This window comes from Clostridium lamae (assembly GCF_033043255.1).
Lineage (GTDB): Bacteria > Bacillota > Clostridia > Clostridiales > Clostridiaceae > Clostridium > Clostridium lamae.
In genome coordinates this window covers 1-57,671 of the sequence record NZ_JASCQJ010000020.1, presented here as the reverse complement: position 1 = coordinate 57,671, position 57,671 = coordinate 1, and the positions used below count along the sequence as shown (strand labels likewise).

56 protein-coding genes and 3 pseudogenes (1 of these 59 running past the window's edge) are annotated in these 57,671 nt (G+C 30.3%); 51 read left to right on the top strand and 8 right to left on the bottom strand.

Annotated features, from left to right (window positions below; translation table 11 throughout):
• From QK892_RS10940 to QK892_RS10885, 12 genes and pseudogenes are all read left to right on the top strand, one after another.
• Window positions 1-877, top strand: the final stretch of a protein-coding gene (locus QK892_RS10940) for a DNA polymerase III subunit alpha (RefSeq protein ID WP_317273582.1). It extends 2,678 nt beyond the left edge of the window; only the last 877 of its 3,555 coding nucleotides appear in the window; its start codon lies beyond the left edge, outside the window; it ends in the stop codon at window positions 875-877.
• Between the two features lie 419 nt (window positions 878-1,296).
• Window positions 1,297-2,256: a 6-phosphofructokinase gene (gene pfkA / locus QK892_RS10935; protein ID WP_317273581.1), complete on the top strand. Its 960-nt coding sequence runs from the start codon at window positions 1,297-1,299 to the stop codon at window positions 2,254-2,256.
• Window positions 2,257-2,350: 94 nt separating this feature from the next.
• On the top strand, window positions 2,351-3,769 hold the full coding sequence (gene pyk / locus QK892_RS10930) for a pyruvate kinase (protein WP_317273580.1): 1,419 nt from the start codon (window positions 2,351-2,353) through the stop codon (window positions 3,767-3,769).
• Between the two features lie 494 nt (window positions 3,770-4,263).
• On the top strand, window positions 4,264-5,631 hold the full coding sequence (gene rlmD / locus QK892_RS10925) for a 23S rRNA (uracil(1939)-C(5))-methyltransferase RlmD (protein ID WP_317273579.1): 1,368 nt from the start codon (window positions 4,264-4,266) through the stop codon (window positions 5,629-5,631).
• A 199-nt stretch (window positions 5,632-5,830) separates the two neighbouring features.
• Complete coding sequence (locus QK892_RS10920) at window positions 5,831-6,223, top strand: hypothetical protein (RefSeq protein WP_317273578.1); 393 nt, start codon at window positions 5,831-5,833, stop codon at window positions 6,221-6,223.
• A 563-nt stretch (window positions 6,224-6,786) separates the two neighbouring features.
• Complete coding sequence (locus QK892_RS10915; protein WP_317273577.1) at window positions 6,787-8,235, top strand: serine hydrolase domain-containing protein; 1,449 nt, start codon at window positions 6,787-6,789, stop codon at window positions 8,233-8,235.
• Between the two features lie 61 nt (window positions 8,236-8,296).
• Window positions 8,297-8,659: pseudogene (locus tag QK892_RS10910) on the top strand (23S rRNA (uracil(1939)-C(5))-methyltransferase RlmD); the annotation flags it as partial.
• Between the two features lie 424 nt (window positions 8,660-9,083).
• Window positions 9,084-9,824, top strand: a complete 741-nt coding sequence (locus QK892_RS10905) for an ABC transporter ATP-binding protein (RefSeq protein WP_317273576.1) — start codon at window positions 9,084-9,086, stop codon at window positions 9,822-9,824.
• Window positions 9,821-10,597 carry an ABC transporter permease gene (locus tag QK892_RS10900; RefSeq protein ID WP_317273575.1) on the top strand — a complete coding sequence of 259 codons (777 nt, stop codon included), beginning with the start codon at window positions 9,821-9,823 and terminating at the stop codon, window positions 10,595-10,597. Before QK892_RS10905 ends, QK892_RS10900 begins: the two co-directional genes overlap by 4 nt.
• A 14-nt stretch (window positions 10,598-10,611) precedes the next feature.
• Window positions 10,612-11,358 (top strand): ABC transporter permease, encoded by a 747-nt coding sequence (locus tag QK892_RS10895; protein ID WP_317273574.1) that lies wholly within the window; start codon window positions 10,612-10,614, stop codon window positions 11,356-11,358.
• 42 nt (window positions 11,359-11,400) lie between these two features.
• A complete protein-coding gene (locus QK892_RS10890) occupies window positions 11,401-12,081 on the top strand; it encodes a response regulator (RefSeq protein ID WP_394855024.1) in 681 nt (226 codons plus the stop codon).
• Window positions 12,078-13,121, top strand: coding sequence for a sensor histidine kinase (locus QK892_RS10885; protein ID WP_317273572.1), 1,044 nt, complete (start codon window positions 12,078-12,080; stop codon window positions 13,119-13,121). Before QK892_RS10890 ends, QK892_RS10885 begins: the two co-directional genes overlap by 4 nt.
• 503 nt (window positions 13,122-13,624) lie before the next feature.
• Here QK892_RS10885 and QK892_RS10880 read toward each other — a convergent pair.
• The 3 genes from QK892_RS10880 to QK892_RS10870 are packed head-to-tail and all read right to left on the bottom strand — an operon-like array spanning window position 13,625 to window position 16,564.
• Entirely contained in the window at window positions 13,625-14,953 is a 1,329-nt protein-coding gene (locus QK892_RS10880) for a HAMP domain-containing sensor histidine kinase (protein WP_317273571.1), read from the bottom strand.
• Window positions 14,950-15,624: a response regulator transcription factor gene (locus tag QK892_RS10875; protein ID WP_317273570.1), complete on the bottom strand. Its 675-nt coding sequence runs from the start codon at window positions 15,622-15,624 to the stop codon at window positions 14,950-14,952. The genes QK892_RS10880 and QK892_RS10875 overlap by 4 nt, the downstream gene beginning before the upstream one ends.
• 25 nt (window positions 15,625-15,649) lie before the next feature.
• Window positions 15,650-16,564, bottom strand: coding sequence for an alpha/beta hydrolase (locus QK892_RS10870; protein WP_317273569.1), 915 nt, complete (start codon window positions 16,562-16,564; stop codon window positions 15,650-15,652).
• A 399-nt stretch (window positions 16,565-16,963) separates the two neighbouring features.
• On the opposite strand from QK892_RS10870, the gene QK892_RS10865 reads away from it, so the two are divergent.
• The 8 genes and pseudogenes from QK892_RS10865 to QK892_RS10830 all read left to right on the top strand — a co-directional run bounded on the left by QK892_RS10865 (window position 16,964) and on the right by QK892_RS10830 (window position 24,992).
• Window positions 16,964-17,416, top strand: a complete 453-nt coding sequence (locus tag QK892_RS10865; RefSeq protein WP_317273568.1) for an SRPBCC family protein — start codon at window positions 16,964-16,966, stop codon at window positions 17,414-17,416.
• A 390-nt stretch (window positions 17,417-17,806) separates the two neighbouring features.
• Complete coding sequence (locus tag QK892_RS10860) at window positions 17,807-18,478, top strand: response regulator transcription factor (RefSeq protein ID WP_317273567.1); 672 nt, start codon at window positions 17,807-17,809, stop codon at window positions 18,476-18,478.
• Window positions 18,478-19,512: a sensor histidine kinase gene (locus tag QK892_RS10855; RefSeq protein ID WP_317273566.1), complete on the top strand. Its 1,035-nt coding sequence runs from the start codon at window positions 18,478-18,480 to the stop codon at window positions 19,510-19,512. Before QK892_RS10860 ends, QK892_RS10855 begins: the two co-directional genes overlap by 1 nt.
• A 156-nt stretch (window positions 19,513-19,668) precedes the next feature.
• A complete protein-coding gene (locus QK892_RS10850; protein WP_317273565.1) occupies window positions 19,669-21,180 on the top strand; it encodes an alpha/beta hydrolase family protein in 1,512 nt (503 codons plus the stop codon).
• 128 nt (window positions 21,181-21,308) lie between these two features.
• Entirely contained in the window at window positions 21,309-22,070 is a 762-nt protein-coding gene (locus QK892_RS10845) for an ABC transporter ATP-binding protein (protein WP_317273564.1), read from the top strand.
• A 28-nt stretch (window positions 22,071-22,098) separates the two neighbouring features.
• Entirely contained in the window at window positions 22,099-24,042 is a 1,944-nt protein-coding gene (locus QK892_RS10840) for an ABC transporter permease (protein ID WP_317273563.1), read from the top strand.
• Window positions 24,043-24,084: 42 nt separating this feature from the next.
• A pseudogene (locus QK892_RS10835) lies at window positions 24,085-24,195 on the top strand (flavodoxin); the annotation flags it as partial.
• 248 nt (window positions 24,196-24,443) lie between these two features.
• Window positions 24,444-24,992 carry a GNAT family N-acetyltransferase gene (locus QK892_RS10830; RefSeq protein ID WP_317273562.1) on the top strand — a complete coding sequence of 183 codons (549 nt, stop codon included), beginning with the start codon at window positions 24,444-24,446 and terminating at the stop codon, window positions 24,990-24,992.
• A gap of 131 nt (window positions 24,993-25,123) precedes the next feature.
• Here QK892_RS10830 and QK892_RS10825 read toward each other — a convergent pair whose 3' ends face one another.
• Window positions 25,124-26,170 (bottom strand): DUF5661 family protein, encoded by a 1,047-nt coding sequence (locus QK892_RS10825; protein WP_317273561.1) that lies wholly within the window; start codon window positions 26,168-26,170, stop codon window positions 25,124-25,126.
• 303 nt (window positions 26,171-26,473) lie between these two features.
• On the opposite strand from QK892_RS10825, the gene ppsA reads away from it, so the two are divergent.
• Window positions 26,474-29,089 carry a phosphoenolpyruvate synthase gene (gene ppsA, locus QK892_RS10820; RefSeq protein ID WP_317273560.1) on the top strand — a complete coding sequence of 872 codons (2,616 nt, stop codon included), beginning with the start codon at window positions 26,474-26,476 and terminating at the stop codon, window positions 29,087-29,089.
• A gap of 58 nt (window positions 29,090-29,147) precedes the next feature.
• On the opposite strand, the gene QK892_RS10815 is transcribed toward ppsA, so the two are convergent.
• Together QK892_RS10815 and QK892_RS10810 are read right to left on the bottom strand one after the other, a co-directional pair.
• Window positions 29,148-30,035 (bottom strand): alpha/beta fold hydrolase, encoded by an 888-nt coding sequence (locus QK892_RS10815; protein ID WP_317273559.1) that lies wholly within the window; start codon window positions 30,033-30,035, stop codon window positions 29,148-29,150.
• Entirely contained in the window at window positions 30,020-30,937 is a 918-nt protein-coding gene (locus QK892_RS10810; protein WP_317273558.1) for a DUF4180 domain-containing protein, read from the bottom strand. The genes QK892_RS10815 and QK892_RS10810 overlap by 16 nt, the downstream gene beginning before the upstream one ends.
• Before the next feature lie 286 nt (window positions 30,938-31,223).
• Between QK892_RS10810 and QK892_RS10805 the strand changes: the two genes are divergently transcribed.
• From QK892_RS10805 to QK892_RS10760, 10 genes and pseudogenes are all read left to right on the top strand, one after another.
• The gene (locus tag QK892_RS10805; RefSeq protein WP_317273557.1) at window positions 31,224-31,829 is read left to right on the top strand and encodes a TetR/AcrR family transcriptional regulator; all 606 of its coding nucleotides are present in this window, start codon (window positions 31,224-31,226) and stop codon (window positions 31,827-31,829) included.
• A 3-nt stretch (window positions 31,830-31,832) separates the two neighbouring features.
• Complete coding sequence (locus tag QK892_RS10800; protein WP_317273556.1) at window positions 31,833-32,444, top strand: GNAT family N-acetyltransferase; 612 nt, start codon at window positions 31,833-31,835, stop codon at window positions 32,442-32,444.
• Window positions 32,445-32,665: 221 nt separating this feature from the next.
• Window positions 32,666-32,980 carry a PadR family transcriptional regulator gene (locus QK892_RS10795; protein ID WP_317273555.1) on the top strand — a complete coding sequence of 105 codons (315 nt, stop codon included), beginning with the start codon at window positions 32,666-32,668 and terminating at the stop codon, window positions 32,978-32,980.
• A gap of 11 nt (window positions 32,981-32,991) precedes the next feature.
• A complete protein-coding gene (locus QK892_RS10790; protein WP_317273554.1) occupies window positions 32,992-33,627 on the top strand; it encodes a hypothetical protein in 636 nt (211 codons plus the stop codon).
• Window positions 33,628-33,834: 207 nt separating this feature from the next.
• A complete protein-coding gene (locus QK892_RS10785) occupies window positions 33,835-34,458 on the top strand; it encodes a DedA family protein (RefSeq protein ID WP_317273553.1) in 624 nt (207 codons plus the stop codon).
• Window positions 34,459-34,879: 421 nt separating this feature from the next.
• Window positions 34,880-35,770, top strand: a complete 891-nt coding sequence (locus QK892_RS10780) for a Vgb family protein (protein WP_317273552.1) — start codon at window positions 34,880-34,882, stop codon at window positions 35,768-35,770.
• A gap of 60 nt (window positions 35,771-35,830) precedes the next feature.
• Window positions 35,831-36,460, top strand: a complete 630-nt coding sequence (locus QK892_RS10775) for a Vat family streptogramin A O-acetyltransferase (protein ID WP_317273551.1) — start codon at window positions 35,831-35,833, stop codon at window positions 36,458-36,460.
• Window positions 36,461-36,488: 28 nt separating this feature from the next.
• Window positions 36,489-36,683: pseudogene (locus tag QK892_RS10770) on the top strand (macrolide 2'-phosphotransferase); the annotation flags it as partial.
• 106 nt (window positions 36,684-36,789) lie between these two features.
• On the top strand, window positions 36,790-37,143 hold the full coding sequence (locus tag QK892_RS10765; protein WP_317273550.1) for a YciI family protein: 354 nt from the start codon (window positions 36,790-36,792) through the stop codon (window positions 37,141-37,143).
• Between the two features lie 290 nt (window positions 37,144-37,433).
• A complete protein-coding gene (locus QK892_RS10760) occupies window positions 37,434-37,790 on the top strand; it encodes a cupin domain-containing protein (protein WP_317273549.1) in 357 nt (118 codons plus the stop codon).
• A 39-nt stretch (window positions 37,791-37,829) separates the two neighbouring features.
• On the opposite strand, the gene QK892_RS10755 is transcribed toward QK892_RS10760, so the two are convergent.
• The gene (locus QK892_RS10755) at window positions 37,830-38,774 is read right to left on the bottom strand and encodes a helix-turn-helix transcriptional regulator (protein WP_317273548.1); all 945 of its coding nucleotides are present in this window, start codon (window positions 38,772-38,774) and stop codon (window positions 37,830-37,832) included.
• 94 nt (window positions 38,775-38,868) lie between these two features.
• On the opposite strand from QK892_RS10755, the gene QK892_RS10750 reads away from it, so the two are divergent.
• From QK892_RS10750 to QK892_RS10735, 4 genes are all read left to right on the top strand, one after another.
• A complete protein-coding gene (locus QK892_RS10750; RefSeq protein ID WP_317273547.1) occupies window positions 38,869-39,315 on the top strand; it encodes a VOC family protein in 447 nt (148 codons plus the stop codon).
• Window positions 39,316-39,477: 162 nt separating this feature from the next.
• A complete protein-coding gene (locus QK892_RS10745) occupies window positions 39,478-40,143 on the top strand; it encodes a response regulator transcription factor (RefSeq protein ID WP_317273546.1) in 666 nt (221 codons plus the stop codon).
• Window positions 40,136-41,635 carry a sensor histidine kinase gene (locus QK892_RS10740; RefSeq protein ID WP_317273587.1) on the top strand — a complete coding sequence of 500 codons (1,500 nt, stop codon included), beginning with the start codon at window positions 40,136-40,138 and terminating at the stop codon, window positions 41,633-41,635. Before QK892_RS10745 ends, QK892_RS10740 begins: the two co-directional genes overlap by 8 nt.
• Window positions 41,636-41,798: 163 nt before the next feature.
• Complete coding sequence (locus tag QK892_RS10735; RefSeq protein ID WP_317273545.1) at window positions 41,799-42,116, top strand: hypothetical protein; 318 nt, start codon at window positions 41,799-41,801, stop codon at window positions 42,114-42,116.
• 53 nt (window positions 42,117-42,169) lie between these two features.
• On the opposite strand, the gene QK892_RS10730 is transcribed toward QK892_RS10735, so the two are convergent.
• Window positions 42,170-42,871: a MerR family transcriptional regulator gene (locus tag QK892_RS10730; protein ID WP_317273544.1), complete on the bottom strand. Its 702-nt coding sequence runs from the start codon at window positions 42,869-42,871 to the stop codon at window positions 42,170-42,172.
• A gap of 190 nt (window positions 42,872-43,061) precedes the next feature.
• On the opposite strand from QK892_RS10730, the gene QK892_RS10725 reads away from it, so the two are divergent.
• From QK892_RS10725 to QK892_RS10650, 16 genes are all read left to right on the top strand, one after another.
• Complete coding sequence (locus tag QK892_RS10725) at window positions 43,062-43,763, top strand: VOC family protein (RefSeq protein WP_317273543.1); 702 nt, start codon at window positions 43,062-43,064, stop codon at window positions 43,761-43,763.
• A gap of 264 nt (window positions 43,764-44,027) precedes the next feature.
• Window positions 44,028-44,585, top strand: coding sequence for a sigma-70 family RNA polymerase sigma factor (locus tag QK892_RS10720; protein WP_317273542.1), 558 nt, complete (start codon window positions 44,028-44,030; stop codon window positions 44,583-44,585).
• Between the two features lies 1 nt (window position 44,586).
• The gene (locus QK892_RS10715; RefSeq protein WP_317273586.1) at window positions 44,587-45,264 is read left to right on the top strand and encodes a DUF4367 domain-containing protein; all 678 of its coding nucleotides are present in this window, start codon (window positions 44,587-44,589) and stop codon (window positions 45,262-45,264) included.
• 26 nt (window positions 45,265-45,290) lie between these two features.
• Window positions 45,291-45,950: a hypothetical protein gene (locus tag QK892_RS10710; protein WP_317273541.1), complete on the top strand. Its 660-nt coding sequence runs from the start codon at window positions 45,291-45,293 to the stop codon at window positions 45,948-45,950.
• A 94-nt stretch (window positions 45,951-46,044) separates the two neighbouring features.
• Window positions 46,045-46,584: an AAA family ATPase gene (locus QK892_RS10705; RefSeq protein ID WP_317273540.1), complete on the top strand. Its 540-nt coding sequence runs from the start codon at window positions 46,045-46,047 to the stop codon at window positions 46,582-46,584.
• A gap of 185 nt (window positions 46,585-46,769) precedes the next feature.
• Window positions 46,770-48,830 carry a HelD family protein gene (locus QK892_RS10700; protein WP_317273539.1) on the top strand — a complete coding sequence of 687 codons (2,061 nt, stop codon included), beginning with the start codon at window positions 46,770-46,772 and terminating at the stop codon, window positions 48,828-48,830.
• Window positions 48,831-48,935: 105 nt separating this feature from the next.
• Window positions 48,936-49,358, top strand: coding sequence for a DUF1801 domain-containing protein (locus tag QK892_RS10695; protein WP_317273538.1), 423 nt, complete (start codon window positions 48,936-48,938; stop codon window positions 49,356-49,358).
• A gap of 188 nt (window positions 49,359-49,546) precedes the next feature.
• Window positions 49,547-50,374 (top strand): MerR family transcriptional regulator, encoded by an 828-nt coding sequence (locus QK892_RS10690; protein ID WP_317273537.1) that lies wholly within the window; start codon window positions 49,547-49,549, stop codon window positions 50,372-50,374.
• Between the two features lie 24 nt (window positions 50,375-50,398).
• Window positions 50,399-50,578 carry a MarR family transcriptional regulator gene (locus tag QK892_RS10685; RefSeq protein ID WP_317273536.1) on the top strand — a complete coding sequence of 60 codons (180 nt, stop codon included), beginning with the start codon at window positions 50,399-50,401 and terminating at the stop codon, window positions 50,576-50,578.
• A 43-nt stretch (window positions 50,579-50,621) separates the two neighbouring features.
• Window positions 50,622-51,080, top strand: coding sequence for a hypothetical protein (locus QK892_RS10680; protein WP_317273535.1), 459 nt, complete (start codon window positions 50,622-50,624; stop codon window positions 51,078-51,080).
• A gap of 567 nt (window positions 51,081-51,647) precedes the next feature.
• Window positions 51,648-53,111: a ribosomal protection-like ABC-F family protein gene (gene abc-f / locus QK892_RS10675; RefSeq protein WP_317273534.1), complete on the top strand. Its 1,464-nt coding sequence runs from the start codon at window positions 51,648-51,650 to the stop codon at window positions 53,109-53,111.
• Between the two features lie 283 nt (window positions 53,112-53,394).
• The gene (locus QK892_RS10670; RefSeq protein ID WP_317273585.1) at window positions 53,395-54,621 is read left to right on the top strand and encodes an MFS transporter; all 1,227 of its coding nucleotides are present in this window, start codon (window positions 53,395-53,397) and stop codon (window positions 54,619-54,621) included.
• 112 nt (window positions 54,622-54,733) lie between these two features.
• Window positions 54,734-55,738, top strand: a complete 1,005-nt coding sequence (locus QK892_RS10665) for a hypothetical protein (RefSeq protein WP_317273533.1) — start codon at window positions 54,734-54,736, stop codon at window positions 55,736-55,738.
• Between the two features lie 293 nt (window positions 55,739-56,031).
• Window positions 56,032-56,418, top strand: a complete 387-nt coding sequence (locus QK892_RS10660; RefSeq protein ID WP_317273532.1) for a VOC family protein — start codon at window positions 56,032-56,034, stop codon at window positions 56,416-56,418.
• Window positions 56,419-56,468: 50 nt separating this feature from the next.
• On the top strand, window positions 56,469-57,068 hold the full coding sequence (locus QK892_RS10655; RefSeq protein WP_317273531.1) for a TetR/AcrR family transcriptional regulator: 600 nt from the start codon (window positions 56,469-56,471) through the stop codon (window positions 57,066-57,068).
• A gap of 37 nt (window positions 57,069-57,105) precedes the next feature.
• Window positions 57,106-57,492, top strand: a complete 387-nt coding sequence (locus QK892_RS10650; protein WP_317273530.1) for a bacteriohemerythrin — start codon at window positions 57,106-57,108, stop codon at window positions 57,490-57,492.
• Window positions 57,493-57,671 lie beyond the last annotated feature (179 nt).

Below are 57,671 nucleotides of genomic sequence, written 5' to 3'. Positions count from 1 at the left end.
AGCTATTGAAAGTTTAATAAAAGCAGGAGCCTTAGATTGCTTTGATGTTTATAGATCAAAATTATTAGCTGTATATGAAAAATTAATGGATGGAGTAGCTAATGAGAAAAAGAGAAATATAGATGGGCAAATTAGTTTATTTGGAGTTGAGGAGGAAATCGAACTTCCAGAAATTAATTATCCAAATATAAAAGAGTTTGCAAAGAAAAATCTATTGTCCATGGAAAAAGAAATGACAGGTTTATACTTATCAGGACATCCTCTAGATGAGTATGCAGATAGTCTTAAAGTACAAACATCTACTAATATAGAAAAGATATATAAGTCATATGAGATAATAAAAGAAAATTTTAATCCCAATGATTTACCTGAAGAAATAATTCATGATGAAGAAAGAGTAATACTTGGAGGAATAATTGCAGAGTATAATCAAAAGATAACTAGAAATAATACTATGATGGCCTTCTTAAAGCTCGAAGACTTAACAGGTATTATAGAAGTTATAGTATTTCCAAAAACATTAGATAAGGTTAGAGAAAATTTAAGAGAAGATGGATTAGTAGTTATTAAAGGAAGAGTAAGTATTAAGGAAGATGAACTTCCAAAGTTAATATGTGAAAGTATTGAACCTTTAGAAAAAATAAATACATCAAAAGTATATATTAGATCTAAGAATTTCCAAGAAGGAAAGGCATTGATGCAAGAATTGAAAAAAATGCCTGATTATTATAAAGGAGATACTACCGTATATTTGTTTACTGAAGATGATAGAAAAAGTTATAGGATGCCAAAGAATATCTGGGTAAACCTTGAATCGGATGCAGTAATTTATTTCAAAGAAATCATGGGAGATGAAAATGTAAAAGTTATAGAATAAATTAATTGAAGTTTATAATTGCTAATCAAAAAAATACAAAATTTAGCATTTATAAACTTCATTATTTTATTAAATTAATATATTTAAATGTTAATTTTTACATATAAGTATAGAAAAAATAAATAAAAAAATTTACAGAAGATAAAATAAGAAAAAAATTATTTATTCATATATAAATAGAAGTAAGTTAGGTTATAATATAACTTAGAAAGAATAAAAAAAAAGTCGATAAAAATCAGATTATTGCAGTTATTTTAGTTGCATAAACTGAATTAAGCAAGTACAATAAAAAAAGATGATAAAAAATAGTAAAAAATTATTAATGTGGTAAAAATTAAAATTATTATAGTAAATAAAAAATGGAAAATTCCACATATTGTGGGACAACCTTTGTCCCGGTGGTGTTAAGGAGGAACAACATGAAAAAAATAGCTATTTTAACTAGTGGTGGAGATGCTCCAGGAATGAACGCAGCAATAAGAGCCGTTGTAAGAACTGCTTTACATCATGGTATTGAAGTAATGGGAGTTCAAAGAGGATATAGTGGGTTAATTAATGGGGAACTATTCCCAATGGATAGAAAATCAGTTTCTGATATCATCCATAGAGGAGGTACTATATTAAGAACTGCTAGATGTCTTGAATTTAAAAAGGAAGAAGTAAGAATTAGAGCTACTAAGATATTAAAGGCTTATGGCGTTGATGCATTAGTTGTAATTGGTGGAGATGGATCATTTACAGGAGCTAAGCTTTTATCAAAGCTAGGTGTAAAGACTGTAGGTTTACCAGGAACTATAGATAATGATTTAACTTATACTGATTTAACAATAGGATTTGACACAGCTTTAAATACAGTAATAGATGCAATAGATAAAATTAGAGATACATCTACTTCTCATGAAAGAGTATCAATAGTGGAAGTTATGGGAAGAGATTGTGGAGATATAGCTTTATATGCAGGTATAGCAGGTGGAGCTGAATATATAATTACACCTGAAAAAGGTTTTGATAAAGATGAGCTTTGCAAAATAATATTAGAAGGAAAGCAAAAAGGAAAAATTCACAACTTAGTATTACTAGCTGAAGGTGTTGGGGGAGCTCAAGAATTAGCAAAATATGTTGAAGGTGTTACTGGAGTTGAAACTAGAGCAACAGTATTAGGACATATCCAAAGAGGTGGAAGTCCTACAGTGACAGATAGAGTTTTAGCTTCTAGAATGGGATCTAGAGCAGTTGAAGTTCTTATAGAAGGAAAAACTTCAAGAGTAATAGGAATAAAAAATAATGAAATAATAGATCAAGATATAGATGAAGCTTTAGCATTAGAGAGAAAATTTGATGAAAAATTATTTTCAATAGCAAATGAGATATCATCATAAATAGAAAGCCTTGATTTATTAATAAAAATATAATAAATTATTTAAAGGTAACCCAAAAAGTTATTATATACTTAATTAAAGGAGTGTTTTATACATGAGAAAGACTAAGATGATTTGTACTATAGGTCCAGCAAGTGATAGCCCAGAAATATTATCACAAATAATTGAAGCTGGAATGAATGCATCAAGACATAACTTTTCACATGGAGATCATGCAGAACATGCAGTAAGAATAAACTTAGTAAAAGAGTTAGCTAAGAAACATAATAAAGAAATAGCTGTAATGTTAGATACAAAGGGTCCAGAAATCAGAACAGGAAAGTTTGAACCTAAAAAAGTTGAATTAATATCAGGTAGTGATTTTGCAATATATGCAGGTGGAGATGTAGTTGGTGATACAACTCAATGTGCAGTAACTTATGAAGGATTAGCAAACGATGTTAAGCCAGGAGATACTATTTTAATAGATGATGGTTTAGTTGGTTTAAGAGTTGAATCAATTGAAGGTAACAAGATAAACTGTAAAGTTATGAATACAGGATTTGTAGGAACTCACAAGGGAGTTAATGTTCCAGGAGTTGCAATTAAGTTACCTGCATTAACAGAAAAAGATATAGCAGACTTAAAATTCGGATGTGAAATAGGAGTAAACTTAGTTGCAGCATCATTCATAAGAAAAGCAGCTGACGTTGAAGCTATAAGAAAAGTTTTAGTTGAAAATGGTGGAGAACACATTCAAATATTCTCAAAGATAGAAAACCAAGAAGGTGTTGATAATATAGATGCTATATTAGAAGCTTCTGATGGAATAATGGTTGCTAGAGGAGACCTAGGTGTAGAAATACCAATGGAAAAACTTCCAGCAGTTCAAAAGATGATAATAGAAAAATGTAATAATGCTGGAAAGCCAGTTATAACAGCTACTCAAATGTTAGATTCTATGATAAGAAACCCAAGACCAACAAGAGCAGAAGTATCAGACGTAGCTAATGCTATATATGATGGAACTGATGCAATCATGTTATCAGGAGAATCAGCAAATGGAGATTGGCCAGTAGAAGCTGTTCAAACTATGGCTAAGATAGCAGTAGAAGCTGAAACACAATTAAGCTATGAAATAGCTACTTCAAAAGCTAAGAAGCATACACCTGCTATAGCAGGAGTTATTTCAAGAGCTGCTGCAAATGCTGCTTACGAATTAAAGGCTTCAGCTATAATATCATCAACTCAAAGTGGAGCTACAGCAGGAAGATTATCTCAATGCAGACCAGATTGTCCAATAGTTGCTGTTACTCCAAATGAAAAAGTAGCTAAGAAATTAGCATTATTCTTCGGAGTGTACCCAGTTGTTTCAGGAAAAATGGAAACAACTGACCAAATGATGGAAGAATCAGTTAAGGTTGCTGAATCTAATGGATTTGTTGCAAAGGGAGATACAGTAGTAATTGCTGCAGGTGTTCCAGTAGATAAGATCGGTGCAACAAACCTATTAAAGATTAGCGTAGTAGAATAATAAGTAATAGTTAATAAGTAATAGTTAACAGTTAGGGAGTTGTGTCACTATATAGTTAGTGAACAACTCCTTTTTAATAAAATAACAATAATTGAAAATGATTATCAAATAAATTCAATAAAGAATAAAAATAGTTATATATTAGTATAAAATAAGTATAAATATAATATAAAAATAGATAATTAACAAAATGTTAACAATTATATTGATAAAAGTTACGTTATAATGTATATTATGTATTAAATAAAGTAATAATATTATTATGGAATTAAATGGCAACTAATTCTGGATTTGGGCATCATACGATGCCTTTTTTTTTGCTAAAATATAATAAATGTTTTGAAACTCCGTAAGGAGTTTCTTCGATAATTCTACATTTTACATTATTCATTTTACATTGTGCGCTAGCACTTTGTGTTTTACTTTTTTTTATGATATTATAAGATGAAACTTTGGAAATCACTAAATTTACAAGATTTTAAGAGGTGGATAATTTGGTTGAAAAGAATAATGAATATATATTAGATATAATAAGCGTGGGATATGAAGGTGAAGGTATAGCCAAGATTGATGGCTATCCTATATTTATAGAAGGTGCAATTTTAGGTGAAAAAGTAAAAGCATTAATAGTTAAGGTCAAGAAAAATTATGCTTATGGAAAACTATTAGAAGTTATTGAAGCATCTGAAGAAAGAATAGAACCAAAGTGTAAAGTTTATAAAAGATGTGGTGGATGTACAGTTCAACATATGAGTTATAAGAAGCAATTAGATTATAAGTTTGAAAGAGTAAAAGATTGTATATCAAAGATAGGTGGATTGGATAGCTCCTTGGTAGAATATCCAGTAGGGATGGAAAATCCAGAAAGATATAGAAATAAGGTTCAATTACCTGTTGGTATTGTAAAAGGAGAACTAAGTATCGGATTCTATGCTCCTAGGAGTCATAATATAATCAACTTAGATACTTGTCTAATTCAAGATAAGATTGCTGATAAGGTTGCAAAGCTTACTAGGGAATGGATGACAAAATATAATATATCACCTGCTAGCATTGATGGAGTTTTTAATAAGAATGGATTAATAAGACATATAATGATACGTAAGGGATTTACTACTAATGAAGTTATGGTAGTTTTAGTATCAACAAAAGAAAAAGTTGAAAATATTGATAAATTCATAGACTTAATTAAAGATAATGTAGAAGGAATAAAGAGTATTATATTAAATGTAAATAAAGAAAATACTAATGTTATTTTAGGGCAAAAGTGTATAACATTATGGGGAGAAGATACAATAACAGATTACATAGACAATTTTAAGTTTAACATATCACCACTTTCATTCTTCCAAGTAAATCCTGTACAAACGGAAAAGCTATATTCAAAAGCATTAGAATATGCAGGTCTAACAGGAGATGAAACAGTTTTTGATGCCTACTGTGGAACAGGAACAATAACACTTTTCCTTTCACAAAAAGCAAAAAAAGTTTATGGAGTTGAGATTATTGAGCCTGCTATTATAAATGCTAGAGAAAATGCTAGGATCAATAATATAGATAATGCAGAATTCTTTGTAGGTAAATCAGAAGAAATAATACCTGAATTAATAGAAAAGGGTATAGCTCCAGAAGTAATTGTCGTAGATCCTCCAAGAAAAGGTTGCGATATAAAATTATTAGAAGCTATAGGTAATGCAAAACCTAATAGACTTGTATATGTTTCTTGTGATCCGAGTACTTTGGCTAGAGATTTAAAAATATTAGAAGAAAAGGGATATAAAACAGAAAAAGTTCAACCTGTTGATATGTTTCCTCATACAAGCCACGTGGAATGTGTAGCATTACTGGAAATAAGAAATTAAAATTATATTGTCAAAACCGTCTAGATAAATTTTATCTAGACGGTTTTTATTATAGAAATAAATAAAGGACAGAATATGATGAAGAATAATTTAGTGCATGTTATAAGAATTAATTACTATATTGATATAACGGGAATTTTATGATAACCTATATTTTAATACAAAATATAACAAAATTTTAAATTATAGGGGGTTATTAATGGACAACTCATTTTCTGTATTTTTAGATACTTTTTTAAATGCTTGGAGAACATCATCTTTGATAGAGTTAAAAGAGTTAATTTCATACGAATATCAAGGAAGAGAAATAACAGGTGGAGACTTAACTGACTTTGGTTATGAAGAATCAGTCAATGGATGGGAACAGGGTTTTAATTTTGCGAAAGAAAATAGTGCCCAATGGAATATAAAAGTAGTTTCAATTATTCCATTAAGAAAAGATGAAACTATGGCTATTTTATCAGCTACTTTGGTTATACAAGGTAAAAGTTTAGAAACCGCAAATTTATTCTTTAATACCTTTAAAAAAATTAATAATATTGATTGGAAATTAGCAAGAAGTTATATTGAAGCGGGTATTACTTTTCAATAAGATAAGGAGTTAGAGCAAGAGATAACATAGGAAGTTTAAAGTTTTAATTAAATAATTAAGTATGGGTTATATTCCCTCAGACTTAGGAGTTTGGGGGAATTTTGATTTAGAGAGGATACTTTTACTCAAAACTAGGGAGATTTGTATTAAGGGATAGGTTTTATGTAAAGACCAACTAACCATTGTTTTTGGTGTTATGTATTTTTAAAATTAGAATGATGAGAAAATAGTCAATAAACTGATAAAGTGTATACTGATTAATCTTTTTAGAGATACTAAAAAGATAAAAAAACCTTATTAGTATTTGTTAAATATAAAAAATATTTAAAGAATAAATTTAGTTTTTCTTAAGACTTTTTTTATTAGTCCTTTAACTTTATATATTATAATAAGTGAATTAATTAAATTCTTGAATACCATTATTATGAAAAATGTTATTTATAGATAGTTCTACAAGAAGCAATACTTTCATGTATAAACTAATTGGAAGTAAAAAAGTTATGATTTAGAAATGTAGCTGGCCACTTTCAGATTTATAATTCCAACAGATAGGAGATTTTAAAATGATAAAAAAATTATATATTACTTTAATGCTAATAACATTTTTAATTGCATTAGTATTATATCCCGTATCAGTTAGCGCTGAGACTATTATAGACAAAGAGGCTATTGATGAATTTGTTACTGACTATATAGAGCGTAATGGATTACCTGGAGCATCAATTGTGATAGTAAAGGATGGTAAGCCAGTATACGAAAAGGGGTATGGTCATGACTCTGAAGGGAGACCCATAACAGAAAAGTCATTAATGAGAATAGGTTCAGTATCCAAGTCTTTTACTGCATTTTCAGTTTTACAATTGGTTGATGAAGGAAAAATCAATCTGGATGATCCAGTTATTAAGTATTTACCAGAACTTATAATGGATGACACTAGATTGCAAAATGTTACAATAAGGCACTTGCTAAGTCATACATCAGGGATTCCAAGTCCCACGATTGTGCCGCCAGCTAACACTTTAAAAGCAGGGGTTGAACGTCTACATAATTGGAAACTTAACTGGCAACCTGGAGATAAATATTCGTATGGTAATCCTAATTATTGGATACTAGCTCGATTAGTAGAAGTAGTAAGTGGTATGGATTTTTCAGAATATCTTAAGCAAAGGATATTTTCTCCATTGGGAATGGAAGACACTCTATCAGCTATAAATTCTGGTGATCCTGTGAAAGGGTTATCTCAAGGATACATAACAGCATATGGTACTGCACTTCCTTGGTCAGAACTTGAACAAATGTTTGCAGGATCAGGAGGAATAGTTTCAACAGCTACTGACATGGGTAAATGGCTATCAATGCATACTAATGAGGGAAAAAATGTGAATGGAGAAACGTTGCTATCGAAAGCATTGCTAGAAGAATCATATTCTCCTCAACCTGGAAGTCCTAAATATGGTCTTGGTTGGTCTTTAAGTTCTCCAGATGTTAAGCCAGCTCGAGTTTCTCATAGTGGAGCGTTATCTACTGTACAAGCACAGCAAGACATTATACCTTCAAGTGGATATGCAGTAGCAGTGATGCTTAATAGCTTTACAACCACATTAGAACACTCATATGAGATTAGTTCAGGAATTATTCAATTGACTGAAGGACAAATACCTGATACTAAAGCTTCTATTCCTAAGATAATTGATTTTTCTCTTGCTTTTATTACATTAATATACTTAATATTAGGTACTAAAGGTATTTTAAGGAGTAAGGAGTGGTCGAATAAACGTAAACTATATCCTACTTGGAGATATTATCTTCGTATAATGCCACAAGTAATTCCAGCATTGTTTATAGGTTGGTTATTTTTTATTGTTCCAAATCTACAAAATAATAGTTCTACAATTAAAGATGCTTTTGGTATTTGGCCGGCTGCTATGTTATTTTTATTTATAGTTTTCTTAGTAGGGGTCATAGTAACAGTTAGGAGATTATATTATAGGTGGGTATTAAATAAAAATTGATAGAAGATATGAATCCTGTATAAATAGTGGCTCTTATTTTATATGCTTTTAAAGAGTTCTTAAGTTTAATATATTACAACTTTCTTTTTTTCAAGTAAATCCTGTGCAAACAGAAAAGCTATATTCCAAAGCTTTAGAATATGCAGGTATAACAGGAGATGAAACAGTTTTTGATGCTTACTGTGGAACTGGAACAATAACACTTTTTCTTTCATAAAAAGCAAGAAAAGTTTATGGAGTTAAAATTAAACCAAGAAGAGTAGTTTATGTTTCTTGTGATCCTAGTACATTAGCTAGAGATTTAAAGGTATTATAGGAAAAAGTATATAGAACCGAAATAGTTCAGCCAGTTGATATGTTCCCTAAGACAAGTCATGTGGAGGTTGTGGTTTTCCTATCACGCAAGGAAAATAATAATATGTAACTTTTAACCTCTATTCACGTTGAGACGGTTTGTCTGCTGGAGAGAAAATAAGAATAAAACCCTTGAAAGTTGAATATATACGGTGATTTCTGGGGCGTTTTTTTATTTTAAAGGTTTTGCAATAGGTTGTTTTAAGGAAAATATCGATTGCCCTATAGATGAGAAGTATAAAAACGGCACGAAGTTTAGCTAAAAGGTTTTATTATTTAGCAAAAGAGAGGACCTTATTGCAAAAATATTAAATTAAAAGGTAAGTGCTAACCTTTAATAATGAAGTGATATACAACTCAAAAATTGTGTTTATAAAATTTTAATAATTTTCCCATCAATCTTTTATCTATTTATATGCAGTACTTTATTTTTATCATGGATACTAAAATAGAGCTAAAGAAATATCTCAAAAAATTAGAAAGGAAGATAGTTTATGATTTCAAATACGTTACTGCAAACGCACAATCTTACCAAATCGTTTGGGGGAAGAAAAATTATCGATAATTTGAACTTACATGTCATGAAAGGCGATATATATGGTTTTCTTGGACGTAACGGTCAAGGAAAGACAACTACAATACGTCTCATAACCGGTCTTATTTTTCCAGATGCTGGAGATATAACGATTGACGGACATAGTCTTGGAGATGATTTTAAGAAAGCTATTTCAAATGTTGGGGCAATTGTTGAATCACCATCTTTTTATGGGTATCTTTCTGGTTACGACAACCTCAAACTAATGGCGAATATCATACCCGGCATAAGAAAAGAAAGGATCGATGAGGTACTAGAAATCGTCAGATTAAGCTCTCGGGCAAAAGATAAGGTTAAGACATATTCGTTGGGGATGAAGCAACGTCTGGGAATTGCAAACGCACTCTTGAGCAGTCCGAAGTTGATCATCCTTGATGAGCCTACCAACGGGCTTGACCCTCAGGGCATGAAGGAAATCAAAGAAATGATCGTTCAACTTGCTTCCGAGAGGAATATAACCTTTTTTATTTCTAGCCATCTGCTGCATGAGGTAGAGCAAATCTGCAACCGGGTAGGGATCATCGAAAAGGGTAAGCTACTCAGTGAAGCAAGTTTGGTCGAGTTGACACAAAAAGCACCTGGGAAATCCCTAGAAGATATCTATTTTGAGATTACCGGAAAGGGCGGTGATCCCGCTTGAAGCTTCTGCAAAACGAGCTCTTGAAGCTTTTTAAAGCTAGAAGGCTATATGTATTTTTCTTGCTTCTTACGGCCACGACAGTTATCACAGTGTATTATTACATCAACCCAGATGCAGGTATGCAAACGGTTATAGAGCTAGCAAATGCACAGTCGCTCCCGATTGTACTAAAATATTCGACAGCACAATTTTTAAGCATATTTATGGCTATATATATCGCAGATATTATAACGGATGAATATAAGACCGGCTCGCTAAAACTGTCTATGCTTAGGCCAATTAGCCGGACAACGCTTCTGAATTCCAAGGTTGTTGCAATATTTGCCTTTATAGTTATTTTGATGTTTTTTTTCATTTTATCAACCTATGTCATAGGGATTGTCTCCTTCGGGTGGGGAAATAGTAGTGTATATAATGGAATAACTTATTCAACAATCGACGGGATTTTGTTGACTATAAAAGTATTCGCGGTATCAATTTTACCTCTTATAGCTTTTGGAATGATAACTACCTTCATTGCTGTTAGCTCTAATAGTATGACCACCACAATTGCTATTTCCATAGGCATAACGATGCTCGGGCAGTATCTAAATGCACTGCCATCTATTAAGGTTTTTTCAGTAGTTAATCAAATACTGTTTTTCAGTGACTACTTTGTTAAGATAAATAATCCTGGTGAGATGATGCTTAGTGTAATTGTCAACCTAGTATATATCGTAATCTTTTATCTGATGGCGGTAACTACATTTAAAAAGAAAGACATTTTATGTTGACGGAGGTGAAACATATGAGTAAACTAATATATAATGAAATTTACAAGGTGTTTCAGCTCAAAAAAATTTATATAATAATGCTCGTTGCATTGGCTGTTGAAATTTTAGTTGTGCTGCAAAGCAAATTTAATGGAGTAACGTCGGGGGTATCCATAAATGGACAGAAATTTCCTTTATTACTTCTTGATAACTTCTCATATTTGTTTGTTATATTTGTTGCCGTGTTTATTGCAGATAGCTGGGTTGACGAATACAGAACCGGTACGCTCAAACTTTCACTGCTTCGTCCTGTGAATCGAATCGCATTTTTAAGCGCAAAGGTAGCGTCCTTTCTTTTCTGTTCAGGATTTATTGTGGGATTTGTGCTCACGTCCGCATATGCTATTGGTACGCTGAGCCTTGGATGGGGTGAAAATGCTGGGATTTACCTTTTATTATTGACTCTGAAGTCTGGTGCAGTGACACTACTTCCTGTATTGGGTTTTGGGCTTCTTATATCGTTTATAGCGATCCTTACTGACAACATGGTCGTGACCATCGGTGGAACATTGGGAATCATGATTTTTTCGCAGATGCTTGAAGCTTCAGAAGCTCTTCGGGATTACTCCATCATTTACCTGATGAGGTCGTTCTACAAAAATCTCTTTGTCCAATATATTCAGGAAGCGGTTATAATGAATATAGTGGTGATTACCGCTTATATTATCATATTTTATGTTGGGTGCGTTTTGGCATTTTATAAAAAGGATGTGATCTCCTAATGCACCTGGAAAGGGTGATATTTCGTGCAAAATATAAAGATCATGGTAGTTGATGATGAATTGGAGCTTGCTGAGCTTATAAAAGACTATCTTGAAGAAGAAAAATACAGTGTAGTCATAAGCACTGACGGCAAGGAGGCTATCGAACTTTTTCGATTGCATCAACCTCAATTGGTGGTATTGGATATTATGCTGCCCGGACTTGATGGCATGGAAGTCTGTCGTACGCTTCGTTCTGAATCCAACGTTCCTATCATTATGCTGAGCGCAAAAAAAGCGGAGGTTGATAAAATTTTAGGATTAGGGCTTGGCGCTGACGATTATGTCGTCAAGCCTTTCAGCCCCAGTGAGGTTGTAGCAAGAGTAAAAGCGCAGCTTCGACGATTTAATATGCTCTCACCTTTGGATCATAAAGAACTTCGAAGATTCAGCGAATTGGAAATTGACATGAAAGGTTACATGGTTAGGATCAATGGAATTGCGATTGAGTTTTCGGCGAAAGAGTTTGAGGTGCTTCGCTTTTTAGCCCTTCATGCTGGTCAGGTACTTACAAGAGAGAAGGTCTTTGAAAATGTGTGGGGGTATAGCGAGTTTGGCGACTTGAACACAGTGACGGTTCACATCAAGAAAATCCGTGAGAAAATTGAAAGTGACCTGTCGAATCCCCAATATATAAAAACAGTTTGGGGTGTCGGTTATAGGTTTGATGGAGGTAAAAAATGAAGCTTGGCATTCGTAAAAAACTCATTATCGCCTTTGCTTTTATGATTGCAGTACCTGTACTTGTAGTTTTTGCTGTTGGAAGTAATATGGACACGGGAATAGGGAATGCTATCATCATAATATTATCACAGAGCATTGCATTTATTGCTTGTGCTTCTATCATTTCGGGCATTATTGCCTACAGTGTTCTTACACCCTTGAATGAGCTTCATAAAGCCACGAAAAGAATAATGGCTGGTGATTTGAATTATGAAATCAAGTATAAAAAGGATAATGAAATGGGCAGGTATTGCCTGGCATTTGACCAATTGCGTATGCAGCTGAAAGAATCACTTGAAAAACAAGATGCTCTCGAAAAGTCACGTAAGGAACTAATCGCAAGTATATCTCATGATCTGCGTACGCCAATTTCATCAATTCGCGGTTATGTCGAAGGCCTAGAGGATGGTATAGTCTACGACCGGGAGAGGTTTAATCGTTATATATCTGTAATTAAAAACAAAACCGAAAGCCTTGATAGACAGATTGAAAGTCTTTTCCAGTATTCCCAACTTGAGCTGAGCGAAGGTGAACAGGATTTGTGCAAACGAAATTCGGAAGAATTGCTCGAAGAAATACTTGAGCCATATGAATTGGAATTTGCCGATTGCAATATTCAACTTGAAATTGTGCGTCCATTCCCAAAGGTTGATATACTTGCAAATAAAAACGGTATATTACAAGTGTTTGATAACCTGATTTCAAATGCAAAACGTTATGTTGGGAAAAATGGCATCATTACCATCCAAGCAAATATCAATGACAGGTTTCTGAAAATTTCGGTGTCGGATAACGGTTCTGGCATAGCACCGGAGGACTTGTCTCGTGTTTTTGATCATTTTTATCGTGCCGAAAAATCACGCTCTCGCAATTATGGCGGTGCGGGACTTGGGCTTGCCATATGCAAGAGAGTTATCGAGGATCATGGAGGCAAGATATGGGTTAAAAGCATTTCCAATACTATAACAACATTCAGTTTTACGATACCGATTGTTCAATAAGAAATACAATGCAAATGTTGTCATTAGGTAGGATGATGAGAGGCTATGTTTTCTTTTAAAGAAGTATAGCCTCTTTTTTATAGCCTAGTACAGCGCAACGAAAAGGAGGAAAATAAAATCAACAATGAAAACTGAAAACAAAAAATATTGGATAAGCGTATTCATTTTGATAACAATAGGTCCACATTATTTTTTGTCACTAGACCGCTAGGTATTTTATCTAGGGGACCTAGTGGGATAAGTTTCACCAAATAGTACATAAATCTAGAGTGTTTTGTTAAATTGTATAAGAGTAATGTGATACCGAATATAGAGACGGTAGTGCTGATGTCAAGAAAGTATAAATGTGATAAAGAGAATGTGCATAATAAGTAAGAAATCAGGACTGATAAACTTTACCAGTCCTGATTTTTTATATGCTTAATTAAGAAATAATATCAATTTTACTGTAGTAGAAATTTTTACTTGAGGTCAACTTCAACTGTTATAATCGCTTATAGTTTCTAAACCAGTTCAACAATAAAGTTTGTACCAGAGCCAGATTCACTTTCAAAATAAATTCTACCATTATGTAGTTCTACAATTTTTTTTGATATGGCAAGTCCCAGCCCGCTACCTTCATTTGAACGGGATTTATCGCCCTTGTAGAACATATCAAAAATTCTACTTTTGTCCTCCTGTGCTATACCTATACCATTGTCTATTATTTGAAATTTGATTCTATCTTCAAGTTTGTTCAATAGTATTTTTATTGTTCCACCATCCCTGGAAAACTTGATGGCATTTGAGATTAGATTTATCCATACCTGCTGTAAAAGTTCCTCATCACCAGAGTATTCAAGCCGTTCCATTTGCAGCTCAAGATTAATACCTTTAAGGCTCCATTTATTTTCAAGGAGCACTATTACACGTCGAATCTGTTCATCTAAGGAGAAAACTGATGATTTTAAAACAATAGCCTGATTTTCAATCGTAGCAAGCCTCAGCAGATTACTACTTAAGTTACTTAGGCGTTCGGTTTCTAAAATGATTATATTGATATATTCATTAAAATCCTCTTGTGATAAACTTCTATCTCTGATAAGTTTTACGAAACCAGAAATGGCGGTAATAGGAGTCTTAAATTCGTGAGAGACACTTGAAATAAAATTCTTACGTAGATATTCCATGCTTTTAAGTTCAGTAGCCATTATATTAAAATTTTCAGCAAGTTGACCAATTTCATCTGAACTTTTTGTCTCTACTCTAATATTAAAGTTTCCTGATGAAACCTCTTTTGTTGCAAGAGTCAATTTCTTTATTGGCTTAACTAACATGCGTGCTGCTAGTGCTATTAAAACTGAATCTAGGAACAGACAAATAAGAAGGACATAGGCAGTGCTTTTGAAGTTTTCTATAAGGTTAAGGCTGGGGTGAATAATTACTACTTTTCCATCAGCACTTATACCTACAGCTGGCATAAAACGACGTTTTTTTAGATTTTCCAATTTTACTGTTTTACCGCTAAGTATTTCAGTATATTGTTCTTTTGAAATGGCATTTTTATAGTCTGAGTTATTTTGAATATCTTCATAGCTTGAGAATATATCTATTAAGATGTAATTATCTTTGAGAAGCCTTTGAATATCATAAATATCAGCCTGATATCTTTTATGAAAACTTTGAAAATTCTCAGCCTTTGCTAAGATCTCAGAGTTAATGTTTTTTTTCAATGCATTCCATCTTGTGGCAAAAATAATTGTAAAAGCAATCATGCAGCTAAAGAAAAGCGTACCTAGAAAAATAAAAATAAGTTTTAAATAAATTGACTTTATACCTAAATACCATTTCATAACTTTTTTTCCGCCTTATATCCGAGCCCTCTGATTGTGATTATTTCAAATTCTTTAAGCCCTTCAAATTTTTCTCTTAACCTTTTGATGTGAACATCTACTGTTCTTTCATCAGCCTCCGTATCCATACCCCAAATATCATCCATTAATTCTTGTCTAGTAAATATCCTTTTAGGATAGCTTAAAAGCTTAAAAAGTAGGTAGAACTCTTTTTTGGGGAGCATATAGGTATGAAGAGGGGTTTTGACTTCCAAAGTATCATAGTTTAGCTCAATACTACCAATTGATATTTTATGTTCATTGCTGATTTTAGCCCGACGGAGGAGTGCATTTACACGTAGTACCATTTCATTCATGTCAATAGGCTTAACCATATAATCATCTGTACCTGCACGAAAACCTCGCTTTTTGTCCTCAAATGTATCCTTTGCAGTAATCATAAGAATAGGCAAGTCGTAATTTGCTGCCCTTAAGTCCTCAGTAAGAGTAAATCCATCCATTAGAGGCATCATAATATCAGCAATCATAAGGTCAATATGATTAGTCTCAATAATCTTTAATGCTTCTACACCATTTTCTGCATGTAGTATGTTAAACCCCTCTGGTTCAAGATAAGCGCAAATAAGAGTTCTGATACTTTTGTTATCATCTACTAATAAAATATTTAGCATAATTATCACCCATTTTAATTATAACTTATTTATATATATCTTTTATATAGTCTTCCACCTCATCCCAGGCTTTATTCGCTTGCTCATTTACTGGAAATAACATTTGAAAGTCATGGAACATTCCATCATAAGAGGTTTGTATAACGTCAACTCCATCTTTAAGTGCCTTCTGAGTCACAGTTACTGTATCCTTTAAAATAACCTCATCTCCGCCAACCTGCATTAGCATTTGAGGCATACCAGCATAATCTCCATAAATTGGGGATATATAAGGATTTTTTGGATCGTTGTCGCCAACATATGCTACGTCTGCCTTCCTATAGTCTAGATTAGCCCATGCAGACATTGTGATTAGGGCAACAGGCATATCTATATTATTATCCCTTAGGTATAATGCAGTAGCAAGAGTAAGGCCACCACCAGCAGAATCACCAGCAATTATAATATTTTCTGCTATATATCCACTGTCTAAGAGCCATTGATATGCGGCTACAGCATCATCCAGTGCAGCAGGAAAAGGATTAGACGGTGCAACACGGTAGTCTATGGTCAAAACTTTAGCACCACTGATTTCTGCATATTTTACAGCAGTACGTTGATACATAGTTGGGTAGTCGGCTAAGGACTTTCGATAGGCACCACCGTGAAGTTGTAGAATTACTTTATCAGTGGTTGAATTTTCAGCATAAACCCAATTCATATTTAATCCGTTAAGCTCAATATTTTCTAACTTAAATCCTTTTGGAAATACCCATTCATCATTTAGCTCATCTAGAATTTTTGTGTTTTCGTTATCTTTTAAGCTTTCTAATTTAGTTTGAGAAGATTCTTTCACCTTATTTCTAATGAGACCACATCCACTTAATGAAAAAGTTACAATAACGATGGCGGCCATAAAGAAATATAAATTTTTACTAGAAATTTTTTGTTTATTTTTCATAAATTAATCCTCCAATCTTATACCAATAAATATTTGTGGACATGTAGAAGAATTAAATAATATTCTTTTACTAAGTCCTTGTTTTAAACTTAAGGTATTCTATGAAGTTATAGTAAAACCTTTTTATGAACTGAATATGAACTAGAATTAAGGAGATATAAGTCTCTTTTTCTGGCAACCATGTGATGATAAATATAATAAAGATATTTACTATATTGATAATAGGAGAAGCTTATGATATTGTATAGTAAAAAATTACAAGGATTAAGTTCAATCAGCATAAGAGTTTCTTATGAGAAGATAGTAAATAGTGAACTGAAAGTTAAAAGATGTAAATAAATCAGTTTGTTAACTAACTTGAATGAGTGATTATTACTCAGAAAGGAGTGTTTAAGAATTATGTATCAAGTACCAGAAGCGAAATCACAAATGTTGATTAGAAAACCAGTAAGAGAGGTATTTGAAGCTTTTATTGATCCTACCATTACTACAAAATTCTGGTTTACCAAAAGTAGTGGGAGATTAGAAAAAGGAAAATATGTCCGATGGGACTGGGAGATGTATGGAGTTAGTGCTGAAGTTTATGTAAAGGATATTGAGGAGAATAAACGAATTGTCATCGAATTTGATGACAACACAACAGCAGAGTGGATTTTTACTCCTCGAGCTGAGAACGAAACTTATGTAACAATTATAAATACAGGTTTTAAAGGTACTCAGAAAGAAATAATAAAACAAGTAATAGATTCAACAGGAGGATTCACTATTGTTATATGTGGCTTAAAAGCATTTCTTGAGTATGATATTGTTTTGAATCTTGTATTGGATCAGTTTCCAGATAATCAACTTTAATAGTACTCTATTTTTTGTATCATGTATTTTCATATAAATAAGTATGGAGACAGTAGCATGATATTTTTAGATGTGTATATTGCTGATTGTCCTGAAAGAACTGCTGAACGAGTAAGAAAATGGGTTGCAGCAATAAGGGAAGAGTTTTAACAAAATATTAAATAGCTATAATCTTATACATAGCAATAATAATGTGTATTTATATCATCTTATAGCTAAAATACATGTGAAGACATTTTAAAATTATTCATATTATATTCCTCCATGTAATTATCAGCATTTTAAATGTTTATTATGTTTATACATTACAATAGTAATTATGACATTAATATGACATAATTAATTTAGAGAGACTTAAATCAATAATATTAAAATGAGAGGTAAATTTTTATGTTTAAAATAATGATAGTAGAAGATGATAAAAAAATACAGGAAATTATCTGTGAAAATATTGAAAAGTGGGGTTTTAAAGGACTCTGCATACAAGATTTTAATAAAGTAGTAGATGAATTCGTGAAATATGATCCTCATCTTATTTTAATGGACATAAATCTGACTACTTATGATGGTTTTTATTGGTGTAGTAAAATAAGAGAAATATCAAAGGTTCCAATAATTTTTATATCTTCTAGAAATACTGAAATGGATATAATTATGGCTGTAAACATGGGTGGAGATGACTTTGTACAAAAACCATTTTCTTTAGAAGTACTGATGGCAAAGATAAATGCACTTTTAAGAAGAACTTATAACTATACAAATGATTTATTAAATATAATTGAATATAAGGGTGCTGTGCTTAACATTAAGGATAGCATGGTTATATTTGAGGATAAAAAATTTGAACTTACCAAGAATGAGTTTAAGATTCTATATACGCTTATGAAGGATAGGGGGAATATAGTAAGTAGAGATAAGATAATGAGGGCACTTTGGGAAGATGAAAGTTTCGTTGATGATAATACCTTAACGGTGAATATCAATAGACTTAGAAAAAAGTTGGAGGAGTTAGGGCTTATTGATTATATTAGGACAAAGAAAGGGCAGGGGTATATTATTTAATGAAGTTTAACAGATTTATAGCTGATAGAAAATTTTCAATACTGTGCTTTCTTTTGCTTATGATATTTATATCTCTAATGATACATTTAGATGATACAGTTACAGTAAGTTTGGGAAACATATTATATATTAATTTAGTTTCTTTTTCGTTTTATTTAATTTATTTAATAGCAAGCTACCTTTATTATAGAAGTTATTATCAAGGTCTATATGACATTGTTGAAAATAAGAGAGATGAAATAATAAATCGCCTTCCAAAGCCACAGAACTATAGTCAAATTCTTTTTCATGAGATAGTTTCTTCTTTATATAATGAGCAAAGCTCTAAAATACAAAGATTAAATGAGCAGAAAAAGGAGTATGAAGAATTTATAGACTCCTGGGTTCATCAAGTAAAAACTCCTATATCGGTTGGCAGGTTGTTGATTGAAAATAGTCCAAATTCTTCGAATAAGGAAACACTATACAGTATCGAAGAGGAATTCGATAAAATTGAAAACTACATAGAACAGGCTCTTTATTATTCTAAAATTGATTATTTCTCAAAGGACTATATTATAAATGAGATTGAATTAGATAGATTAGTTAAGGAAACTGTAAAAAAGCAGGCAAAAACATTTATTAATAAGAAAATAAAAATAGAAATTAGCAACATTGATTTAGAGGTTGTGACGGACAAAAAATGGCTTTCCTTTATTTTGGATCAAGTATTATCAAATTCTTTAAAATATACTTTAGATAACGGAAAAATAAAAATCTATGGAGTATCTGAAGAAAGGGCTAAAAAGCTGATTATACAGGATAATGGTATAGGAATTAAAAGAGAAGATCTTGGAAGGGTATTTGATAAGGGCTTTACAGGGTATAACGGAAGAGAAAATTATAAATCAACAGGTATAGGACTATATCTTTCTAAAAAGCTTGCTATAAAGCTTGGACATGATATAACAATTGAATCGCAATATGGTGAATATACAAAAGTAACAATCATATTTCCAAAGCTGTTAGACTATCTCCAGGTTTCAAAGAAATAGAGGAAGAATCATAAAAAAAAGTGGCGTTGCCGCTTTTTTTTATAAGTGACAAAAATGTAAGGAATAAATACAGTTTTGTAAGCTAACAAAATGGATTGAATCTCCTGCAGTTTATATAATGATATTGTAAATTAAAACAAAACAGGAGGTAATTTAATGAGAATATTAGAAATCATATTAATTTTGATAAATTTCTTGACTCTATTTTTAAGTTTAAAAAAATGGTCAAAGGTAATTAGGAGAGGGGTAGCAGGTGTAAATCTATCCGTATTCTTAATACATGGTATATTAGAAGGCTTACGTTATCAGATGATTTTTTCATACATTTTTGTAGTTATATTTGTAATTTATACCTTAGTAAAAACAAGTGACAAGTTTCTTAAAATAAAAATCCCAAAAGGAATAAAGATTATTGCCGTAAGTTTAGTCTTTGTTTCTCTTATAATTACATCTATCCTCTCATATGTCCTTCCTGTATTTGAGATTCCGAAACCAACTGGAAGTTATAATGTAGGTGTTAATTACTTGCATTTAGTTGATGAAAATCGTAATGATCCTTTCTTAGATAAATCAACTAAAAAGAGAGAACTTATGGTTAAAGTCTATTATCCAGCAAATAAAGACGATTCAAAACAATTTGAACGATATTTTAATAACTCATCTGAACTTATAAAACAATTTGCAGTAGGCTATGGAATGCCAGACTTCATATTTAGTCACCTAAACCTGGTGAAAACAAATTCGAAGATAGGTCTTGAGATATCCGATAAGGAACAAAACTATCCAGTGATTTTATTTTCTCATGGAGGAGGTACATCAATGGAAGTTCAAACTTCCCAGTGTGAGGATTTAGCAAGCCAAGGATATATTGTTGCAGCGATTGACCATACTTATGTTTCAAAGGCAACGATTTTCCCGGATAGAGCTGTTTCTGAAAGAGAGGCTACAACAAATTTTAATATAGTAGAGCCTGCAGAGATAATTACTGAAATCATGACTGATGACTCTCAATTCGTAATAGATAGTTTAATTGAAATGAATAATGGGAAAATAACTTCCATCTTTAAAGGAAGATTAGACCTTAACAGAATAGGAGCAATAGGGCATTCTGTTGGAGGAGCAACAGCATATAATCTTGCAATTAATGACAGCAGGGTTAGAGCTGCTATTAATCTAGACGGAAGAGTATTCATTACCCCTAAAGAGAATTTAGAAAATATGGCACCATTTTTAATGATCACTAATGATAAAGATATACAAATGATTGCAAATGGAGAAGGATTTTTGAAAAAGTTTGAAGACTTGACTGATGAGGAGCGAAAGAACATCATTTCAATGTACGGGAGTATGGAGAATTATAATGAAGCTTACAGAAAAGAACATGAAAATACAAGTGGGCTTATCAGAGTTCTTAAGGAGTCTGAAAATCTATTTTCTATTGAAGGTAGTAATCATATGAAATTTACCGATATTGGGTTATTTATAGATAGCGATCAGCTACGAGAATTAATAGGTATTAGCGGAAAGACAACTCCAGAAAGATGCCTTAACATAACAAAATCTGTAACATCTGCCTTTTTTGAAATGCATTTGAAGGAAGAAGAAAAAGGTCAACTTAATATTTTAACTAAAGAATATTCTGAATTAAAAAAAGTTGAGTTGAAATAATTTGTATTTGTTGCATACTGAGTATTAAGACCATAAGGGGAGAGGGAATGTATAAAATAGTGCAATAGAGATACATTTTATATAGATAGTAGGTAAATTTAAATAGGAAATAAATCGGAGGATTAAATATGAATGATGTTTTGATAACTAGGAATTTAGAAAAGGTCTATGGCTCAAGAGGAAATGTCTATAAAGCGCTTCACAATATAGATCTAAATATTAAAGAAGGTGAATTTGTAGGGATAATGGGGCCGTCAGGAGCAGGTAAAACAACACTCTTAAATATTATTTCTACAATAGATAAACCAAGTAGTGGTACAGTTGTTATAGGTGGAGAAGACATTGTAAAAATGAATGAAGAGAAATTATCTCTTTTCAGAAGAAATAAATTAGGTTTTATTTTTCAGGATTTCAATCTTCTAGATACATTAACTGTGAGAGAGAATATAGTTCTTCCGTTATCACTTTCTAAGGTAAGACTAGGTGAAATAAATAAAAGATTGAAGGAGGTTTCTATAGGTCTAAGTATAGAAGATATTTTGGATAAATATCCATATGAGATCTCTGGGGGGCAAAAACAGAGGACGGCAGCAGCAAGAGCTATTATCAACAAGCCAGCTTTAATTCTTGCAGATGAACCTACAGGTGCACTGGATTCTAAGTCATCTAGTGAGCTACTCCAAGCACTAAGCGACTTAAATGAAAAAAATAGAGCTACTATCATGATGGTAACTCACGATGCCTTTGCAGCAAGCTATTGCAAAAGAATAATCTTTATAAAAGATGGTTTATTATTTACAGAACTTACTAGGGGAGGAACCAGAAGAGAATTCTTTCAAAATATACTTGATGTGCTCAAAACCTTGGGTGGCGGCTTAGCTGAAATGTAATAAACTTACTATAAGGAGTGAAAAAATCGTGGGATTATTTGATATAGCCTTAAAAAATATAAAAAGAAACTTTTACAATTACTTTCTATACTTTATATCAATGGTATTCAGTATAATGATTTACTTTACTTTCACATCAATACGATATAATACGCAGGTTCAAGGAGTTATTAATGCATCAACGAATTTCTCCAGCGTATTTAATGTGGTCGCAGTAGTTATAGGATTATTTGTTTCCATTTTCATTTGGTATTCAAACTCATTCTTTATAAAGAGGAGAAAAAAGGAGATTGCACTTTATTCTCTACTTGGAATAAGAAAGAAACAAATAGGAAGAATGCTTTTCTATGAAAATATTGTTATGGGTATAGCAGCTCTTGCAACAGGTATTATTATCGGAAGCTTACTTTCTAAACTATTTAATATGCTTCTTCTAAAACTTATGGGATTTTCTACTGATATTTCATTTGAGATATCTATAAATGCTATTATGAATACTGTTTATGTATTTATGATATTATTTTTGATAACATCAATACATGGTTATAGCCTTATATATAGATTTAAGCTTATAGAACTTTTTAAAGCAGAAAAGCAAGGCGAGAGAGAACCAAAACCTTCAATAATTCTTTCTATAGCTTCTATAATATTTATTGGAATAGGATATTTTATATATAATAGGCCCGTATCGCCCTATACATTTATTATTATATTTGTAACCTTTATACTCACAACAATAGGAACTTTCATGCTCTTTTCTTCATTAATACTATTAATTATAAACCTTTCAAAGAAAAATAAGAGAAGATACTTTAAAGGAATTAATATGATAGGAACGTCTCAATTACTATACAGAATTAAAGCAAGTGCCAGAACTCTGGCAACAATTGCAGTATTGAGTGCAGCAACTCTTACAGCTATGGAGGTATCTTCAAGCTTATATTATGATCTTACAGTAAACCTACAAGAAAACTATGGATTTACCTATGCATATGTAAGCAATGATAGTTACTTGGATAAAGAAGTAGAATCTGTAATATCAAGGTATCCTGATAATAAAATTATTGACAGCATCGATATGGATTTTGCTAAAGTAAATGGACAGTGGCCAGATTTATTTTCTCAGAATGAGACCTATGAAGCGAGTTTCTATATAATATCAGAAAGCAAGTATAATGAGATTATGAATGTACGTGGGCTGAATGACAGGATAGAACTAAATGATAATAGTGAGGCAGTTGTATTTGGTCAAATTATTAATTATACCTCTCCATATGACTATACTGGAAGAACTATTAAAATAGGTAGTAATGATGAAATTGTTCCTTTAAAGGTTGTAGACTTTAAGGGATATTCCCTAGCAAACTCTGGAATGATGAGATATTCTGTCGTTGTAAAGGATGAGGTTTACAATAAATATCATTCAAATAATACCTATAGAATAAAAGGATATATTACAGATAATAAAAATCAAAGCGAAGAACTAACAAGGGAACTTGAAAGTCTACTTTTAGAGAAAGCTCCTCAGGAAGGAGAAAATTTTAGAACCTTCTCAGCCTATTACACAGAATATAAAATAGGACTTTCCTATTCTGGATTAGTAATTTTTATTGGTGCATTTCTTGGATTATTATTCTTGGTAGCAACAGGAAGCATAATATTCTTTAAGCAGCTGTCTGAAGCTAATGATGATAAAATTAGGTATCAAATTCTTAGAAAGATAGGAGTTACAAACAAAGAAATAAAAGATTCAATAAGAAAACAGATATTTATAGTATTCTCACTTCCACTTATTATTGGTGTAATGCACAGCTTAGTTGCATCGACACTTTTATCAAAACTTCTGAAGATAAATTTAACATTACCTATAATAATAACTGTTGCCTCATATACAGTTATATACATGATCTATTATTTTTTAACAGTAAACTCTTACTATAATATAGTTAATTCTAATAACCATTACAGATAACGTGTTGCAGAATTTATTCTCTAGCAATTTTAATAGTAACGAATTAATAAGATGCTGATTGTTTATTATTCTCTTTTTCAAAACACAGCAAATTTAGCTTTAGAAATAGCGATCCAGACTGATGGAGATATAAGAGAATTAATTCCTGATAAGAATTGGTTACAAAATGGCTAGAGACAATTGGATATCAATTATAGACTGAGACGAGACATTAGAATGAATAACTTACTAATGTTAGGGAAATTCTTATTTAATTGTATGAGCTAACATAAAAATAGTAGATTTTTTAATATCATAGGAAACTTGAGCTATAAAAGAAAATGTTCAAAATATATATTTATAGGTTCTATTAAGGTAATATGAATAAAGAGTATTATATAAATGTAAGTGAGGGGAATTTTATGATTAACAATCTAACAATTATAAGACCTACTAAAGATGATTTAAAATCAACATATAGTGTTTTTGAAGAATCAATTACTGATGCTTTTGAGAAAGAAGGGTTGGGACATTTAAAAGAAGATATTCTAAGTGAGATTGAGTATAAAAAATATCTAATAAATTGTTCAGTAGATAGTTTAGATCCAGATACTTATTTTTTTATTGCAAAGATTGATGATAATGTTATTGGAACTATTTCTTTTGGGCCTTGTGGGAATGATATTAAAAAGTGTACCAATAATGAATTAGATGCAATAGGGGAATTAGGTAGTCTTTATGTTTTACCTGATTATCAAGGAAAAGGTGTGGGCTCAGCTTTAATTCATACTATGATAGAGTATATTCATAAATTAGGAATTGAAGAATTTTGCTTAGATAGTGGATATAGGCGAGCTCAAAAAAGATGGCTAAGGAAGTTTGGTGAACCTTATAAAATAGTGAAGAACTATTGGGGAGAGAACAATGATCATATGATATGGGGTTGTAAAGTAAAAAATCATATTAGATAAAAATATACCGGTCGAGATTAGACTTTTATCTTGGCCGGTGTTTTGATTTTCTATTTTATATATTTTTAGAGTTTTGTCATGGTGAAGTGAATTTTTAATTACATTCTATTTACTACAGTTCCCGTATATTTTTAGCTCTTCAATATACCTACTCTAGGTAGTTTGTTTAAAATACTATCGTTGTTATGGCAGCTTTTAAACTGTGAACTTAAATCCTTTCCTGCTGCAAGACCAAAATGGACAGAGTCTCCCCAAGAAGCTTGATTACTAACATCATAAACAATTCCGTTGACGGCAACATAAGCAGGTTTTCCCATAGAGCCATTATATTGTGCAAGTTCACTTAAAGTAAATTCTTTTGTTTGTTTGTAGGAATATCTTTGAGTTTCCCAATAGGCTTTTGCTTCATCTTCGAGCTTTTTAAGTCTAGTATAATAGTCTGGAAACTCGTTTAAATGAGCCAATGCTATTTTTGAGGTTAGAATAGGATTATCGTTAGTTACATTTGTGAGAGGAGATCTTCTTCCATGTTCCAATTCTACATCTAGTCCCATTCTGAATTGTTCAATATCGAACTTTTCCTTGTTGAGATCAATACCAAGTTCCTTGGCAATTTGTCTAGCTTCAGCAGTTGTAAAACTGGTTTTAGCTGGAGGAACTCTGGTTTCTATATTTTCATTGCCATTTTGAATTTTATTTTGCAAGCTTAAGTAAAGAATGTAGTCATATTTATGAGCGTGCTTTAACTCATCTGTTAGTATTTCAAATACCATATCTCTATGATATTTATCAGGAATTCCTGCTCGTAGATCTCTATATTTTTCTACTGCCGAAAGTTCACCAAATTTAGCTTTTCTAATTCCTGCAATATAGGATTCTGGTTTTTCAAAAGTAACGTTACTTGGTGAAGATACAATCTTACCTGTATAAAAAGCATATATTTCTCTAAAGTATTTATTATGCTTTCTTTCATCATCTCTTATGCTGATAATTATATCTTTTTCTTCTTTAGTTGGAGCTAAGGAAATTAGATAATCATAAAAAAGTTCATCTTTTCTTTCATCCTGAATGGATTCTTTTATTAAGGCCAATGCTTCATCTAGAGTTTTGTATGAGGTCTCCATTTCGTGAAGCCTAAAATGATTTTGAGGAACAAAGTCTGGGATAGAATAATACATTAATATCCTCCTAGTGAAATATAATTACATCATTATTATATGAGAAGTTTTATGGGGTGCTACATGATTCAATAAAGAATTTGAATGATATAAAGAAAAATAGTAATAAGCTTAGTAGGAAGTGATAAAGCAGATTAAAAAAAGAGATTAATTTAATAAATTAACCTCTCCCAACTATATTATAACATATAAAAAATTGCAATAATAGACTTATAATTTACACTTTTTACGGGTATTATAGGAACAGATATTAATTCATGACGAATTGATATTTATTCCTATAATAGAGAGAGGAAGATGCTTATGAATTCATATGTAATTAGTTTTAATCAAATTGAAAAGACAAAGATTTCTATGGTTGGAGGAAAGGGTGCAAATCTAGGAGAATTATCTAGAATTAACGAGATTGCAGTACCAGAAGGATTTTGTATTACTACAGAAGCATATAAAAAAATAACTAGAGATAATTTGAAATTCAATACTTTACTAGATGAATTATCACATCTAAGAATAGAAGATAGTGAAGAAATAAGAAAAATTAGTAAGGAAATTAGAACTATAATTGAAAGTCTATCTATTTCTGAAGATATAACAGATGAGATAACTAAATATATACAACAGTTTGGGAAAGAAGATTCCTATGCAATACGATCTAGTGCAACAGCAGAGGATTTACCCACAGCATCCTTTGCCGGACAGCAGGATACGTATTTAAATATTATTGGAATTGAAGCAATACTAAAGCATATCAGTAAGTGCTGGGCATCTTTATTTACCGACAGAGCAGTAACATATAGAATTCAAAATGGGTTTGACCACCGTAAAGTTCAGTTATCTGTGGTCGTTCAGAAAATGGTCTTCCCTAAGGCATCAGGAATTTTATTTACTGCTGATCCAGTTACTTCTAATAGGAAGATGTTATCAATTGATGCTAGCTTTGGGCTTGGTGAGGCGCTAGTCTCAGGTCTAGTAAATGCTGATATATATAAGGTGAATGACGGAGAGGTTGTTTATAAGAAGATCTCTACTAAGAATTTGGCCATTTATGCCTTAAAGGATGGAGGAACGGAAGAAAAGAATATTGATGCTGAGCAACAGAATATACAAGTGCTGACTGATGATCAGATTTTAGAGTTAGAGAAAATAGGGAGAAAAATTGAAAAACATTTTGGATGTCCTCAGGACATTGAATGGTGCTTGGATGATAGTAAATTTTACATTGTTCAGAGTAGACCAATTACTACTCTATATCCAATCCCTAAGGTTAATGATCAAGAAAATCATGTCTATGTATCAGTAGGACATCAACAAATGATGACTGACGCAATAAAACCACTAGGATTATCTTTTTATAAGTTAATAGCAAGTGCTCCTATGTATAATGCGGGTGGAAGATTGTTTGTTGATATAACAAAGGGACTTATTTTACCTATTAGTAGAAATGCTTTAATAAATACTCTTGGGAATTCTGATCCCCTTATAAAAGATGCACTTATTACCTTAATAGAACGAGGAGACTTTATAAAAGTACTAGAAGATGATGAAAAAGGAATGAATTCTAGTAAAGGCAATGAAGCTGTTACTTTTTCAGATTTACAAGCACAAATTGGAAGTGATCCAGCAATAATTACAGATCTTATTAAGCGTAGTCAAGCGTCTATAGAAAACCTAAAACAAAACATTCAAAATAAATCAGGCTCAGTTTTATTTGATTTTATTATGCAAGAGATTCAGGAACAAAAGAAATTTTTATTTGATCAACAAAGTTTGGGAATAATTATTGGTACTATGAATGCTTCAGCATGGATAAATGAAAATATGAACAAGTGGCTTGGTGAGAAAAACGTAGCAGATACTCTTTCTCAATCTGTACCAAACAATATCACTTCTGAAATGGGGTTAGATTTATTAGATGTGGCAGATATTATTCGTCCTTATCCAGAGATAATTAACTACTTACAACATGTAAATGATGAGAACTTCTTAGATGAATTGGTTAAGCTTCCTGGTGGGAAGGAAGTAAAAGATGTTATTAAAGAATACCTTACTAAGTATGGAATGAGATGTGCTGGTGAAATAGATATTACAAAAAAACGTTGGATTGAAAAACCAACTATACTTGTGCCTATGATTCTTAACAACATCAAAAATTTTGAGCCTAATGAGAGTAATAGGAAGTTTGAGAAGGGCAGACAAGAGGCTCTGAAAAAAGAACAAGATATATTAGATAGATTAAAGCAATTACCAGATGGCGAACAAAAGGCTGAAGAGACAAAAGGAATTATTAGCCTAATACGAAATTTTAGTGGGTATCGTGAGTATCCTAAATATGATATGATTAATCGCTACTTTATTTATAGGAAGGCTTTACTTGAAGAAGCAGAACAATTGGTACAGAATAATATTATTCATGATAAAGAGGATATATACTATCTAACTTTTGAAGAGCTTCATGAAGTAGTGCGTACAAATAAACTAGATTATAAAATTATCAATAAACGAAAAGACGAGTATAAGTTATATGAAAAATTAACTCCACCACGTGTTATTACTTCTGATGGTGAAATTATTTCAGGTCAATACAAAAGGGGAAATATTCCAGAAGGGGCTATTATGGGATTACCTGTTTCCTCTGGAGTTATAGAGGGGAGAGCACGTGTAATATTAAATATGGAAGAGGCTGATTTAGAAGATGGAGATATATTAGTTACTACATTTACTGATCCTAGTTGGACACCGTTATTTGTATCTATAAAAGGTCTAATCACAGAAGTTGGTGGACTGATGACACATGGAGCAGTTATAGCTAGAGAGTATGGGTTACCAGCAGTTATTGGAGTAGAAAATGCTACTAAATTGATAAAAGATGGGCAACAAATTAGAGTAAATGGAACAGAAGGATATGTAGAAGTAATATAAAATAATGAGAATACTCGCCGGTTAAGGAATAAGATAACCTTAATCGGCGAGTATATTATTAATTATTATTCAAGAAGTTTAGTATCCTATCTGCTTGATTGACAATTAGATGCCCTGTATTAGGAAGAATCTCAATCTTAGCTTGCTTCGCAAATTGTTTAAGTCGCTTAATACTCTTGCTAGCTGGTATTAATTGATCGGAATCGCCAAAAAGCATTAAAATGGGCATAGTTAATTTAGAAAGCGATTGATCACTAAATAGTGGCATTTTTGCTGTTCTTGGTTTGAAATATTTAAATGTAAGTGATGAGAATGCAAGATCTTCTTCAAAGTTTGATGACGATGATGAAGAAATATTAGCACCACCCACTAGTTTCAGCGTTTTTATCTGTCCACGTTTTCCAAGAAGTGAGAAAAATACTGCTTTCCATAGGAAACTGGATTTTTCATGTGCAAGACCTCCTGGACAAAGCAAAATTAAATTGTCAACCTTATCTGGATAGGTAGTAGCGAAACTTAATGCCATCCAGCCACCTAATGACATAGCGACAATTGAACAGGAGTTCAATCCAAGTGCATTTATTGTTTCATTTAACCATAGAGCGTATGATTCATCTTTGTAGCTTGGCCTACTTGCTGCTGATAAACCTGCTTCTCCAATAATGTCAATTGCATAGACATTATTGGTTTTAGAAAGAGAGACTATATCTCCGTACCAAGTGTAAGAATTTGATACGCTTCCATGCAGGAGAATCAAAGGGGGATTAGCCCTTGAACCGGATTCTATGATAAAAGTGGAGCCGAAGCTTGTATTAACTTCATATTGTTGGTTTTCTACTGGCCAGCTATCAAGTATTTTTCGATACTGTAATAAAACTTCTTGTTTGCCTATCTCTGATTTATATATACTTTCCATTATATCTTTCCTTTCTATTTCAGAAGCCATTTTTCAGCATCTTCTTTACTTTCATATAATCTAAAATGATTACCTTTGTTGGTTTCTAAAGCCATTTCTCTAAATCTACCATTTTCAATTATCTCCTTAGGGATAATAGCAGCAGCTCTTATACCGTAGTTTATAAATTTTTGAATAATATTTCCAGCCACTTTAGTTCTAAGTTTGAAGAAGTCTTCTGATAATGATGAATAATGTAGCATTATTTCATTTGTTTCATGCTCCCAACATAAAGATATTAGATCAAGGGCATCATTTTCTGTACTTAAAGGTTCAGTAGTAGAAATTATTTCAATATATTTTTTATTATTTATTTCTCTAATTTGATAGTCCATTTTTTCCTTTTCCTCCATAAACTCATTTTTAAATAATTTATTACGGGTTTCACGAACCCAATTAAGTTCATTATTATAGGTCGAAATAATATTTTCAGAAATCATTTCCCATAGTAAGCTTTCTCTAGCACTCCTATTTGGAGAATGAAGAGCGCGTCTATATTTTTCTTTTTGTATAATTAATTGCACTTTGATTTCATTTTCATAGTTTGTGAGAATTTCACTTAATTCCTTATCACTTAACATATCTGACCAGGCAAGTTGAACCAGAAATGTTTTCTTTATCTCAGGAGAATCTGGTGATGACACAATCCAATTTTTTAGTTCTTTAAGTCCTCCATCAGTTATTGTATATATTTTTTTTGAAGGAGAGCTATCTTGATGAAAAACTTCGCTTGTAACAAATCCTTCATCTTCTAGACTGATAAGAGCTTTATAAATTTGATTATTATTACCAGACCAATACATGAAAGTGGAATCCTCAAAAATCTTTTTTAGCTCATACCCTGTTGAAGGCTTCCAACTAAGTATACCTAGTATTGCTAATTTAATTGACATTAATATCACCTCTATTAATAATAACATAGGTTAATAGTAACATATGTTATTATTACTGTCAATAAGGGGAATTTAATATACACTTATTAATTCAGATGAAATATTTTTAAATTTAGGAGAAGTTGATTATTATCAAATTATTATTGAACTAGATTAAGGATAATATATATTAATGATAAGATTAAAGGGGGTAAACTATATAAACTTTATTTCAGGGAATCAATTGACAGAACTTTATGAAAACTTTATAATGAGTATAAATTCACTCAAAAAGGAGAGACGTTTTATGCCGCGAACTAAAGAGCAATTTGAAGAAATGCGCAAAGTTACAAGAGATAAAATACAATCTGCAGCTATGCAGATATTTGTACAAAAAGGATTTGGTTCCACAAATGTTCAGGATATTGCTGATTTAGCTGGTATCAGCATTGGATTATTATATCGTCATTATAAAACGAAAGAAGAATTATTTAATGAACTAGTTGAATATTCACTTATGGGCATAAAAGGAATTATCGAATTGTTTAGACAAGATCATTCACCAAAGAAATTAATACAAGAATTTGTTGATGAAGTATATAAAGATATGAAAAATGATGAACAACTAGCTAATCTATTAATTCTTATGACTCAATCATTTTTTTCAGGAGTATCTAGTAGCAAACAAAAGGAAATTATTGAACTAGATACTAAGATGCTTAATGTAACAGCTAATCTTATAGAAAGAGGTCAGAAGCTTGGTGAATTCCAGCAAGGAAGCCCATATGAATTAGCCGAAGTATTCTATTCAGTTATACAAGGATTGGCAATGATGAAAATTTCATTAAAGGATAGTTTTATTATGCCAGCTCCATCAGTTATAACTGCTTTTTTATTCAAGGAAGGAGAATAAAATATGATAAATGGAGATAATAAGATTACTGTAATTAGAGCTGATAAGCTCGATATAGATGCACGATTTCAAATTTCAGAGATATTTGCAGATGGATTTACTCAATGGCTTATATTTTTTTCTAAAGACAAAAATACAATAGCAAAAGCTTTTGCTCATATGTTTGTTTTAGATCAATTTTATGTAGCTGTTGCAAATAACAAAGTAGCTGGAGTGGCTGCATGTACTGATTGTAGAACACTTTCAGTAAAATTAGATAAAAAAGAACTAAGAAAGCACTTAGGGTTCTTTAAGGGTAGCATTGCAGGAATTGCATTGAAAAAAGAATTTGAAAGAGCTTTTGAAAATCCTCCTCTTGAAACTGGTTCTATCGAATTTGTTGGAACAGCTGCTGAATTTAGAGGTAGGGGAGTAGCATCACAGATTATAAGCCATATTATTAGTAATACACCTTATCGAGAATATTTAATTGAAGAGGTAGCTGATACTAATACACCAGCAATGAATCTATATAAAAAATTAGGATTTAAGGAATATAGACGAATACCTATTACACAGAATAAAGCTAAGAAGATTGGGATAAATAATTTCATAGCATTTAAATATATAAAATAGAGAGTTCAACTGTATAATATATGTCTACTATATACAACTATTTCTACTTGCTTAGCAAAAGAAATAATTGTAAATATAGTAGACATTTTGATTTTATAATAATATTTTTTTAAAAATCAGAATATAAAAATAAATATGTACTTTACATTATTAAGTAGTTGTGATAATCTAATTATAGTTAAGTACTCAATAATGTTATATACTTATTAGGAGGTGATATTTTGAATAAGGAAATGTTAAAGGGTACCATCGATATACTTATTTTAAGTGTATTAAGTAATGGAGATAATTATGGATATGAAATATCAAGAATAATAAAGATGAAAACAGATGGTACTTTTGAAATACTTGAGGCCACAATGTATCTAGCATTAAAAAGACTAGAGAGTCAAAAAGCTATTGATTTTTATTGGGGAAATGAATCGGGTGGCGGCCGTAGAAAATATTTCAAGATAACGGAGCTAGGGAAAGAGCAGTTATCCCAACTAAGTAAGGACTGGCAAGAAACAGTAAAGATAGTTGAAAAATTTATTTAGGAGGTTTTTTTATGAGGTTATGGATAAAAAGGATATTTAATCTATCAGATATTAGATATTCATGGTTATTAATATTTTCAATGATAATATTTATATTTTCACTTTATAACAATAAGATTAATCCTAATATTAATGTAGGATTAGAAATTTTAACCTATGGAATTGCTATCGGCAGTTCATTCGTATGGAGCATTTTAAATTATGTAGATCACATTAAGGTAAATGCAATTTATAAAAATAGCAACGATATCGATTCTTATGTAAATAGCCTAATAATGAGTAGAGATGAAAAGGATGATTTAAAGCAATACTTAAATGATTTTGTAAAGGATCTAGAGGAAAGTGGAAAAACGAAAGATGAAGCTATAAAAACAGCTATAAGTCAATTCCAAGTAAATGAGTTTACTTCACTTTCAAAAAATACTGGAATACTTGAACTACCTAGTCACTACTATCTTATAGGATATGTAATAATTTTCGCTGTTATAATAATATTAACTCAATTTATGATAAGTCTAGGCTTAGAAGGAAGGTTCTGGTTATATTCAATTAATTTTATGCTAACATTATACTCATTAGGTTTCTTAGGTTTATTTCTACTATACAAGATGGTAGATAGTTTAATTGCTAGAAAAACTACTAATTAATTATTAGTAGTGATGAAGTTTATGTTATAAAAATTTAATATACTATAGATAAGAATGGAGCAGAGCGGAATATTGTCTTAGCAAAGCTCCATATAAATATATATTTTTTTTAAAATAATACTTAATATTATTAAGTAGATAATAATATTAAGTTGGATAGCACACAATTTAATTAAAATAAAAATAAGATATATTATGGAGGAAAAAATGCAAGAGTTTATTTTAGAGATTATAAATCAGTTTGGGTATATGGGAGTCTTTCTTTTGATTACTGTGGAGAATATATTCCCTCCTATACCATCAGAGATAATTTTAACCTTTAGCGGTTTTGCAACTACAATTAGTGATATGAAGGTATGGGAAAGTGTTATTTCTGCAACATTGGGGTCAGTTTTAGGAGCAGTTATTTTATATATGATTGGTAGATTACTTAATACTGAGAGACTGGAGAGTTTGCTTGATAGCAGAATAGGGAAAATTTTACACTTAAAGAAAGAGGATGTCAGAAAAGCAGAAAAGTGGTTTATCAAATATGATAATAAGGCAATTTTCTTCTGTAGATTTGTCCCAATTGTTCGAAGTCTAATATCAATACCAGCAGGAATGTCAAAGATGAGATTAAAACCATTCATATTCTTAACAACTATTGGGACATTTATTTGGAATGTAATACTAATTTATCTAGGTAGATTAGCAGGAGAAACTTGGGGCAAGGTAGCTCACTATATAGATTTTTATTCTATGGTTGTTTTGATAGTTTTAGCTTTAATTTCAGCAATATTTTTATATGTATTTATAAAGAAGAGATTTATTGAAAAAATAAGCAAATGATAGAGGTACAATGTTTCTTTTAATAAATAAGTTTTGCCTATTATAACACTTGACATAAACTATAACAAAATATAATATGTATACAATATGCATAATTAGATGTGTATATTAAAATAATATGAGGTGATTAGTTAAAATGATTATATAATTTTATCCATTTTTAGAAATAGAGTATATAGAATAGGAACATATCTTGTTATATTAGATATGTTAGCTTGAGTTATTCTAAACTACTATTAGTTTTGGATAGGATTATAATTATGTCATATTTAACTGTTATAGAAATTACTTTATGCTATTCTAATATGAATAGCTATTTTGTGGCAACTATAAATATATGATTATAAGTAAAACCTTTCCGAAACTTGATAGTTAGGGAAGGTTTTTTTGTATTAGTGAAAAATGAAAGGATGATAAATATATGAGTATAAAAATAAATGAATATAATTTACCAATGGAAAAATCAGGTCCATATGGAATAACTGTAGGAAATGATGGAGCTATATGGTTTACAGAAAATGCAGGTAACAGAATAGGAAGGATTTCAACAGAGGGAGAAATAACTGAGTTTACAGTTCCAACCTTAAACGCAGGGGTTTCTATTATAGCTAATGGATGTAATGGGGATTTGTGGTTTACAGAGTATAATGCTAATAAAATAGGGAAAATAACAATGGAAGGTAAAGTTTTAGAATATGATATTCCATCTATAAATGCAGGGCCATATGGAATAACATTGGGATCTGATGAGGCGATGTGGTTTACAGAGATGACTACAAATAAAATAGGTAGAATTGATCATAGTGGAGAGATAAGCGAATATGAATTGCCCAATTCAGGGTCATTTCCTTCAATGATAGTAAAGGGAGCAGATGAAGCACTATGGTTTACAGAGAATCAAGGTAACAGAATAGGTAGAATCACATTATCTGGAGATATAACTGAGTTTAATATTCCTACATCAGCTTCTGGGCCAGTAGGGATTTGTTCAAGTTTTGATGACGCTCTGTGGTTTGTTGAAATAATAGGTAATAAAATAGGAAGAATAACTACAAGTGGTGAATTTACTGAATATCTACTTCCAACGGCAAATGCTAAACCTCATGCAATAGTATCAAGTGAAAATGGTGATATATGGTTTACAGAGTGGGGAAGTAATAACATAGGAAGACTTATATCTAGTGGAGATATTATAGAGTATCCAATTCCTACATCAAATTCTGAACCTCATGGACTTGTACTTGGAGCAGATGGAGCGATATGGTTTGCAGAAGAAGCAAATAAAATAGGACAGTTACTCTACCAGAAATAATATTATTATAAAAGCATAAAATACAACAATAATTTTATAAGATGAAGGGAGCAGTAATTTATGATAGGGCCAGATAAGAAAAAGTTATATCCAAATGAAAATATAAAAACTGTTTGTTATATAAGCAATTTACCTAAAAGACCTAATGTTGAAATAGGAGAATATACTTATTATAGTGATAATAAAAAAAGTCCAGAGGAATTTTATGATAATATAGAGCATCATTATGAAATTTTAGGAGATAAGCTTATAATAGGTAAATTTTGTGCAATTGCAGAAGGTGTTAAGTTTATTATGAATGGAGCAAATCATAGAATGGATGGAATTACTACATATCCATTTAATATCTTTGGTGGAGGATGGGAAAAAGTCACTCCAACAGTAGAGCAGTTACCATTTAAGGGTGATACAGTGATTGGAAATGATGTTTGGATAGGTGAAAATGTAACAATCATGCCAGGAGTCAAAATAGGAGATGGTGCAATAATTGCTACTAATTCTACTGTAGTAAAAGATATTGAGCCATATACAATTTACGGTGGGAATCCAGCTAAATTTATCAAAAAACGTTTTAGTGCTGAAAAGATTGAATTGTTATTGAAGCTTCAATGGTGGAACTGGGATGAAGAGAAGATTTTTAATAACCTTGAATTGTTAACATCAAGTGAAGGGCTAGATCACCTAACATAAACTATTCTGTTAGTAATACTAGTTTTATGATAATCATTCAGGACATATTTTAATAGATAAGAATTCTAATGTAACTGGATTAATCGATTGGACTAAGATGAAAGAACATATTATTGAACTTGTTGCTGCTTATCCAGTAGATATTGCTGAGTTTGCTTTGATATCTGGTTCCGATGAATATGAGGTGATGGCAAAGCAGGCACTAGGAGCTATTGATATATAAGAATGTAGATAGTAATTATTTTTAAATAAAAAATATTGATTTTAAATATATGTTTTAGTACGATGGAGTCATTATAATAAATAATTTAAATTAAGGAGGAAGAGTTATGTTATTTATGTTGATTGTGAAAGCGTCTAAGAATTCTGAAGCTGGTAACCTGCCAAGCTCTGAGCTTATTGAAGCTATGAACAAGTACAATGAGGATTTAGTTAAGGCTGGCGTACGGGTTATGGCTAAAGGACTTCAACCAAGTTCTAATGGTATTCGCATTTCATATCCTAAACCAGGGGAAAGACCCGTTATTACAGAGGGTCCATTTACTGAAACAAAAGATTTGATTGCCGGTTTCATTCTTATTGATGTGAATTCTAGGGAAGAAGCCGTGGAGTGGGCTATGAATATGCCTGACCCTCAAGGATATGGAGAAGGTCAGATTGAATTACGTCAAGTATTTGAATAAGTACTAATACAGGATATCAGGAATATACAATATAGAATCTCAGTAGATATTGAGGAGTTTACTTTAATACCTGGTGTAGATGAATATGAGGAGATGGCAAAGCAGACATTAGGAGTTATCTACGTATAGAGAGATAGTAGACAAAGTGAAATTAGTATAAGTTATTTTGGTATTAAGAATTTATGAGATTTAATAATTATCTCCAATGGTATCAGTTTTTGAAACCTATGATTATTATAATTTATATTGTGCAAAATAAATGCAATAAAAATATTATGGAGGTAAATTTAGTGTTGAACCAACTAACGCATACGAATCAAATAGAATGGAAACTATTGAATGGAGAGCATATTGCTGGAGTATGGATAAAGGAATTGCGATTTGATTCCGAATCAAAAAGATTACAAGCAAAAATGTTAAAGTTCGGCCCTGGTGCTGGTTTTCCTAAACACATGCATCCAGGTGGTGAAGAGCTTTTTGTTCTTGAAGGTACTGTTCGTATAGGAAAGGATTTTTTAAGTGCAGGTGACTATCTTTATACAGCTCCTAACAATATTCATGACGCATATTCAGAAGAGGGATGTATTTTATTGTTAATAACCCTAGAGCAAGTAATAATCTTAGCTGAAAATAGTGCCAATAAATAATAAAAAAATAAATTTATTAAATTTTAAAATTAGGTTATTTTAAGTAGATAAAATATTTTTTATTGATTCAAGATCTTTAACAAAAATTTCTTTTATTGTATCTGGGTAGAGGTTAACAATACAATTTCCAAATTGATGAATATAACTTATCAAAAATTCCGTTTCTTTTGGGTCAATCCAACCCTTGATGAAAAAGTGTCCGTTAATCTCTTCAAAGAACATATTAGGGTAATGAGATTTATCATAAATAGATTTACCTTCTTTGGAAATTTCAATTTTATAATCAATAGCATTAGGACTCTTTTTCACAAGATCAATGATATTATTTAAATCAAATTTCATTATATCCTCTATGGGTTTATCATTAAGTGGAATAATATTTTTTATTCTATCACAGCGAAAAAGTCTATATTCATTTATATCAATGTCAAAAGAAGGACAATACCAATTACCATATTCAGCAAAGATACCTATTGGCTGTATACGACGCTCACTTTGTTTATTGGAAGTTTGGTAAGTTATCTTTAAAATAGATGGGTTAATTATTGAATATAGTAGGTCTTCAATCAAAGGGCATTCATTTATTATTTTGATTTTTCCAAAGGATATACGAGAATTTATTTGCTCTAATGTACTTCTAACTTTAGGTGATACAGAATCTAAAAATTTTTCTTGGATGGTGCTATATTCAGCTTGAAAAGGCAGAGATTTCAACAGTTCCATTCCTTTAATAGAAAAAAATAGAGCATAAGCTTCTTGTGGAGTAAATGAAATTGGTGGTAATTTATATGTTTCTAGAATAGAATAGCCTCCATAGCGACCACTTTTAGAATATATTGGTACACCTATATCTTCAAGAGCTGAAATATAACGAAGTGCAGTACTTTTGGAGATATTAAACTCCCTCATTAAATCTTGTAGAGTAAAGTTAGATTTTTTATAAACATAATTCATTATTTTATATATTAACTCGTATTTTTTCATAATTTCCTCCAATGGTATCAGTTTCTGATACCTATGATTATTATAATATATATTGTGCATAATAAATGCAACAATATAATTTTGGAGGTAAATTATGAGTTATGAGGTAGTTACGTTCCTATCTATGAATGGAAGAGGGGCTGAAGCAATTGATTTTTATTCACAACATTTAAATGCAAAAGTTATTTTGAAGCTTACATACGAAGATGTAAAGAAGATGGATCCATCAATGGTAATAGAAAGTGGGAAAGAACAATGGATATCCCATTCTATACTTGAAGTAGGTGTTCATAAAATAATGATAGCAGAAGAATCAATGGTTCCTAAAGAAGATTTTATTTCAGGTAATAATATATCACTTTGTATTCAATCAGCAGATAGACAAGAAATTGAAAGAATTTATAGCTCTCTGATTCAAGATGAGAGGACAGAAGTTATTTCTCCATTAGGAAAGGTTATTTTTAGTGAAGCTTATGGTATTGTTAGAGATCCATTTGGTATATTAATGCAACTTATGTATGACAAAAGATTAGATAAATAAAAGCAATTTCAGATAATATTGAAAGTGCGGTAGAGTAATATTATTCTATTGCACTATTTTTTATGGATAGAGTAGGATAAATAGATATAAAATAAAAGAATAAAAAACTTCACAGTAACTCCATATTACTTTGATACTATAGGATAGTGAGGTGATGTTAAAATGGAAAAACATATACTTATTATGGAAGATGATGAGGACATTCAAGAAGTGATAAAAGAGTTTTTATTAGCTAAGGATTACTTAGTAACTACTGCATCTGATGGTTTAGAAGGATTAAAACAATTTAATAATAAGAAATTTGATCTCGTTATTTTAGACATTATGATGCCGAATTTAAATGGCTATGAAGTTGCTAAAGCTATAAGAAAGAAAGATAAAGTACCTATTATAATGTTGACAGCTCTTGGAGATGAGCAAGACCAAGTCAAGGGATTTGATTTAGGAATTGATGATTATATTACAAAGCCCTTTTCATTTGAGATTTTAATCAAAAGGGTAGAGGCAGTATTAAGAAGAAGTAGTGCTGATAAAATAGCTACTAATATATATACATTTAATGAGCTTAGGATAGATTGTGATTCATATAAGGCTTATATAAATAATGAAGAAGTAATACTTACTACAAAGGAATTTGAAATTATAAAAATCCTTCTTGAAAATCCTTGTAGGGTTATTACGAGAGAAAGTATGCTAGATAATCTTTGGGGATATGATTTCTATGGAGATGCACGACTTATTGATACTCATATTAAAAATATTAGAAAGAAGTTAAAGGTGCCCTATATAAAAACAATTAAGGGGGTAGGCTATAAAATTGATGAATAATAAATTATCATTTTTTCTTAGAAAAAGTATAACATATAAAATATTTCTTATAACATTAATTCTGCTTATTATTTCTGCCACTGTTATATATTCAGCATTATATTTCTTTTTGCCATCATTCTATGAGAAGAATAAAGAAAGTAAACTAGATACAGGTGTAGAGAAATTAATAAAGGACACTGAAAATCTATCCTTTAATGAGTCTAAGGATTATATAGATAATCTAGCATTTGAAACAAATTCACAAATAATTTTGAATGATAATAGAGGAGAAATTGTATATGTATCTTCTATTCATTCATCAATACAAACTGAGGTGAAGATTTATTCTGGAGCTATTTTCTTACCTAATAAAGTTGGTGAAAAAAATGGCCTATCATCTAATGTTCTATCAAGCATCAAAGCAGGATCAGTTAATACTTCTATTCAAGGGTATAATAAGTTAATACCTATTACATTCACAGATCGAAGTCTAATACTTCATATTAATGCAACATTTCAGCCAATTAATGAGGCTTCTCATGTATTAATATTATTTGTCCCTTACATTGGAATAATAATTTTACTTATTTCTGTTGTAGGTGCATTTTTTTACTCTAGAATTATTTCTAAGCCATTGATTAGTATAAATAAATCAGCAAAAAAAATGGCCAATTTAGAATTTGTGACTATAGATTCTTTTTCTTCAAAAGATGAAATAGGAGAGTTATCTAATAGTTTAAATGAATTATCATCTAATCTTCAAAAGACAATGATAGATTTACATGAAGCAAATGAGAAGCTGAAAAATGAAATAATCAGGGAAAGAGAAATAGAAGACAAAAGGCGTGAATTATTTGCTATGATATCTCATGAGTTAAAATCTCCACTGACTGCTGTTAAAGGACAATTAGAGGGAATGATTTATGGTTTTGGCGCATACAAGGACCGAGATAAATATTTAAAAAGATCATATGAAATAATGGAGAATATGGAAAAGTTAATATATGAAATTTTACAAATTGCTAAGCTTGAGCAACATACATTTTCACCTAAGAAAGAAGATATAAACTTAACTAACTTAGTAAATAACGTTATTAAAAAGGTTGAATTTTTTGCAGAAGAAAAAAATATTAAAATTATTTCTCAAATTAGTGAGAATGCTATAATATCCACAGATAAGGATCTAATAGAAAAAGCAGTTTACAATATAATCCATAATGGAGTTATATATTCTAATGAAGGAGAAAGAGTTATTATTAATCTTAATGATAATAATGATACTGGGACAGTAGACTTAATGGTTTTAAATACTGGAGTTAACATTCCAGAGGAGAATAAGCAAAAAATATTTAGTCCATTCTTTAGATTAGATAAATATGGGGAAAGAAATAAAGGGGGAAGTGGTCTTGGTTTATTTCTAGTAAAAAAGGTTTTTGAATCACTATCTATTGATTATTCAATTGAAAATACAGCGGAAGGTGTTTTATTTACTGTGAATTTTGAAAAATAGACATTAAAAAAATACTTATTATATCAACAAAATAAATCTTAATAATCATAACAAGTTCATATAGACTTCAGATTGGCTACATATGAACTACAGGTTTTTAAGGTATCTTTATATTGAAGGAAGAAATAATAGCTTCCTTTAATAAAATTTTGGAGGTATAAATATGAAAGGTAAAAAGAAGTTTCTAGGAATGGCTCTTGGAGCAATTTGTGCAATGACTTTAATAGGAGGAAGTGCTTACGCTATGGAGTATAGCGGAGTAGACAGTGAAATTAAAGAACCAACTGTAGCTACTACTGGTGATGGAGAATCATATACTAGGGAGGAATTAGCAGAAAAGCTAGGCATTACTCCAGAAGAGTTAGATGCAAAAGTAGTACGTTATGAATTCAAACTCACAGAGGCTTCAAAGACATCAGGTAGGGTAGAGAATGGAGTTCTTATTTCACAAGAAGTAACAAAAATAACAGACGAGAAATAAGAATATTTAGTAAAACACATAGGAGTTATCATTAACTCCTATGTTGTTTGTGTTTAATTTAATAATTCTACTTTTTGGCATAAATTATAAAATGAATGAATACCACAAATTTGGTCCTTGCTTACTTGGTCAAAATACTTTAATGAATTTTTAGCAGCTTCTCTAACAATTTCAATATTATTATTTTCTAATTCCCTTATAAGTTGTCTTATTCCATCAAGTAAATAAACTGTTTTCTTTAATGAACGAATAAAAAGAATTTGCCTTATATGAGCTGCGTTAAATCTTCTATATCCATTTTTAGCATCTCTATTAGGGAAGATTAGTCCAATTCTCTCCCAATGTCTAATTGCTGTGGATGGTACCTTTGTTATAGATGATACCTCTCCAATATTTAACCATTCTTTCTTTTCTATAAATTTTAAAGAATATAATTCTGGAGATTCTAATAATTCGATGGCTTTTTCAGTAATAACTCTTTCATTGTAAATATTGTACTGTGACTTATTAATAAGTAAAATGGCTGACATAATATCTTTCTTTTGAACTTTCAACATAACTTCTTTTACTAAATCCATTCCAAATCCAGGTAGCATTGCTCTAATACATTCAAAATATGCAACATGTTCTTCCGTATATTCTCTATATCCATTTGAAGAACGAGGTACATTAGGGATAATACCCCATGCTTCATAATGCCTAAGGGCACTGGTGCTAATATTTAATTTTTTAGCAATATCAATAGGCTTAAGCATTTTATCACATCCAATCATTATAAAATTAAAGTCAATGATAAGGTTATTAATTTATTATATTCTAATGTACTTATTAAATAAACATAAACATTATCATTTGCACAAATGTTATACAATAAGGTTGTGAGTGAAAATAAATTAACTCTATTAATTAAATAAAAAATTAATTTACAATAGGAGGATATGCTTTATGGATAAAATTATACCTATTCTACCTTGTCAATCAATTAGGGAGCAAGCAGAGTTTTTTAAAAACCTGGGATTTATAACAACTGGAATATATACGGCCCCCAATCCATATGCTTCATTAGAATATGGCACAATTGAAATTCATTTTTATGGTACTAAAAAAATAAAACCATCAGAAAATCCTAATACCTGCTTTGTGTTAGTAGAGGATGTTGATAATATATATGAAACATTTATAACTAACTATAAGAAAAATACAGGGAAGATACCTCGTAGTGGAATACCAAGAATTTCAAAATTAAGAGATTTAGCAAGTGATAGAAGATTCACATTAACAGATGTAGGTGGAAATACATTTTATATTGGTACTCCAATAAAGGAGAATTTTTTCAGAATTATTGATAGTAAAGAATATGCTAAAAATTATAAAATATTATATGACTTAATTTATTCAAAGGAAGATTATGATGTAGCCTTTAATATGTTAACAAAGTTCTTTCCAATAGATATAACATCCATTAAGGCAAGTGATATGGACTTAATAAAAATACTATTAGTTGCACTTGATATTAATTTACAAAAAAATAAAGTAATAGATGAAAAAATTAATGGCAAAATTATGGATATAATTAGTAATTGTGATAAAGAAAATTCTAAATGGAAGAGAATATTAGAAAGATATTATGAAATTATTAATTTGTAATGAAAATCATATATAGATAATAATAAAAGTGCAGTAGAGTAATATTTATTCTATTGCACTACTTTTTTTATAGAGTGTATTATAAAAAATATAAAGTAAAGGGTAAGAATATCTTTAAATGTACATAATTAACATATAATCATATATCTAGAAATATCTCTTAAATAGGTATGTAATAAAATAAAAATAATTTTAAAAATAGGGAGCGGAAATTTAATTAGCTACGTCTAATAAGTGTAAGCATCTCAAGAGAGGAGGTAACTTATGGATTCCCTTTCGGTACCAGAGGAGAATAAGGAAGTTAGAGGTCAAGATATAGAAAAAGAAATACAAAGATTAATGGATACTTATGGAAGTGACGTTCTAAGAACATCTTATATGTATCTGAAGGATTTACAAAGTGCTGAGGATGCTTTCCAAGAAGTGTTTATTAAGGTTTTCAATAAGTTTGAAAATTTTAAAGGGGAAAGCAGTGAAAAAACATGGATTATTAGGATAACAATCAATGTATGTAAGGATATGTTACGCAGCTCATGGCTTAAAAGAGTGCTGCTTACAGATAATATAAAAGAGAAAAGGATAAGTATAGGTATTGAAAATAGAATTATTAAAATAGAAGAAAATAAACTTTTGTTTGATGAAGTAATGTCCCTATCACATCGGTTTAAAGAAGTTATTATACTCTACTACTATCAGAATTGTAATACAGCAGAAATAAGTAAAATTTTAAATGTGGCTGAAGGAACTGTAAGAAGTAGACTACACAGAGCTAGAGAAATACTTAAAACCAGGTTAGGAGGGAGGATTGATTTAAGTGAATAAGATGAAGGACTTTAAAAATATAGCAGATGATATCATGAGCGATATAAAAGTTAGCGAAGACCTTAAAAAAAGGACTTTAGAAAAATATGCAAGTAAAAAACGTATTTATAATTATAAATTATTGATAGCAGCTGCGAGTTTTATCTTAATTCTTGGAATTACAAATATATCTCATAATCTTACCCTAAGAAATCAAGAAGGCCAGGATCAAACTTCTGAAAATAATATAAATATATTAAGTACTGAAGGTGCAGAAAGTATCCCAGAAGATTCAGTTGATAATGTAAAAAATTACAGCGAGGAAGTGAAGGAATGGGTTATGGAAAATATTGATGAGGCTAAAAATGGTTTTGGAAGTTTTTTTATTATACCTACTTATATTCCTGAAGGCTATAAGCTTGATGTTGTTAGTGCATTAGGAATTGATCAAAGTAATGTATATAAAATTACTCTCAATTATCTTGCAGAAAATAAGTCATTTATTTTTATTCAGGAGAAGAATAGAACTCTGAGTGAATATATAAATTATGAAAAAATCGATATTAATGGATCTTCAGGATTATTAAAAATAGATGGTATGAATACTGAGCTAAATTGGAGTAATAATGGAATATATTATTCAATTCAAGGATTAATAACAGAAGAGGATGCTATTAAGATTGCTAGGTCAATGAAATGATAAAAAGAAATTGGAGGAGAAATTCTATGAAAAAATCAAAAATTTTAAAAGCTTTAATTTTGGGAATATCTATGTCAGTAATGTCATCAACTTTAGTTTTAGCTGATGAGAATGGACAAATAGAGCCTGCATATGTAGGTCAAGGTACAGAGCCAGCCTCTTCAGCACAACAAACAGAACCTATATCTGTAGATGACGGAAAAATAGTGGATAATAATAATCAATCTAATGGAACGGTTACGGATGCACCAGATAGTTCTGTATCAATTCAAGCAATAAATGAAGATATTGATGAGAATATTCTAAATAAGCAACAAGAAATTAATGTATCTTTATTTGAACAGCATAAGGATGAAATATCTCAAAGGGGCTTTCAAATTACTCATACAGTTCCATTTAAAGATTATGTTGAGATAGGAATATTACCTTATAGTGATGAAAATGCTAACTATTTATATGAGATTTTAGGTAGAGATATGGTTAATATAATTGAAGGACAAGAAGTTATGATTATGGGAGGACAAGAACAGGATCAAGATGCAGAACTTTATATTGCAACAACTACAGTTCAGGAAGATGCAGAGAAAACTAACAATTTTACAATTCCTCTATTAATAGTTGGAGTTTGTGTACTTGGTGGAGTTGCTATTCTATCAACAAGGAAAAAAGTTAATTATAAAAGATAGTTATAGAAATATAGGTAGTGGTGAGTATTTATACTTGCTACTACCTCTCATTATATTTAAATGAAAAATAAGTTTATAAGGGGAGGGAAATATTATGACGCTTAAAAATGGGATCTATATTATAACTGGGATAATGGCTTCAGGAAAATCTACAATTGCACAAATGTTAGCTGAGCAATTTGATAAAGGTGTGCATATTCGTGGAGATATATTTAGAAAAATGATTGTTAATGGAAAGATAGATATGACTCCTAATTATTCAAAGGATGCATTAGAACAATTAATTCTACGATATAATATTGCTGCTAAGGTAGCAGATATGTATTACGATGCTGGATTTTCAGTTGTTATGCAAGACACTTATTTAGCGAAGGAGCTACCTTCCTTTTTCCTACAATTTCAATCAAAACCTATATATTTTATTACACTCAATCCAAGTATTGAAACAGTTATAGAAAGAGAGGAAAAACGTAATAAAATAGGTTATGCTACATGGGAAGTAGAACCTCTTTATGAAGTGCTTATAAATGAAAATCCAAGAATAGGACTTTGGATAGACTCATCAGCTATGACACCTGAAGAAACAGTACTAGAGATAATTAAACGTGCAGAATATGAAGCACGAATTTTATAAATAATATATCTAAAATAATTTGGATAGAATGTATCAATTAATATATAACTTATTTTTTAGAATAAAAAAACACCCACACAATTTTTGGGGCGTACTATTACACTATAATAACATAATGAAAATTATAAGTCTAGTATTTATTTAATAAATATCTATACTTTATATATGAAAGAGGTGTTAATAGTATGAATATAACAGAAAAAGATGAAAAAAGGTATTTAGAGACAATTATTAAAAAAATAAAAGATTCATATACAAATATAGATATGAAAATTGAAAGAATTTCAAAGGAAATAACTGAGGCGAAAAAATATATTTGGGAAAATATATCTCAATTAGACTTAGCAGAAAAGTCAGCAAATAGAATTTCAGTTCATAATGCAATTGACTATGCAGAGAAAGCAAAGAAAGAAAAAGAGAGATTAGAAATAATGATAAAGTCTCCATACTTCGGAAGAATTGATTTTAAGACTAAAAAAGAAAATTTTGAAGAAGGAGTTTTTTATATAGGAATTCATTCTTTTTCAGAGAATAGTGGAAGTGAAAATATAATATATGATTGGAGAGCTCCGCTATCTAGTATGTTTTATGATTTTGAACTTGGTGATGCATACTATGAAGCTCCATTTTCTATTGTAGAAGGTAAAATAACAAAAAAACGTCAATATAAAATAAAAAAAGGCTCCATGGAATATATGCTAGAGAGCTCTTTAAATATTGGAGATGAACTTTTACAGAAGGAATTAAGTCAGTCGACTGACGAAAAAATGAAAAACATAGTAGCAACGATACAACGAGAGCAAAATGAAATTATTCGAGATGAAAATGCAAATATTATGATTATTCAAGGGGCAGCAGGATCAGGAAAAACTTCCATTGCAATGCATAGAATTGCATTTCTTTTATATCGTTATCGTGGAAAGATTTCATCTGATGATATTTTAATTATTTCTCCAAATAAGGTATATGCTGATTATATATCTGATGTTCTACCAGAGCTCGGAGAAGAAAACATACCAGAGCTTGGATTTGAGGACCTTGCAAAAAATATCTTAGGTGAAAATATAAAAATGCAAACTTTTTCTGAGCAAGTTGAAGAGCTATTAGTGATAAAGAATCAAGATAATATTAAGAGAGTAAATAAAAAATCTACTATAGACTTTTTAAATAAGTTAAACGAGTATATTAAAATTGTAGAAAAGGAGTTTTTTGAGCCAATAGATATAGAATATAATGGATATATTGTAACTAAAGAAGAAATAAAAAGCCGTTATGATTTATATAAAAATATTCCTGTTTTTAATAGAATGAATAAATTGAAAAAGGATATTATTTACAAATTAAAAAATAAGATTTTAGAAGATGATAAGAAATGGATAACAAGGGATAGTAAGAAAATAGAAAAGAAAATTGAACAAATGCACAAGCTTAAGAATGCATTTGAGATTTATGAATATTTCTTTGATTATTATGGTTATAATGATTTATATAAAAAAGGAGAGAAACTAGAGTATTCAGATGTATTTCCATTAATATATATAAAGCTAAATGTTGAGGGTATAGATAATGGATATAATTATGTTAGACATTTGTTAGTTGATGAGATGCAGGATTATACACCAATACATTATGCGGTAATTAAAAAGTTATTCAATTGTAAAATAACAATAATGGGAGATAAGAATCAAAATATTAACCCGTATAGCTCTACATCCATAGAAAAGATTAGCTTTGTATTTCCAGAGGCAAAATCAATGGAATTGAATAAAAGCTATAGATCAACTTTTGAAATCGCTGAATTCTCTAAAAGTATAAATAAAAATGTAAAGACGTCAACAGTGGAGAGACATGGTGAAAAAGTTACAGTTAATGAATATCATTCAATTGAAGAAGAGATAGAAGGTATATTGAAAAACATAAAAGAATTTAGAGAAGGGAAGTATAATTCTTTTGCCATTCTATGTAAAAGTCAGAAAGAAGCCACAAACTTATATAAAAGACTTAAGGATATAGATGAGTCAATAAGTTTACTTAGTTTTAATGATAATAAATTTGTAGATGGTATAGTAATAACATCTATACATATGTCAAAGGGACTTGAATTTGATAAGGTACTAATTCCCAAAGTAGATGAAAGAAACTATCAGACAGAAATGGACAGAAATTTATTATATGTTGCATGTACAAGGGCAATGCATAAATTAGATATATCTTGCTCAGGAAAAATATCAAATTTTATAGAGTAAATAGTATAATATCATAATATTTAATCAGTAAAATGTACATTTTATATAAGGATATAGTTGAAAAATCGGGAATTATATTAATTATAAGAAGAGGTGAGAGTATATATGGTTACAAACAAGAAAAAATCAATGAAACTTCCTGGTGCTGAACAAGTAAAGGAGTACCTTAATAATTTGGAGCATCCATTAAAGAATGAAATAGAGGAAGTTAGGAGAATAATTTTAAGCTGTAATAAGGAAATTACTGAACACATAAAATGGAATGCACCTAGCTTCTGTTTTAAAGATGAAGATAGAATAACTTTTAATTTACACGGTAAAGGATATTTTCAGATTATTTTCCACTGTGGAGCTAAGGTGAAGGATAAGAAAAGTAAGGAACCTTTATTTTATGATACTTCAGGCTTATTAAAATGGGTAGACAATGACAGGGCTATTGTAAAGCTTGTGAATATGGATGATATTAATGATAAGAAGGAAAAACTTGCAGAAGTAGTAGTTAAGTGGATAGAAGTAACAAGTTTATAGATAGAATTATAGATTAGCACGGATTCTTCTGATAGTAATTTATTCTTTTGAATAATTATAATTTATTTATTAAACAAGGATGTAATTATAAAAAATTTTAAAATAAAAATATATTATTGACATTTACATTATGTCAAACTTTATACTTTCTTTATAAACAATGCTTATAGGAGTAAGGGAGTGATTATATGTTTAGGATAGGGGAGTTTTCACAACTAGTTAAAGTATCGCCACGAATGCTAAGGCATTATGAGAAGTGTGGGATTTTTTATCCTGCTGAGATAGATATGGTAAATGGTTATCGCTTATATAGTTCAACTCAGATTCCTCTTCTAATGAGGATTATATCTCTTAGGGATATGGGATTTTCAATAAATGAAATTAACGATATTATTGATAATTATGAAGATAAAGATTATATCGAAGAAGTTATGAATAGAAAATCAACTGAAATAGAAATAAGCATTGCTGAACAAAAGGATAAAATTAATAGGTTGTCCACTACACTTGAGAAAGTAGCTAATGGAAACTATTCAACTACTTGTAGAGATATTGTATTAAGGGAAGTTCCAAAGATTAAGGTCTTATCACTACGAGAAGTGATTCCTAATTATAGTTATCAAGAGGGAATGTGGGAAAGGCTATACTCATTTATAGGTCGAAATAATTTATATTCAATTCTAACGGGAGATGTTATTTCAATATATCATGACTTAGAATACAAAGAACAAAATGTAGATATTGAAATAGGGGTTACTATAAGCGAGCTACGTGAAAATCAAGGTAACTATATTTTTAAGGAGCTAGATAGTATTGAGAATGCAGCTACAGTTATTTGTGACGGACCATTTGAAAAAACTCTTCCAGAAGGTGAAGGCGTATTAGCTAAGTGGATAGAGGATAATGGATATACAATTATAGGCAGTGAAAGAGCATATTGCACTAGACATCCTGGGAATGAAGATAACACTGAAAACTATCAAACAGAGATTCAGTTTGCTGTTAAGAAAAAATAAATATGAAGAAAGGAGTAAGTATTAATGGATAATTATGAGATAGTACTAGAACATTTCGTAAAAAGTGAAAAGCCTATGAGTGCAGCTCAAATAGTAACTGCAATAGGGATAGAGAGAAAAGAAGTTGATAAAATAATGACTAGACTAAAAAAAGAAGGCAAAATAGTTTCACCGAAGGTTTGCTATTGGGAAAATAAGAAATAGAATAAATGAAAAAAACAATATGATTAGAAATGGAGGATTAGTAATGAGTGATGTAGAAAATTATGGAGATTATCAAATGCCTGTTCCAGATCCTAGATTAAAGGATTTAGATATATTAGTTGGGACATGGAATGTATCTGGCCCAGAGGTTAAAGGAAAAGTTACGTATGAATGGATGGAGGGTGGATTTTTCCTTATACAATATGTTGACTTAGAACAATATGGTGAGAGTGTTAAGGGAATGGAGATTATTGGATTTGAACGAGGCTTTGGAGCAACTGAACCAAGTAAACATATAAAGTCTCGTTATTATGATAGTGCAGGTAATACCTTTGACTACACATATGAAGTAGAAGGAGATACTCTTATAATATGGGGCGGAGAAAAAGGTTCTCCTGCATATTTTAAGGGAGAGTTCAGTACTGATGGCAATACAAATACAGGTGCCTGGGTATATCCAGATTGTGGCGGATATAGTTCGACAATGACTAGAGTAAGATAGATTATATTATAAAAAGTGAATATTATATATTATATTTTAATGATATGTCCTTTCAAATGTATCGTTTGGGAGGATTTTTATAGTCTATAGAAAAAGCAAATCTAAGAAAAATTTTGAAAAATTCTTTTATTTTGACTTTTCACATATATGATGTTATAATTATAAAAAATGAAATTTGAGGTGGGAAAATGATTAACTTTTATTGCTAATTTTTAGAGTACAATATGACGAGAAGATAAACAGATCTACTCTGTTTTTATTGTGCTTATGCAAGGAAGTTATCATTTTTTCTCTTAATATATATGATATGTTATGCTATAAAGATTAGTTTAACTATGTATATTTTTGAGCTGTAAGAATAATAATTTCTTGCAGCTTTTATTTTTATTAATAATAAGCGCAAGGAGGATGAATAATATAATGAGTGAAGAAGATACTTTGCTAATACATGATAATCTTCTTATAAAGGCGGATATTTCGTACGACATTTATATGGAGTAGTAATAAAAGTCGCCTATTGTTTTGACTTTGTTATATATAATATTAATTACAGAGGAGGACAAGAATATGTCGCTAATAAATGTTACAAATCTAACCTTCGCATATGAAGGAAGTTATGATAATATTTTTGAAAATGTAAATTTTCAAATAGATACTAATTGGAAATTAGGGTTTACCGGTAGAAATGGACGAGGAAAAACTACTTTTTTGAATCTTTTACTAGGAAAGTATGAATATGAAGGCAGTATTTCAAGTAATGTAACTTTTGAATATTTTCCTTATGAGATGCAGGATACAGAAAGCTTTACCATAGATATTATAAAGGAAATCAGTCCAAATTCAATGGAGTGGGAGATAATCAAAGAATTATCCTTGTTGGATATAGATGATGATGTTTTATATAGGCAGTTTAATACACTATCAAAAGGTGAGCAGGCTAAAGCAATGCTTGCTGCTATGTTTTTGAAAGAAAATGCATTCCTGCTTATTGATGAGCCTACAAATCATTTGGATGCTGAAGGTAGAAAAAAGCTCAGTATCTACTTGTCAAAAAAGAAGGGATTTATTTTGATTTCACATGATAGAGCTTTTTTAGATGACTGTATCGATCATATTTTAGCTATTAATAAAACTAATATTGAAGTACAGAAAGGAAATTTTTCTTCATGGTGGAGAAATAAAGAATTACAAGATAGTTTTGAGGTCGCAGAAAATGAAAAATTGAAAAAGGATATTAACAGGCTTGAGTATTCAGTAAAGCGTACAACCGCATGGTCATATAGTGTGGAAAGAAGTAAGTATGGAAGTAAATTAGATAGAGGTTATGTTGGACACAAAGCAGCAAAAATGATGAAGCGTTCTAAAAATATAGAATCCAGGCAACAAGAAATGATCGAGGAAAAATCTAAACTTCTTAAAAATATTGAGTCTAATGAAAGATTAAAAATAATACCACTTTCTTTTCATAGTGACAAGCTGGTGGAACTTATAGATATTTCAATTTATTATGATGATAGATTTATTTGCGAAGGAGTAAAATTTACTATAGAGCAAGGTGAAAGGATTGCCATTAAGGGTAAGAATGGTAGTGGTAAATCAAGTATATTGAAATTGATTTGTGGAGAAGATATTCCTCATAGTGGAATAGTGATAAAAAATAATCAGTTAAAAATTTCTTATGTCTCCCAGGATACATCAGATTTATGTGGTAGCTTATCAGAATATGCATACAAATACTGTATTGATGAAAGTTTATTTAAATCTATTCTTAGAAAACTTGATTTTTCAAGAGAGCAGTTTGAAAAGAAAATAGAATATTTTAGTGAAGGACAGAAGAAAAAGGTATTGATTGCAAGAAGTTTGTGTGAAAAGGCACATTTATATATTTGGGATGAACCCTTGAATTTTATTGATGTCATTTCTCGTATGCAGATTGAGGAACTATTAATTGAATATAAACCTACAATTTTGTTTGTTGAGCATGATAGTGCGTTTAATAAGAATGTTGCAACAAAGACCATAAACCTGTAGATATAGAAATGGAGATTGTCGTATTTAAACGAGGATTTGGAGTTATTGAAACAAGTAAGAAAGTAAAGTATCGTTATTATGAAAGTGTAGGTAATGTTTTTGGCTCATTATAAAGTGGAAGCCGATAATCTTAGATATTACCTTATATAGAGTGCAGATTATACTAATAACACTGTATAATAATATCTGTTCTAAATATATTATGTTGTAATGCTATGTCCTTCCAAATGTAACATTTTGGAGGACTTTTTATTTTAATCTAGCCATGAAAGGGGTAAATATGATGAATACTAACACACAAAAGGAGTGGAAGAAAAACGCCATATTTTTTTTAACAAGTCAAACTATATCTCTATTTGGATCAATGCTTGTCCAATACGCTATCACTTGGTATATTACCTTAACAACTCAATCTGGAGCTATGATGACAATATCTATAATATGTGGGTTCCTACCATCATTCTTCATTTCTCCATTCGCAGGAGTTTGGGCAGATAGATATAATCGTAAGATGCTAATAATTTTATCAGATTCAATAATAGCCATTTCCACATTAATATTAGCTATAATCTTTCTTCTAGGATATGATTCTTCTTGGATGTTATTTTTAGTTTTGGGAATAAGATCATTAGGAACAGGAGTTCAAACTCCAGCTGTTGGAGCGTTTATACCACAAATTGTTCCAGAAGATAAGCTTATTAAAATAGGTGGAATAAATGGTAGCATACAATCATTAACAATGCTAGTGTGCCCTATGCTAAGTGGAGCATTATTGAGCATGGCCACAATTGAAACAATATTCTTTATAGATGTTATAACTGCTGCAATAGCTGTATTCACATTATTGCTATTCCTTAAAGTAAAAGCTCATTCTAAAGCATCAGAAGCTCAGAAGTCTAGCTATTTTAATGATATGAAGGAAGGAGTTATTTATATAAAAAATCATAGTTATGTAAAAAAGTTCTTTGTGTTTTGCACTTTCTTCTTTATTTTAGCTGCACCTATTTCTTTCTTAACTCCATTACAAGTGACTCGTAGTTTTGGAAATGATATTTGGAGATTGACAGCCATAGAAATTACATTTTCCATAGGAATGATGGCTGGTGGTATAATTATCGCATCTTGGGGTGGATTTAAGAATAGAGTATATACTATGACGTTATCTACCTGTATCATTGGAATATGTACTTTTCTTTTAGGGGTCACTCCGATATTTTGGATATATTTAGCTATTATGGCTATTGTGGGAGTAGCTATGCCTATTTTCAATACACCATCAACAGTTTTATTGCAAGAAAAGGTAGATCCAGATTTCCAAGGAAGAGTTTTTGGAGTACTTGGAATGATATCAAGTATTATGATGCCAACTGGTATGATGATTTTTGGGCCTATGGCAGATATTATAAAAATAGAGTGGTTACTTATAGTAACAGGGTTATTCCTATTTATTCAAAGTATATTTATGTTTAAGGATAAAGTATTAATTAAAGCCGGAGAAAGAGTAAGTTAGATATGTTAAAACATGTTATGAGAATAAAGAAAATACAGAATAATTTGCAAAATTCTACATCTCATTATATTATAAAAATATATTCTAAATTAATTATAGTATGGAGGGAAATATGAAGAAGAAGAGTTTTTTAATTGCCTTAGCAATAGCTTCATTATTAGTAGGCTGTGGAAGTAAAACTAATGATGACAATGGAGAGATTAATAATAATGTTAATCAAAATAATGAAGAGGTTTCTAACAATGAAATAGAAGAGGTAGATCATAAATATGAGAAAACTCTTAATAAAAGACTAGGTGTTGAAATAACATATCCATCAGATATTCTTTCTTACAATGATAATTCTAATCAAAGCAATTCTATCAGTTTCATAGGTGAAATTGAGAAAACAGTGGAAATTCCTAATATTTTTTTAGCAATATCTACAAGTGAATATGATTTAAAGGATACAGAGGAGGGATTAAAACTACAAGCATTTTCAGAGAATATAGAAACTGAAGATGTGATTATTGGAAAGGAATCTATATCTGCTAGAAAAATTAAAGTGTCTGAAGAAAATAATCAGGGACGAATAGTATATTATTATGTTTTTCAGAGAGAAGATGATAAAACAACATACATAATTGAAGTAGATACTGTTTCTGATGAAAAAGGAATTGAAAAGTATATTGATGAATTTGAAAAAGTGTTAAATAGTTTCATCTTCATAGGTAAAGAAGATATTCAAGAGAATACAGAAGAAGTGAGAAATACGGCAATGGGATTTTCTTTTTCTGTAAGTGAGGACTTTTTTTCAAAATTAATTAGTAGTGGTACGAATACATCATACTCTAAGGAGTTTAAAGCTGATTTAGATGAAGAATCTTATTATGTAAATATAAGTGATATAAAACAAGATCTGTTCACTATATATAGAATTACTAAGAAGTACACAGAAAATGAAATTAAAGATATTAATCCTAATATGGTTTATTTAGGCAGTAATTCAAATGCAACCTTTACTATTATGTATGCTGAAAAGCCAGATGATTCATTAAGTGATAAAGGGAGTGGTGAGTTTTTTACTCTAATAGAGAATGAGGTTCCTAGTGTAGCAAAAAGTTTTGTGATTGAATGAAATTAAATTATATATGATAAAACTCTCATATTTTTATGGGAGTTTTATTATTTATAAAAAAAGTTATTATAATTTATAGAATATATTGAAATTAAAAGATTTAAAGTTCTATATTTGAGGAAATTAATAGATAATAATACAAGATATAAGTATTTTATGTCAGAGATAAGAAAAAAAGTATAAAATAAATACATATTTTATTGACAACTACATAAGATAATGATATGTTAATTACATACCGACCGAACGGTATGCAATTAACATATAATAACAAATTTAAAGGAGGATAAATAATGAAAATTGACTTAACTAACGTATTTGTAGATGATACTGATAAGGCACTTAAATTTTATACAGAGGTTTTGGGGTTTGTAAAGAAAGTCCATATTCCTGAAATTAATTGGATCACTGTTGTTTCACCTGAGGATGAAGACGGGACTCAATTGCTTCTTGAACCTAATAGTAACCCAGCATCCATAGAATTTCAAAGAGCAATATTTGAACAAGGGATACCTGCAACATCATTTAGTGTAGAAGATATTGAAAAAGAATATAAAAGAATGTTAAACTTAGGTGTAGAATTTACTATGGTTCCTACTAAGACTGTTGGAAGTATAGTAGCAGTATTCAATGATACTTGTGGAAATCTTATACAAATCCATCAAGTTACAGGTATCTAAGTTCCATAACTTATAATTATAAATATAAAAATGATGAATGAGGTAAAATTATGAATAATACTAGAGATCATATTTTAAGTGTTGCATTTAATTTATTTCTTCAAAAAAGTTTTAAAGAAGTTACTTTAAGAAATATTGTAGAAGAAACAGGACTGTCAAAAGGAGCTTTTTATCATTACTTCAATAGTAAAGAACAATTGTTTCTTGAACTTGTAAATAATGTATTTAATTCTGTCTTAGATATTCCTTATGATAAGTTTAGCAAGGAATCTCTTTATCATTTTTATATAGACTATATTAATTATTATGTAGAAAATATTAAACAAAAAGGCAAAGATGAAGAGGAAGATGCTTCTCCAAGCTTTAATTATATTTCTCTTATATTTGATGCAATACGACTTTTCCCAGAACTAAAAGAAAAATTAACTTTATCTAAACAGCTTCAATATAATGCGTGGGTGGAGGTTATTAGTTTGGCAAGAGAAAGAGGGGAGATTAAATCTCCTATGAGTAATGAGCAAATTGCAAATATGTTTATTAACTCATCAGGTGGTATTGAAATATATAGTGTATATGAAAGTAATGGGGATGAGATAGGTAGGAAATTGCTAGATCTATGGGATGATTTCTATAAGACATTAAAAGTATAAAAGAAAAGTTAGTTTATTCTAAGAGGGGATTTGAAGAATGATTGAATGGAGCGATAAGTTTAAAACTGGGATAGAGATAGTAGATGAACAGCATAAGGAGCTGTTTAGATTATTTAATCAAGTATATGAATTATATAATAATGAATTTATAATAGACAAATATGATCAAATAATAACAGCTGTGGAAGAATTAAAGGATTATACTAAATATCATTTTAAAGCGGAAGAAGATTATATGCTTTCAATTAGATATAAGAAGTTTTTTGAACATAAGATAAAACATGAAGATTTTATAAGGAAAATTGATTCTATAGATTACAATATTATTGATAATAATCAACAAAATCATTTACTTGAATTGTTAAAATTTATTACGGATTGGCTAGTAGAACATGTTATAACGGTGGATAAGCAAATATCTTGAAGTTAGGAAATAATAAAAAAATTTTGTTTTAAATATAACTTTTAAATACATATTTAGTCAATGATTTCCTAGAATTGATTTTCAAATTGTACTGGATATTAATGCTATAAAATAAAATTAAATAAATATGATTTATTTTAAATATATAATCATAAAAAAAATAAATTTTATGTAAGATA

What these genes read in the sequence shown, in the direction of transcription:
- pfkA (WP_317273581.1), top strand. Translation starts at nt 1,297, where the DNA reads ATGAAAAAAATAGCTATTTTAACTAGTGGTGGAGATGCTCCAGGAATG.
- pyk (WP_317273580.1), top strand. Translation starts at nt 2,351, where the DNA reads ATGAGAAAGACTAAGATGATTTGTACTATAGGTCCAGCAAGTGATAGC.
- QK892_RS10920 (WP_317273578.1), top strand. Translation starts at nt 5,831, where the DNA reads ATGGACAACTCATTTTCTGTATTTTTAGATACTTTTTTAAATGCTTGG.
- QK892_RS10915 (WP_317273577.1), top strand. Translation starts at nt 6,787, where the DNA reads ATGATAAAAAAATTATATATTACTTTAATGCTAATAACATTTTTAATT.
- QK892_RS10905 (WP_317273576.1), top strand. Translation starts at nt 9,084, where the DNA reads ATGATTTCAAATACGTTACTGCAAACGCACAATCTTACCAAATCGTTT.
- QK892_RS10895 (WP_317273574.1), top strand. Translation starts at nt 10,612, where the DNA reads ATGAGTAAACTAATATATAATGAAATTTACAAGGTGTTTCAGCTCAAA.
- QK892_RS10890 (WP_394855024.1), top strand. Translation starts at nt 11,401, where the DNA reads ATGGTAGTTGATGATGAATTGGAGCTTGCTGAGCTTATAAAAGACTAT.
- QK892_RS10885 (WP_317273572.1), top strand. Translation starts at nt 12,078, where the DNA reads ATGAAGCTTGGCATTCGTAAAAAACTCATTATCGCCTTTGCTTTTATG.
- QK892_RS10880 (WP_317273571.1), bottom strand. Translation starts at nt 14,953, where the DNA reads ATGAAATGGTATTTAGGTATAAAGTCAATTTATTTAAAACTTATTTTT.
- QK892_RS10875 (WP_317273570.1), bottom strand. Translation starts at nt 15,624, where the DNA reads ATGCTAAATATTTTATTAGTAGATGATAACAAAAGTATCAGAACTCTT.
- QK892_RS10870 (WP_317273569.1), bottom strand. Translation starts at nt 16,564, where the DNA reads ATGAAAAATAAACAAAAAATTTCTAGTAAAAATTTATATTTCTTTATG.
- QK892_RS10865 (WP_317273568.1), top strand. Translation starts at nt 16,964, where the DNA reads ATGTATCAAGTACCAGAAGCGAAATCACAAATGTTGATTAGAAAACCA.
- QK892_RS10860 (WP_317273567.1), top strand. Translation starts at nt 17,807, where the DNA reads ATGTTTAAAATAATGATAGTAGAAGATGATAAAAAAATACAGGAAATT.
- QK892_RS10855 (WP_317273566.1), top strand. Translation starts at nt 18,478, where the DNA reads ATGAAGTTTAACAGATTTATAGCTGATAGAAAATTTTCAATACTGTGC.
- QK892_RS10850 (WP_317273565.1), top strand. Translation starts at nt 19,669, where the DNA reads ATGAGAATATTAGAAATCATATTAATTTTGATAAATTTCTTGACTCTA.
- QK892_RS10845 (WP_317273564.1), top strand. Translation starts at nt 21,309, where the DNA reads ATGAATGATGTTTTGATAACTAGGAATTTAGAAAAGGTCTATGGCTCA.
- QK892_RS10830 (WP_317273562.1), top strand. Translation starts at nt 24,444, where the DNA reads ATGATTAACAATCTAACAATTATAAGACCTACTAAAGATGATTTAAAA.
- QK892_RS10825 (WP_317273561.1), bottom strand. Translation starts at nt 26,170, where the DNA reads ATGTATTATTCTATCCCAGACTTTGTTCCTCAAAATCATTTTAGGCTT.
- ppsA (WP_317273560.1), top strand. Translation starts at nt 26,474, where the DNA reads ATGAATTCATATGTAATTAGTTTTAATCAAATTGAAAAGACAAAGATT.
- QK892_RS10815 (WP_317273559.1), bottom strand. Translation starts at nt 30,035, where the DNA reads ATGGCTTCTGAAATAGAAAGGAAAGATATAATGGAAAGTATATATAAA.
- QK892_RS10810 (WP_317273558.1), bottom strand. Translation starts at nt 30,937, where the DNA reads ATGTCAATTAAATTAGCAATACTAGGTATACTTAGTTGGAAGCCTTCA.
- QK892_RS10805 (WP_317273557.1), top strand. Translation starts at nt 31,224, where the DNA reads ATGCCGCGAACTAAAGAGCAATTTGAAGAAATGCGCAAAGTTACAAGA.
- QK892_RS10800 (WP_317273556.1), top strand. Translation starts at nt 31,833, where the DNA reads ATGATAAATGGAGATAATAAGATTACTGTAATTAGAGCTGATAAGCTC.
- QK892_RS10790 (WP_317273554.1), top strand. Translation starts at nt 32,992, where the DNA reads ATGAGGTTATGGATAAAAAGGATATTTAATCTATCAGATATTAGATAT.
- QK892_RS10785 (WP_317273553.1), top strand. Translation starts at nt 33,835, where the DNA reads ATGCAAGAGTTTATTTTAGAGATTATAAATCAGTTTGGGTATATGGGA.
- QK892_RS10780 (WP_317273552.1), top strand. Translation starts at nt 34,880, where the DNA reads ATGAGTATAAAAATAAATGAATATAATTTACCAATGGAAAAATCAGGT.
- QK892_RS10775 (WP_317273551.1), top strand. Translation starts at nt 35,831, where the DNA reads ATGATAGGGCCAGATAAGAAAAAGTTATATCCAAATGAAAATATAAAA.
- QK892_RS10765 (WP_317273550.1), top strand. Translation starts at nt 36,790, where the DNA reads ATGTTATTTATGTTGATTGTGAAAGCGTCTAAGAATTCTGAAGCTGGT.
- QK892_RS10755 (WP_317273548.1), bottom strand. Translation starts at nt 38,774, where the DNA reads ATGAAAAAATACGAGTTAATATATAAAATAATGAATTATGTTTATAAA.
- QK892_RS10750 (WP_317273547.1), top strand. Translation starts at nt 38,869, where the DNA reads ATGAGTTATGAGGTAGTTACGTTCCTATCTATGAATGGAAGAGGGGCT.
- QK892_RS10745 (WP_317273546.1), top strand. Translation starts at nt 39,478, where the DNA reads ATGGAAAAACATATACTTATTATGGAAGATGATGAGGACATTCAAGAA.
- QK892_RS10740 (WP_317273587.1), top strand. Translation starts at nt 40,136, where the DNA reads ATGAATAATAAATTATCATTTTTTCTTAGAAAAAGTATAACATATAAA.
- QK892_RS10735 (WP_317273545.1), top strand. Translation starts at nt 41,799, where the DNA reads ATGAAAGGTAAAAAGAAGTTTCTAGGAATGGCTCTTGGAGCAATTTGT.
- QK892_RS10730 (WP_317273544.1), bottom strand. Translation starts at nt 42,871, where the DNA reads ATGCTTAAGCCTATTGATATTGCTAAAAAATTAAATATTAGCACCAGT.
- QK892_RS10725 (WP_317273543.1), top strand. Translation starts at nt 43,062, where the DNA reads ATGGATAAAATTATACCTATTCTACCTTGTCAATCAATTAGGGAGCAA.
- QK892_RS10720 (WP_317273542.1), top strand. Translation starts at nt 44,028, where the DNA reads ATGGATTCCCTTTCGGTACCAGAGGAGAATAAGGAAGTTAGAGGTCAA.
- QK892_RS10715 (WP_317273586.1), top strand. Translation starts at nt 44,587, where the DNA reads ATGAAGGACTTTAAAAATATAGCAGATGATATCATGAGCGATATAAAA.
- QK892_RS10710 (WP_317273541.1), top strand. Translation starts at nt 45,291, where the DNA reads ATGAAAAAATCAAAAATTTTAAAAGCTTTAATTTTGGGAATATCTATG.
- QK892_RS10705 (WP_317273540.1), top strand. Translation starts at nt 46,045, where the DNA reads ATGACGCTTAAAAATGGGATCTATATTATAACTGGGATAATGGCTTCA.
- QK892_RS10700 (WP_317273539.1), top strand. Translation starts at nt 46,770, where the DNA reads ATGAATATAACAGAAAAAGATGAAAAAAGGTATTTAGAGACAATTATT.
- QK892_RS10695 (WP_317273538.1), top strand. Translation starts at nt 48,936, where the DNA reads ATGGTTACAAACAAGAAAAAATCAATGAAACTTCCTGGTGCTGAACAA.
- QK892_RS10690 (WP_317273537.1), top strand. Translation starts at nt 49,547, where the DNA reads ATGTTTAGGATAGGGGAGTTTTCACAACTAGTTAAAGTATCGCCACGA.
- QK892_RS10685 (WP_317273536.1), top strand. Translation starts at nt 50,399, where the DNA reads ATGGATAATTATGAGATAGTACTAGAACATTTCGTAAAAAGTGAAAAG.
- QK892_RS10680 (WP_317273535.1), top strand. Translation starts at nt 50,622, where the DNA reads ATGAGTGATGTAGAAAATTATGGAGATTATCAAATGCCTGTTCCAGAT.
- abc-f (WP_317273534.1), top strand. Translation starts at nt 51,648, where the DNA reads ATGTCGCTAATAAATGTTACAAATCTAACCTTCGCATATGAAGGAAGT.
- QK892_RS10670 (WP_317273585.1), top strand. Translation starts at nt 53,395, where the DNA reads ATGAATACTAACACACAAAAGGAGTGGAAGAAAAACGCCATATTTTTT.
- QK892_RS10665 (WP_317273533.1), top strand. Translation starts at nt 54,734, where the DNA reads ATGAAGAAGAAGAGTTTTTTAATTGCCTTAGCAATAGCTTCATTATTA.
- QK892_RS10660 (WP_317273532.1), top strand. Translation starts at nt 56,032, where the DNA reads ATGAAAATTGACTTAACTAACGTATTTGTAGATGATACTGATAAGGCA.
- QK892_RS10655 (WP_317273531.1), top strand. Translation starts at nt 56,469, where the DNA reads ATGAATAATACTAGAGATCATATTTTAAGTGTTGCATTTAATTTATTT.
- QK892_RS10650 (WP_317273530.1), top strand. Translation starts at nt 57,106, where the DNA reads ATGATTGAATGGAGCGATAAGTTTAAAACTGGGATAGAGATAGTAGAT.